Annotated in this window: 51 protein-coding genes (2 of these 51 cut by a window edge); 29 read left to right on the top strand and 22 right to left on the bottom strand. The window is 71.9% G+C overall.

Going from position 1 to position 56519, the window contains the following annotated elements:
• Both ACFQ9V_RS05340 and ACFQ9V_RS05335 read right to left on the bottom strand, forming a co-directional pair.
• On the bottom strand, window positions 1-674 hold the 5' portion of the coding sequence (locus ACFQ9V_RS05340; RefSeq protein WP_382458185.1) for a hypothetical protein. Its footprint begins 235 nt before the window's first position; only the first 674 of its 909 coding nucleotides appear in the window; the start codon lies at window positions 672-674; the stop codon falls past the left edge of the window.
• 124 nt (window positions 675-798) lie between these two features.
• Window positions 799-1797, bottom strand: a complete 999-nt coding sequence (locus tag ACFQ9V_RS05335) for a LacI family DNA-binding transcriptional regulator (RefSeq protein WP_382458126.1) — start codon at window positions 1795-1797, stop codon at window positions 799-801.
• A 235-nt stretch (window positions 1798-2032) separates the two neighbouring features.
• On the opposite strand from ACFQ9V_RS05335, the gene ACFQ9V_RS05330 reads away from it, so the two are divergent.
• The 8 genes from ACFQ9V_RS05330 (at window position 2033) to ACFQ9V_RS05295 (ending at window position 11062) form a co-directional block, all read left to right on the top strand.
• On the top strand, window positions 2033-3325 hold the full coding sequence (locus ACFQ9V_RS05330) for an extracellular solute-binding protein (protein ID WP_382458125.1): 1293 nt from the start codon (window positions 2033-2035) through the stop codon (window positions 3323-3325).
• An 11-nt stretch (window positions 3326-3336) separates the two neighbouring features.
• The gene (locus ACFQ9V_RS05325; RefSeq protein ID WP_382458124.1) at window positions 3337-4407 is read left to right on the top strand and encodes a carbohydrate ABC transporter permease; all 1071 of its coding nucleotides are present in this window, start codon (window positions 3337-3339) and stop codon (window positions 4405-4407) included.
• The gene (locus ACFQ9V_RS05320) at window positions 4407-5276 is read left to right on the top strand and encodes a carbohydrate ABC transporter permease (protein WP_382458123.1); all 870 of its coding nucleotides are present in this window, start codon (window positions 4407-4409) and stop codon (window positions 5274-5276) included. The genes ACFQ9V_RS05325 and ACFQ9V_RS05320 overlap by 1 nt, the downstream gene beginning before the upstream one ends.
• A 60-nt stretch (window positions 5277-5336) precedes the next feature.
• Window positions 5337-7652: a glycoside hydrolase family 3 N-terminal domain-containing protein gene (locus ACFQ9V_RS05315; protein WP_382458122.1), complete on the top strand. Its 2316-nt coding sequence runs from the start codon at window positions 5337-5339 to the stop codon at window positions 7650-7652.
• A gap of 105 nt (window positions 7653-7757) precedes the next feature.
• On the top strand, window positions 7758-8195 hold the full coding sequence (locus tag ACFQ9V_RS05310) for a VOC family protein (RefSeq protein ID WP_382458121.1): 438 nt from the start codon (window positions 7758-7760) through the stop codon (window positions 8193-8195).
• A gap of 154 nt (window positions 8196-8349) precedes the next feature.
• A complete protein-coding gene (locus ACFQ9V_RS05305; RefSeq protein WP_382458120.1) occupies window positions 8350-9096 on the top strand; it encodes a 3-hydroxybutyrate dehydrogenase in 747 nt (248 codons plus the stop codon).
• Entirely contained in the window at window positions 9093-10004 is a 912-nt protein-coding gene (locus ACFQ9V_RS05300) for an alpha/beta hydrolase (RefSeq protein WP_382458119.1), read from the top strand. Before ACFQ9V_RS05305 ends, ACFQ9V_RS05300 begins: the two co-directional genes overlap by 4 nt.
• Window positions 10001-11062 (top strand): alpha/beta fold hydrolase, encoded by a 1062-nt coding sequence (locus tag ACFQ9V_RS05295; RefSeq protein ID WP_382458118.1) that lies wholly within the window; start codon window positions 10001-10003, stop codon window positions 11060-11062. Before ACFQ9V_RS05300 ends, ACFQ9V_RS05295 begins: the two co-directional genes overlap by 4 nt.
• Window positions 11063-11071: 9 nt before the next feature.
• Here ACFQ9V_RS05295 and ACFQ9V_RS05290 read toward each other — a convergent pair whose 3' ends face one another.
• From ACFQ9V_RS05290 to ACFQ9V_RS05280, 3 genes are read right to left on the bottom strand one after another with little or no spacing between them, the layout of a single operon-like run.
• Window positions 11072-11584 (bottom strand): GNAT family N-acetyltransferase, encoded by a 513-nt coding sequence (locus ACFQ9V_RS05290; protein ID WP_382458117.1) that lies wholly within the window; start codon window positions 11582-11584, stop codon window positions 11072-11074.
• Between the two features lie 6 nt (window positions 11585-11590).
• Window positions 11591-11860, bottom strand: a complete 270-nt coding sequence (locus ACFQ9V_RS05285; RefSeq protein WP_382458116.1) for a DUF1778 domain-containing protein — start codon at window positions 11858-11860, stop codon at window positions 11591-11593.
• A 38-nt stretch (window positions 11861-11898) separates the two neighbouring features.
• Window positions 11899-12507, bottom strand: coding sequence for a TetR/AcrR family transcriptional regulator (locus tag ACFQ9V_RS05280; protein ID WP_382458115.1), 609 nt, complete (start codon window positions 12505-12507; stop codon window positions 11899-11901).
• 57 nt (window positions 12508-12564) lie between these two features.
• On the opposite strand from ACFQ9V_RS05280, the gene ACFQ9V_RS05275 reads away from it, so the two are divergent.
• Both ACFQ9V_RS05275 and ACFQ9V_RS05270 read left to right on the top strand, forming a co-directional pair.
• Complete coding sequence (locus tag ACFQ9V_RS05275; RefSeq protein WP_382458114.1) at window positions 12565-13599, top strand: agmatine/peptidylarginine deiminase; 1035 nt, start codon at window positions 12565-12567, stop codon at window positions 13597-13599.
• Window positions 13596-15299, top strand: a complete 1704-nt coding sequence (locus ACFQ9V_RS05270) for an amidase (RefSeq protein ID WP_382458113.1) — start codon at window positions 13596-13598, stop codon at window positions 15297-15299. The genes ACFQ9V_RS05275 and ACFQ9V_RS05270 overlap by 4 nt, the downstream gene beginning before the upstream one ends.
• A 235-nt stretch (window positions 15300-15534) precedes the next feature.
• Here the strand turns inward: ACFQ9V_RS05270 and ACFQ9V_RS05265 are convergent, their stop codons facing one another.
• Window positions 15535-16152 carry an NAD(P)-dependent oxidoreductase gene (locus ACFQ9V_RS05265; protein ID WP_382458112.1) on the bottom strand — a complete coding sequence of 206 codons (618 nt, stop codon included), beginning with the start codon at window positions 16150-16152 and terminating at the stop codon, window positions 15535-15537.
• Window positions 16153-16211: 59 nt separating this feature from the next.
• On the opposite strand from ACFQ9V_RS05265, the gene ACFQ9V_RS05260 reads away from it, so the two are divergent.
• From ACFQ9V_RS05260 to ACFQ9V_RS05250, 3 genes are read left to right on the top strand one after another with little or no spacing between them, the layout of a single operon-like run.
• Complete coding sequence (locus tag ACFQ9V_RS05260) at window positions 16212-16700, top strand: MarR family winged helix-turn-helix transcriptional regulator (protein ID WP_382458111.1); 489 nt, start codon at window positions 16212-16214, stop codon at window positions 16698-16700.
• 41 nt (window positions 16701-16741) lie between these two features.
• A complete protein-coding gene (gene argG / locus ACFQ9V_RS05255; RefSeq protein WP_382458110.1) occupies window positions 16742-18178 on the top strand; it encodes an argininosuccinate synthase in 1437 nt (478 codons plus the stop codon).
• A gap of 7 nt (window positions 18179-18185) precedes the next feature.
• Complete coding sequence (locus ACFQ9V_RS05250; RefSeq protein ID WP_382458109.1) at window positions 18186-18701, top strand: MarR family winged helix-turn-helix transcriptional regulator; 516 nt, start codon at window positions 18186-18188, stop codon at window positions 18699-18701.
• A 15-nt stretch (window positions 18702-18716) separates the two neighbouring features.
• On the opposite strand, the gene ACFQ9V_RS05245 is transcribed toward ACFQ9V_RS05250, so the two are convergent.
• Complete coding sequence (locus ACFQ9V_RS05245) at window positions 18717-21377, bottom strand: LuxR C-terminal-related transcriptional regulator (protein WP_382458108.1); 2661 nt, start codon at window positions 21375-21377, stop codon at window positions 18717-18719.
• Window positions 21378-21966: 589 nt separating this feature from the next.
• Here ACFQ9V_RS05245 and ACFQ9V_RS05240 point away from each other — a divergent pair.
• Complete coding sequence (locus ACFQ9V_RS05240) at window positions 21967-23277, top strand: UDP-glucose dehydrogenase family protein (protein WP_382458107.1); 1311 nt, start codon at window positions 21967-21969, stop codon at window positions 23275-23277.
• A gap of 10 nt (window positions 23278-23287) precedes the next feature.
• Here ACFQ9V_RS05240 and ACFQ9V_RS05235 read toward each other — a convergent pair whose 3' ends face one another.
• Window positions 23288-24580, bottom strand: a complete 1293-nt coding sequence (locus tag ACFQ9V_RS05235; protein WP_382458106.1) for a serine/threonine-protein kinase — start codon at window positions 24578-24580, stop codon at window positions 23288-23290.
• Between the two features lie 97 nt (window positions 24581-24677).
• On the opposite strand from ACFQ9V_RS05235, the gene ACFQ9V_RS05230 reads away from it, so the two are divergent.
• The 3 genes from ACFQ9V_RS05230 to ACFQ9V_RS05220 all read left to right on the top strand — a co-directional run bounded on the left by ACFQ9V_RS05230 (window position 24678) and on the right by ACFQ9V_RS05220 (window position 25667).
• On the top strand, window positions 24678-25169 hold the full coding sequence (locus ACFQ9V_RS05230; RefSeq protein WP_382458105.1) for a MarR family transcriptional regulator: 492 nt from the start codon (window positions 24678-24680) through the stop codon (window positions 25167-25169).
• Between the two features lie 70 nt (window positions 25170-25239).
• Entirely contained in the window at window positions 25240-25404 is a 165-nt protein-coding gene (locus ACFQ9V_RS05225) for a hypothetical protein (RefSeq protein WP_382458104.1), read from the top strand.
• Between the two features lie 11 nt (window positions 25405-25415).
• Window positions 25416-25667, top strand: coding sequence for a DUF6458 family protein (locus ACFQ9V_RS05220; RefSeq protein ID WP_382458103.1), 252 nt, complete (start codon window positions 25416-25418; stop codon window positions 25665-25667).
• Between the two features lie 73 nt (window positions 25668-25740).
• Here the strand turns inward: ACFQ9V_RS05220 and ACFQ9V_RS05215 are convergent, their stop codons facing one another.
• Entirely contained in the window at window positions 25741-27129 is a 1389-nt protein-coding gene (locus ACFQ9V_RS05215) for a pyridoxal phosphate-dependent decarboxylase family protein (protein ID WP_382458102.1), read from the bottom strand.
• A gap of 172 nt (window positions 27130-27301) precedes the next feature.
• Here ACFQ9V_RS05215 and ACFQ9V_RS05210 point away from each other — a divergent pair, with 172 nt between their 5' ends.
• Complete coding sequence (locus tag ACFQ9V_RS05210) at window positions 27302-28186, top strand: aminoglycoside phosphotransferase family protein (RefSeq protein ID WP_382458101.1); 885 nt, start codon at window positions 27302-27304, stop codon at window positions 28184-28186.
• 75 nt (window positions 28187-28261) lie between these two features.
• Here ACFQ9V_RS05210 and ACFQ9V_RS05205 read toward each other — a convergent pair whose 3' ends face one another.
• Window positions 28262-30340 (bottom strand): DEAD/DEAH box helicase, encoded by a 2079-nt coding sequence (locus tag ACFQ9V_RS05205; RefSeq protein ID WP_382458100.1) that lies wholly within the window; start codon window positions 30338-30340, stop codon window positions 28262-28264.
• A gap of 276 nt (window positions 30341-30616) precedes the next feature.
• Between ACFQ9V_RS05205 and ACFQ9V_RS05200 the strand changes: the two genes are divergently transcribed.
• Genes ACFQ9V_RS05200 through ACFQ9V_RS05190 form a run of 3 tightly spaced genes read left to right on the top strand, consistent with a single transcriptional unit; the run spans window position 30617 to window position 33107 of the window.
• Window positions 30617-32143 carry a phytoene desaturase family protein gene (locus ACFQ9V_RS05200; RefSeq protein ID WP_382458099.1) on the top strand — a complete coding sequence of 509 codons (1527 nt, stop codon included), beginning with the start codon at window positions 30617-30619 and terminating at the stop codon, window positions 32141-32143.
• A complete protein-coding gene (locus ACFQ9V_RS05195) occupies window positions 32143-32601 on the top strand; it encodes an SRPBCC domain-containing protein (RefSeq protein WP_382458098.1) in 459 nt (152 codons plus the stop codon). Before ACFQ9V_RS05200 ends, ACFQ9V_RS05195 begins: the two co-directional genes overlap by 1 nt.
• A 47-nt stretch (window positions 32602-32648) precedes the next feature.
• Window positions 32649-33107: a GNAT family N-acetyltransferase gene (locus ACFQ9V_RS05190; RefSeq protein WP_382458097.1), complete on the top strand. Its 459-nt coding sequence runs from the start codon at window positions 32649-32651 to the stop codon at window positions 33105-33107.
• A gap of 6 nt (window positions 33108-33113) precedes the next feature.
• Here ACFQ9V_RS05190 and ACFQ9V_RS05185 read toward each other — a convergent pair whose 3' ends face one another.
• Entirely contained in the window at window positions 33114-33497 is a 384-nt protein-coding gene (locus ACFQ9V_RS05185; protein WP_382458096.1) for a phage holin family protein, read from the bottom strand.
• A 96-nt stretch (window positions 33498-33593) separates the two neighbouring features.
• Between ACFQ9V_RS05185 and ACFQ9V_RS05180 the strand changes: the two genes are divergently transcribed.
• Window positions 33594-34694, top strand: a complete 1101-nt coding sequence (locus ACFQ9V_RS05180; RefSeq protein ID WP_382458095.1) for a S1C family serine protease — start codon at window positions 33594-33596, stop codon at window positions 34692-34694.
• Between the two features lie 92 nt (window positions 34695-34786).
• On the opposite strand, the gene ACFQ9V_RS05175 is transcribed toward ACFQ9V_RS05180, so the two are convergent.
• The gene (locus tag ACFQ9V_RS05175) at window positions 34787-35545 is read right to left on the bottom strand and encodes an IclR family transcriptional regulator (RefSeq protein WP_382458094.1); all 759 of its coding nucleotides are present in this window, start codon (window positions 35543-35545) and stop codon (window positions 34787-34789) included.
• A 103-nt stretch (window positions 35546-35648) separates the two neighbouring features.
• Between ACFQ9V_RS05175 and hutH the strand changes: the two genes are divergently transcribed.
• The 4 genes from hutH to ACFQ9V_RS05155 all read left to right on the top strand — a co-directional run bounded on the left by hutH (window position 35649) and on the right by ACFQ9V_RS05155 (window position 41206).
• Entirely contained in the window at window positions 35649-37244 is a 1596-nt protein-coding gene (gene hutH / locus ACFQ9V_RS05170) for a histidine ammonia-lyase (protein WP_382458093.1), read from the top strand.
• Between the two features lie 95 nt (window positions 37245-37339).
• Window positions 37340-39019, top strand: coding sequence for a urocanate hydratase (locus ACFQ9V_RS05165; RefSeq protein ID WP_382458092.1), 1680 nt, complete (start codon window positions 37340-37342; stop codon window positions 39017-39019).
• Complete coding sequence (gene hutI / locus ACFQ9V_RS05160) at window positions 39019-40179, top strand: imidazolonepropionase (protein ID WP_382458091.1); 1161 nt, start codon at window positions 39019-39021, stop codon at window positions 40177-40179. The genes ACFQ9V_RS05165 and hutI overlap by 1 nt, the downstream gene beginning before the upstream one ends.
• 157 nt (window positions 40180-40336) lie before the next feature.
• Window positions 40337-41206, top strand: coding sequence for a hypothetical protein (locus tag ACFQ9V_RS05155; RefSeq protein ID WP_382458090.1), 870 nt, complete (start codon window positions 40337-40339; stop codon window positions 41204-41206).
• Window positions 41207-41216: 10 nt separating this feature from the next.
• Here ACFQ9V_RS05155 and ACFQ9V_RS05150 read toward each other — a convergent pair whose 3' ends face one another.
• From ACFQ9V_RS05150 to ACFQ9V_RS05140, 3 genes are all read right to left on the bottom strand, one after another.
• The gene (locus ACFQ9V_RS05150; protein WP_382458089.1) at window positions 41217-42113 is read right to left on the bottom strand and encodes an arginase family protein; all 897 of its coding nucleotides are present in this window, start codon (window positions 42111-42113) and stop codon (window positions 41217-41219) included.
• 184 nt (window positions 42114-42297) lie between these two features.
• On the bottom strand, window positions 42298-45624 hold the full coding sequence (locus tag ACFQ9V_RS05145; protein ID WP_382458088.1) for an efflux RND transporter permease subunit: 3327 nt from the start codon (window positions 45622-45624) through the stop codon (window positions 42298-42300).
• 144 nt (window positions 45625-45768) lie between these two features.
• Window positions 45769-46416, bottom strand: coding sequence for a TetR family transcriptional regulator (locus ACFQ9V_RS05140; RefSeq protein ID WP_382458087.1), 648 nt, complete (start codon window positions 46414-46416; stop codon window positions 45769-45771).
• 90 nt (window positions 46417-46506) lie between these two features.
• Here ACFQ9V_RS05140 and ACFQ9V_RS05135 point away from each other — a divergent pair, with 90 nt between their 5' ends.
• Window positions 46507-47442 (top strand): SDR family oxidoreductase, encoded by a 936-nt coding sequence (locus tag ACFQ9V_RS05135; RefSeq protein WP_382458086.1) that lies wholly within the window; start codon window positions 46507-46509, stop codon window positions 47440-47442.
• Between the two features lie 12 nt (window positions 47443-47454).
• Here ACFQ9V_RS05135 and ACFQ9V_RS05130 read toward each other — a convergent pair whose 3' ends face one another.
• On the bottom strand, window positions 47455-48951 hold the full coding sequence (locus tag ACFQ9V_RS05130) for a PLP-dependent aminotransferase family protein (RefSeq protein ID WP_382458085.1): 1497 nt from the start codon (window positions 48949-48951) through the stop codon (window positions 47455-47457).
• A 63-nt stretch (window positions 48952-49014) separates the two neighbouring features.
• Between ACFQ9V_RS05130 and ACFQ9V_RS05125 the strand changes: the two genes are divergently transcribed.
• Window positions 49015-49920, top strand: coding sequence for a YitT family protein (locus tag ACFQ9V_RS05125; protein ID WP_382458084.1), 906 nt, complete (start codon window positions 49015-49017; stop codon window positions 49918-49920).
• A 76-nt stretch (window positions 49921-49996) separates the two neighbouring features.
• Here ACFQ9V_RS05125 and ACFQ9V_RS05120 read toward each other — a convergent pair whose 3' ends face one another.
• Entirely contained in the window at window positions 49997-50758 is a 762-nt protein-coding gene (locus ACFQ9V_RS05120; RefSeq protein ID WP_382458184.1) for a MerR family transcriptional regulator, read from the bottom strand.
• 100 nt (window positions 50759-50858) lie between these two features.
• On the opposite strand from ACFQ9V_RS05120, the gene ACFQ9V_RS05115 reads away from it, so the two are divergent.
• Window positions 50859-51575, top strand: coding sequence for an MBL fold metallo-hydrolase (locus ACFQ9V_RS05115; RefSeq protein WP_382458083.1), 717 nt, complete (start codon window positions 50859-50861; stop codon window positions 51573-51575).
• A 6-nt stretch (window positions 51576-51581) separates the two neighbouring features.
• On the opposite strand, the gene ACFQ9V_RS05110 is transcribed toward ACFQ9V_RS05115, so the two are convergent.
• The 5 genes from ACFQ9V_RS05110 to ACFQ9V_RS05090 all read right to left on the bottom strand — a co-directional run.
• On the bottom strand, window positions 51582-53741 hold the full coding sequence (locus tag ACFQ9V_RS05110; protein WP_382458183.1) for an APC family permease: 2160 nt from the start codon (window positions 53739-53741) through the stop codon (window positions 51582-51584).
• 250 nt (window positions 53742-53991) lie between these two features.
• Complete coding sequence (locus ACFQ9V_RS05105; protein ID WP_382458082.1) at window positions 53992-54621, bottom strand: PadR family transcriptional regulator; 630 nt, start codon at window positions 54619-54621, stop codon at window positions 53992-53994.
• The gene (locus tag ACFQ9V_RS05100) at window positions 54618-55445 is read right to left on the bottom strand and encodes a DUF4097 domain-containing protein (RefSeq protein ID WP_382458081.1); all 828 of its coding nucleotides are present in this window, start codon (window positions 55443-55445) and stop codon (window positions 54618-54620) included. Before ACFQ9V_RS05100 ends, ACFQ9V_RS05105 begins: the two co-directional genes overlap by 4 nt.
• Window positions 55446-55582: 137 nt before the next feature.
• Window positions 55583-56191, bottom strand: a complete 609-nt coding sequence (locus tag ACFQ9V_RS05095) for an antibiotic biosynthesis monooxygenase (RefSeq protein ID WP_382458080.1) — start codon at window positions 56189-56191, stop codon at window positions 55583-55585.
• Between the two features lie 126 nt (window positions 56192-56317).
• On the bottom strand, window positions 56318-56519 hold the final stretch of the coding sequence (locus ACFQ9V_RS05090; protein WP_382458079.1) for a LacI family DNA-binding transcriptional regulator. 836 nt of this gene lie beyond the right edge of the window; only the last 202 of its 1038 coding nucleotides appear in the window; its start codon lies beyond the right edge, outside the window; the stop codon is at window positions 56318-56320.

Raw genomic sequence — 56519 nt, 5'->3', positions numbered from 1 at the left:
GCGACGAACATCCCCGAGTCGTCCCGGAGTTCGTGGTTGAGCAAGGGGATCGGGAGCCCGGCATCCGCCAGGATCAACCGGAGCCGCGACTCACCCGGAGACTCCGAGCCCGTCCGGATCGACTCGAGCGCTTCCTTGGCACGAGCGATACCCCGGCGCCCGGGGGACGCCGCGATCGCGCGGGCCAGGGCGAGGCGATCGGTGAGCGGTTCGTCCCCTCCGATGAGGAAGTCACCCACCACGACCAGCGCATCCCGGTGGAGCAGCTGCGCGAGGTCGAGCCAGGTCTGCTCCGGTGTTGTCACCGGGAGGTCGCCGATCGTCCACGTCTCCCACCGTGTGAGCTTGTGCCCGGCGAAGCCACCGATCGTCGGAGCCCGGCCGGGCGCACGCACACTCACATGGATTCGCTCGTCCACGTGCGGCAGCGGTGCCCCGTAGAGCGTGGCCGCGGTGGTGTGGCTGAAGGCGAAGTCGAGCCCGCGATGCAGAGCGTATGCGCGACAGCGAGCGACCAGGCCGTCGCCCTGCGGCGTCAGTCGCGTCCCGCGCAACGGCGTGATCAGATCGGGCGCGCGCAAGCGTTTGCGGCTCACCCCTCGCGCGGTCGCCTGCGCGACGGTGAACGTGGAGTCGTGGAGCGCCGCAGGAAGTGCGGCCCGCTGTCGTGGCATGCCCGCCACCCTGCCATCCCGAGCCGCTGCTCCGGCACTTATCCACAGCCCACCCCGTCGAGGGGCACGTAAACGCCCCTAAAACCGCGTTGTAGGGGCGTTTACGTGCCCTTCGGCGACAGGACTACGCCGGCGGCGCCGTGCTCGCGCGTCGGATGAGGCGGGTCGGGAGGCGGATGTGCGTCGGGTCCGGCTCCTCGCCGGCCATCAGCGCCACCACCAGCTCCGCCGCGGCAGCGCCGAGGCGTCCCATCGGTTGCCGGATCGTCGTCAGCGGGGTGGAGTACCGCGACGCCTCCGGGATGTCGTCGAAGCCGACCACCGACAGGTCGCGCGGCACCTCCAGGCCGAGCTCATGCGCCACCTCGATGACCACGATCGCGGAGAGGTCGTTGGCGGCGAAGATCGCGCTGGGCCGCTCGGGCGCGGCGAGCAGGCGGCGGGCCGCCTCCCGTGCGCTCTCCTGCTCGTAGTTGCCGACGCCGACGATCGACGGGTCGAACGGGATGCCGGCCTCCGCCAGCGCGCGCCGGTAGCCTGCGTCGCGCGCGGCCGACGAGCGCAGGTCCGCGCGGCCGGCGACGAACCCGATCCTGCGGTGGCCCAGCCCGATGAGGAAGTCCACGGCGCTGCGCGCTCCACCGAAGCTGTCCGACTCCACCGTTGGGAGGTCGGCGCGGCCGGTGTGCGGGTCGACGGCGACGATCGGGACGTCCGCGTTCACGTTGACCACGGTCGGCGTCACCATGATGACGCCGTCGATGAGCGTTCCGCTCAGCCGGCTGAGCGAGCGCCGCTCCCAGCCCTCCGAGGCGCCGTGCCGGGAGCCGCTGTAGGCGAGGAGGTCGTAGTGGGAGTCCGAGAGGGCCGCTCCGACGCCTTTCAGCACTTCCGCGCTGAACGGCTCGAAGTCGGCCACGAGCACGCCGATCACGCCGGTCTGCCGCGAGCGCATGCTCGACGCGACGAGGCTCGACTCGTAGCCGAGCTCCTCCACGACCTGGAGCACCCGCTCGGCGGTGTGGGACGCGACGCCGTAGCGGCCGTTGACCGCTTTAGACACCGTCGCCGCTGACACTCCGGCGGCTTCTGCCACATCATTGATGGTTGGACGTCGTCCCATGATCGAGCAGCATAGCAATCTCGAAAAGGATTTCGAAAAGGATTTCGAAAACGTTTGACACTCTCTGAATCGCCTTGCGACACTGACGTGGTCCGGTCAGCCTCCCGGACCCGACGAGTTCGAGATCCGGCCCCAGGCGAGAGGCTTCGCCCGGCCGACACCCCAGCGAACTCACGTCACCGGGCATCGACGGAACCGTGGATGCCGCTCAACGAAGAGAACAGGTTGGAATCACATGAAAGCCAAGAAGCTCCTCATCGGAGCAGCTGTCCTGGCAGCCAGCACGATCGCGCTGAGCGCGTGCAGCGGGACTTCGGACAGCTCGAACAGCAGCAGCAAAGTCACCATGACGCTGTGGCAGAACTCCACCACGGGCCCCGGCCAGCAGTACTGGACGGACGCGATCGCGGCGTTCGAGAAGGCCAACCCCAACGTCACCATCAAGATGCAGTCGATCCAGAACGAGGACCTCGACGGCAAGCTGCAGACGGCGCTCAACTCCGGTGACGCCCCCGACATCTTCCTGCAGCGCGGCGGCGGCAAGATGGCCGCGATGGTGCAGGCCGGCCAGGTCATGGACCTCACCGACAAGGTCTCCTCCGACACCAAGAAGGTCATCTCCTCCGGCTCGTTCAAGGCGGAGACCTACCAGAACAAGGTCTACGCGATGCCGCTCTCGGTCCTCCCTGGCGGCCTCTTCTACAGCCAGGACCTCTTCAAGGCGGCAGGGATCGACGGGGCTCCCAAGACCATCGACGACCTCAGCGCCGACGTCCAGAAGCTGAAGGCCACGGGCGTCGCCCCGATCGCCCTCGGCGCCAAGGACGCCTGGCCCGCTGCGCACTGGTTCTACTGGTTCGCGCTCCGCGAGTGCTCCGGCACGACGATGGAGAAGACGGCCGACTCGAAGAGCTTCTCGGACGGCTGCTGGCTGAAGGCCGCTCAGGACCTCCAGGACTTCGCCGGCCAGAAGCCGTTCAACGACGGCTTCCTGACTACCTCCGCCCAGCAGGGCGCCGGCTCCTCCGCCGGTCTGGTCGCCAACCACAAGGCCGCGATGGAGCTCATGGGCGCGTGGGACCCGGGAGTGATCGCCTCCCTCACCCCCGACCAGAAGCCCCTGGCCGACCTCGGCTTCTACCCGTTCCCCGAGCTCTCCAGCGCGGGCAAGGGTGAGCCCGGCTCGATCATGGGTGGCGTCGACGGCTACTCCTGCTCGGTGAAGGCGCCGAAGCAGTGCGCCGACTTCCTCAACTTCATCGCGACGACACCGCAGCAGATCGCCTACTACAAGGCGTTCAACTCGCCGCCGGTCAACACCGACGCGCAGAAGGAGGTCACCGAGCCCTATCTGAAGGACGTCCTCGCTGCCTACAACAAGGCCCCGTACGTCTCGCAGTGGCTGGACACGGTCCTCGGCCAGAACATCGGCAACGCGCTGAACGTGGCCGTGGTCGACATGCTCGCAGGCAAGACCGACGCCAAGGGCCTGATCCAGGCCGCGAACGACGCCGCGAAGAAGGGCTGAGAGGCCTCACCGTGAGCAACACCCGCGAGTCAACCTCGACCGATCGCGTGTCGACGGCGGATCTCGCGCAGCACGACGGGAGCGGCGCCGCCGCGTCGCTCCCGTCGCAGCCGCGCCGCCGCCGCGGCGCGAGCTGGGGCCTCCGTGCCGAGATCGCCCTCCTGGCCGGCCCCGCCGTCATCGTCTTCCTGGCCTTCGTGATCTTCCCGGTCGTGATGGCCGCCTACTACGGCTTCTTCCGCTGGGCGGGCTACGGCCCTCCCACCGACTTCGTCGGACTCCAGAACTACGCCGTCATCCTGACCGACCCCGCGTTCCTGGAGGCCCTCGGGCACAACGCCTTCATCGTGGTCGCGTCGATCGTCGTCCAGGGCCCGATCGCCATCCTGCTCGCCCTCCTCCTCAACCGGAAGATGAAGGGCCAGTCGATCATCCGCGTGCTGATCTTCGTGCCCTACGTCATCTCGGAGGTCGTGGTCGGCACCGGCTGGAGCCTGATGCTCGCCACCAACGGCGCGCTCAACGGCTTCCTGCACAACGTCGGCCTCGGCTCCTGGGCCCACGACTGGCTGTCGGACCCGAACATCGCCATCTGGACCCTGATCGGCATCCTGACCTGGAAGTACGTCGGCTTCGCCGTCATCCTCTTCCTCGCCGGCCTGCAGGGCATCCCGGAGGAGCTCTACGAGGCCGCAGCGCTCGACGGCGCGTCGTACTGGCAGATCCAGCGCAGGATCACCCTGCCGCTGCTCGCTCCGACGCTGCGGATCTGGGCGTTCCTCTCCATCATCGGCGCCCTCCAGCTGTTCGACCTCGTGTACATCATCTGGGGCCAGTACGTGGCCTCCACGGCGGGCACGTCCACGATGGCGACCTACATGGTCGCGAACGGCCGCAACGCCGGCAACTACGGCTACGGCAACGCCGTCGCGGTCGTGATCTTCCTCATCTCCCTGATCGTCGCCCTGATCTACCAGCGCTTCGTCCTCCGCCGCGACACCGCGGGCGCCGTGACCACGGCGAAGAAGCCGGGGCGCACGAAGGGCCGCCGTGACGCGGCCGCGAAAGAAAGGACGGCGTGATGACCGCCCTCACCATCTCCTCCCGCGCCGCGCGCCGCGCCGAGCGCAAGGGCCTCCCCTGGGGCTCGCCGGCCGTCTACTTCGTCGCGCTGATCGTGATCGCCCTGATGATCGTGCCGATCGCGTACATCATCATCGGCGGCTTCCGGACGAACTCGCAGATCACGGTGGACCCGGCCGGCTTCCCGAACCCCTGGAACCCGGCGAACTACCTGAACGTGCTGACCGGCGGCGTCTTCTGGGGCCAGGTGCTCAACTCGACGGTCACCGCCCTGGTCACGACGATCGGAGCGGTCGGGCTCGGCCTCGCGGCAAGCTACGTGCTCGCCCGGTACACCTTCCGTGGCAGCGGGTTCCTGTACGCGCTGTTCGCCGCCGGGCTGATGTTCCCGATCACCGTCGCGATCACGCCCCTCTACATCGTGGTGCGCAACCTCGGCCTGATGAACTCGCTCGCGGGCGTCATCATCCCGCAGATCGCGTTCGCGCTGCCGACGACCATCATCATCCTAGTGCCGTTCCTGCGTGCGATCCCCGACGAGATCCAGGAGGCCGCGTTCATCGACGGCTGCAGCCGGATCGGCTTCTTCTTCCGGATGGTGCTGCGGCTCTCGCTCCCCGGCGTGATCACGGTCGGCATCCTCGCCTTCATCGCCAGCTGGAACAGCTACCTGCTGCCGCTGTTCATCCTCAACGACCAGGCGACGTTCACCCTGCCGCTCGGCGTGCAGGCGTTCTCGTCGCAGTACGCCACCGACACCTCCAAGGTGCTGGCATTCACCTCGCTGTCGATGATCCCCGCGCTGATCTTCTTCAGCCTGTTCGAGCGCCGCATCGTCGGCGGTCTCACCGGTGCGGTCAAGGGCTGAGCCCGGCACCGGCCCGCGTTCCCGACACGTTCCCGTACGACTCGTATGCAGGAAAGAAGCATGACAACGACTGACACCCTCCCCACCGTCTCCGAACGCGTGCGCGAGCTGCACGCCAGGATGACCCTCGACGAGAAGCTCGCGCAGATCGTCGGCTACTGGGTCGACAAGGGCGACGACAACGTCGCCCCGCTCGACGGGGAGATGACCACCGGCCAGAGCTACGACGACGCCACCGCACAGGGCATCGGCCACCTCACCCGCGTCTACGGCACGCGGCCCGTCGACCCCGTGGAGCGCGCCTCCTGGCTGTGGTCGGAGCAGCGCAGGCTGCGCGAGCAGACCCGCCTCGGCATCCCCGCGCTCGTGCACGAGGAGTGCCTGACCGGGCTGGCGGCGTGGAAGGCCGCGACCTTCCCGACCCCGCTCGCCTGGGGCGCCGCCTTCGACCCGGAGCTGGTGGAGGAGATGGGAGCCGCGATCGGCGCCTCGATGCGCGAGCTCGGCATCCACCAGGGACTGGCTCCGGTGCTCGACGTCATCCGCGACCCGCGCTGGGGCCGGGTGGACGAGTGCATCGCCGAGGACCCGTATGTGGTCGGGACGATCGGCACCGCGTACGTGCGCGGCCTCCAGTCGTCGGGCGTGCACGCCACGCTCAAGCACTTCGTCGGCTACTCGGCGTCGCAGGCCGGCCGCAACCACGCCCCGGTGCACGCCGGGACGCGCGAGATCCGGGATGTGCTGCTGCCTCCGTTCGAGATGGCCGTCCGCGACGGCGGCGTTCGCTCGGTGATGAACTCCTACGCGGAGATCGACGGCGTGCCCGTCGCGGCGAACCCGGAGTACCTCACCGGCGTGCTGCGCGACGAGTGGGGCTTCGACGGGACCGTCGTCGCCGACTACTTCGCCGTGGCGTTCCTGCACACCATGCACCGCGTCGCGGCCGACCGCGGCGAGGCGGCAGAGCTGGCCCTCAGCGCGGGCATCGACGTCGAGCTGCCGACCGGCGACGCCTTCCTCGCACCGCTGGCCGAGCGCATCCGCGCCGGGCTCACCGACGAGGCGCTGGTCGACCGGGCCGTGCTGCGCCTGCTCGCGCAGAAGGAGGAGCTCGGCCTGCTGGACGAGACCTTCGAGGAACCGCCGGCCTCCGTGGACCTCGACTCCCCCGAGCACCGCGCGCTCGCGCTGCGGCTGGCCGAGGAGTCGCTGGTGCTGCTGACCAACGACGGCGCCCTCCCGCTCGAGGGCGACCGCGCCGCCGCCCGGATCGCGGTCGTCGGCCCGAACTCCGACGCCGCCGAGGCGCTGATGGGCTGCTACTCGTTCGCCAACCACGTGCTCGCCCACCACCCGGAGGTGCCGCTCGGCTTCGAGCTCCCCTCGGTGCTGGAGGCGCTGGGCGAGGAGTTCCCGGCCGCCGAGCTGGTGCACGCCCGCGGCTGCGACGTGGAGGGCGACGACCGCTCCGGCATCGTCAGCGCGGTGAGCGCCGCGGCCGACGCCGACGTGGCCGTGGTCGTCGTCGGCGACCGCGCAGGCCTGTTCGGCCGCGGCACGGTCGGCGAGGGCAACGACGTCGAGAGCCTGGAGCTGCCCGGCGTGCAGCGCGAGCTGGTGGAGGCCGTCGTCCGCACCGGGACGCCGACCGTCGTCATCGTGCTCTCCGGCCGCCCGTACGCGATCGACTGGGCTATCGGCGGACCGGACGCACCGGCCGCCGTACTGCAGGCCTTCTTCCCCGGCGAGGAGGGCGGCCGCGCCATCGCCGCCGTGCTCTCCGGCCGCGTCGCCCCCAGCGGCCACCTCCCGGTGTCGCTGCCGCGGTCGGCCGGCGCGCAGCCGTTCTCGTATCTGCACCCGCTGCTCGGCGGACCCTCGGACGTGACGAGCGCCGACAGCACGCCGATCCTCCCGTTCGGTCACGGCCTCAGCTACACGACCTTCGAGCGCACGGGCCTGGAGGCCGACGCGACCGTGGCCGCCGGCGGCGAGTTCGAGGTGCGCGTGACGGTCCGCAACAGCGGCGAGCGCGCGGGCAGCGACCTGGTGCAGCTCTACGCGCGCGACGTGTTCGCGAGCGTCACGCGCCCGGTCGCCCAGCTCCTCGGGTATGCACGGGTGTCCCTGGAGCCGGGCGAGGAGGCCGAGGTGACCTTCCAGGTGCCGACCGCGCGCCTGGCGTTCACCGGCCTCGACGGCATCCGCATCGTGGAGCCAGGCGACGTGGAGCTGTGGGTGGGCCCCTCATGCGCCGAGCGCGAGACCGAGACGGGCATCGTCCTCACTGGTCCGAAGCACGCCGTCACCCCGGCCGACGCCCGCCTCGTCCGCGCCACCGTCACCACCCCGGTCGCCGCCCCCACCGCCTGACCCACCCATCGAGGGGCACGTCGTTGTCACTTCCGACGCCGGAAAGTGACAACAACGTGCCCCTCGGCGCTTGGGAGAACTATGCTCGGCGCCGGGAGGCCCACCATGTCCAATCTCGTCGTCCATTTCGAAATCCACGCCGTCGAGCCGCAACGCCTGATGGACTACTACACCGGGCTGCTCGGCTGGACCTTCACCCGGTTCGGCGAGATGCCGTACTGGGCGATCGACACCGGCGAGGGGGCGATAGCGGTGGGCGCGGCCGGCAACGGGATCAACGGCGGCCTCACCCAGCGCATGGGCCCGGCGCCCGCCCTGGACGCGCCGATCTCCGGCGCGAACATCGTGGTCGGGATCGACGGCAACGTGGACGAGCTCTACCGGCGCGGGCTGGACCTCGGCGGCACGGAGGCGCTGCCTCCCGACGACATGCTCTCGATCGGCCGCGTCGCCTACCTGCGCGACCCGGAGGGCAACGTCTTCGGGATGATCTCTCCTGTGCTCTCCGACGGCACCGACGTCACCTCCTTCATCGCGAGCTGACGCCGCCGACCTCCCGCCGAAGGGCACGTTGTTGTCACTTCTCGCGCCGAAAAGTGACAACAACGTGCCCCTCGGCGAGCGCTCCTTCCGCCGGGCTGTGGGGCGCGGGTAGGGTGCCGGATGAGGGCGGGGCGCGCCCGGGGAAGGAAGCACGATGGCGGACCTCTCGGGGCGCAGGGCACTCATCACCGGAGGCGCGAGCGGCATCGGCCTGGCGTGCGCTGAGGCGTTCGCCGCGGCGGGCGCGCGCGTCACCGTCGCGGACCTGAACGGGGACGCCGCCCGCGCGACGGCCGACCGGCTGGGCGGCGAGGCGTGGGAGGTCGACCTCTCGGACACCGCGGCGCTCGCCGACCTCCGGCTCGACACCGACATCCTCGTCAACAATGCGGGCCTCCAGCACGTCCGCCCGATCCCCGAGTTCGAGCCGGAGAGCTTCGCCCTGATCCTGCGGCTCATGCTGGAGGCGCCGTTCCTCCTCATCCGCGCCGCGCTGCCCGGGATGTACGAGCGGGGCTTCGGCCGCGTCATCAACATCTCCAGCGTGCACGGCCTCCGCGCGTCCGAGTTCAAGTCGGCCTACGTCGCCGCCAAGCACGGTCTGGAGGGCCTCTCCAAGGTGACAGCGCTGGAGGGCGCCGCGCACGGTGTGACCTCCAACTGCATCGAGCCGAGCTACGTCCGGACGCCGCTGGTCGAGAAGCAGATCGCCGACCAGGCGCGGCTGCACGGCATCCCCGAGGCCGAGGTGGTGGAGAAGATCATGCTCACCGAGCCAGCGATCAAGAGCCTGGTGGAGCCGGAGGAGGTCGCCGGGCTCGCGCTCTGGCTGGCCGGCGACGGGTCGCGGATGGTCACCGGCGCGAGCTACACGATCGACGGCGGCTGGAGCGCGAAATGACGGCGTTCACGCCGGCGGCGCCGTTCCGCGTGCCGGTGGACGGCGGCGAGCTCGCGGGCGGCCAGTGGCACGCCGACGCCGGCGGGATGCCGCTGGTCGGCGTCCACGGGATCACCGCCAACCACGTCTCGTGGGGCATGGTCGCCGCGGCGCTGCCCGGCGTGCGGCTGATCGCGCCCGACCTGCGCGGCCGCGGCGGCAGCGGCGCCCTCCCCGGGCCGTACGGGATGGCCGGCCACGCCGACGACGTCGCCCGGATGCTCGACGGCCTCGGCGTCGAGCGCGCGGTGGTCGCCGGTCACTCGATGGGCGCGTTCGTCGCGGTGTGGTTCGCGGAACGGCACCCCGACCGGGTGGAGCGGCTGGTGCTGATCGACGGCGGCCTCCCGGTGACCCGCAGCGCCGACCTCGGCCCCGCTCGCGACCGGTTGCGGATGACGTTCGCGAGCGAGGACGACTATCTCGCGTTCTGGCGCCGGCATCCCGCGCTCGGCCCGTGGTGGAACGACGCCGTCGAAGCGTACGCGCTCTACGACCTGGTCGGCACGCCGCCCGAGCTGCGGTCGAGCGTGTCCGAGGAGGCCATGTCGGTCAACGCGACCGAGATGGACGGCAGCGGCGGCTATGAGGAGGCCCTCGCCGGGCTGACCTTGCCGATCGCCTTCGTACGCACGCCGCGCGGCCTCCTGAACACCGACCCGCTCTACCTGCCGGACGAGCCCGCTGCGTGGCGCGGCCGGCTGCCGTGGTTCGAGGCGTTCGAGGCCGACGACGTGAACCACTACACGATCGTGATGACGGAGGCCGGCGTGCGGCAGCTCACCCCGCACCTGCCCGGCGCATACCCCGCTCACCCGCACTACCACTCCGATCCCTCACCCCACCCTCACCCGAAGGAGACCACGTGACAACCCTGCTCCCCGGCATCGTCGCCCGCAGCATCCCGACCTCCCGCTACACCGCCAACGTCCTGGCGCGCACGACCGACCCCACCGTCGCCGCCGACGCCACCCGGACGATCGTGTTCGTGCACGGCAATGTGTCGTCGTCGCTGTTCTGGCAGCCGCTGATGCTCTCGCTCCCTGAGGGCACGCGCGCGCTCGCGATCGACCTCCGCGGGTTCGGGGACAGCGAGACGCTCCCCGTCGACGCGACCCGCGGGGTCGGCGACTTCTCGGAGGACGTCGCCGCCGTCCTCGACGAGCTCGACAGCGGCCCGGTGCACCTCGTCGGCTGGAGCATGGGCGGCGGCGTCGTGATGCAGTTGCTGCTCGACCGCCCCGACCTGGTGCGCAGCCTCACCCTGGTGTCCACGGTCTCCCCCTGCGGCTTCGGCGGCACCGCACTCGACGGCAGCCTCCTCAACTCCGACGCCTCCGGCACCGGAGGCGGCGGGACGAACCCGGACTTCGTGGAGCGGCTGGCCGCCGGCGACACCGGCGAGGAGTCGCCGACATCGCCGCGCGCCGTCTACCGCTCGGCCTACGTCGCCCCGGGCTTCACCACCGAGTACGAGGACCTCTGGGTGCGGTCCATGCTCACGACGGCCACCGGCGTCGACAACTACCCGGGCGACGCGACCGCCACCGACGAGTGGCCGGGCTTCGCCCCCGGCCCGCGCGGCGTCCTCAACACGATGGCGCCGACCTACTTCGACACCACCGACATCGTCGACCTCCCGGTAAAGCCACCGATCCTCTGGATCCACGGCGCCCTCGACGCGATCGTCAACGACGCCTCCTTCTTCGACCTCAACCAGCTCGGCGCCGCGGGCGTCATCCCCGGCTGGCCCGGTGAGGAGGTCGCCCCGCCGCAGCCGATGCTGAAGCAGATCCGCGCGGTCCTGGCGAGCTACCAGGCGGAGGGCGGAGTGACCCGGGAGGTGGTGTTCGAGGACTGCGGCCACTCGCCGCACATCGAGAAGCCGGAGGAGTTCCTGGCGGAGCTGACGGCGTGGGTCAGCTGAGGGCCTGGGTCAGCTGAGGTCGGCGGCGGTCTTCAAGGCGTCCCCGATCCGCAGATAGAGGATGCGCCGCAATCCCGGAAACCGCCGGAAGCCGAACCGCTCGTAGAAGGGGACGACCCCGTCGTCGATGGCGTCCACCACGAGGGCGCGGATGCCGAGCGTCTCCGATGCCTGGATCGCGCGCAGCACGGCGTCCTGGAGCAGCGACGCTCCGAGTCCGACGCCCGCATGTCTGCGATCGACCGCGAGCCGGCCGAGCAGGGCGACCGGGATCGGGTCGGGCATGTTCCGCGCCAGCGAGCCCGGCGCGTCCGCTCGCGCGATCGAGCTCGCCGAGAGGCAGTAATAACCGGCGACGTGGCTCGTGTCGTCGGTGACGGAGACGTAGCTGCGGGCGCCGCCGGCGGCCTCGTTGTGGCGCGCCCACCCCTTCAGCCAACGGTCGAGGACCTCGACGCCGCAGTCGAACTCAGAGGCGATGTCCCCCGCTTTGATGGGACGAGGCCGGTGGTACTGTGCCATGCCGCGTCAGTCGATGAACACCGAACGGCGACGGAACAGCTCGGCGAGCCCCTCGACGTTCTGGGCCGGTGCGTCGAGTGCCGCTGCGAACGCCGCGAAAGCCTCCTCCTCGACGCGCAGCTCGCGCTCGTGGCGGATCACCTCTTCCGCACGCGTGGTGAGCGTGGTGGCGGTGAAGTCGGAGACGGTGCGTCCCTCGAGGACCGCGGCACGTTCGATCAGCTCGCGCTGCACGCTGGTCACGCGCACTTCGATTCGTCGGTCTTTCGTGGGCATGAGTCCAATTGTACGGCAAATCACCGTACATGCAATTCCTACCCGACCAGCACCCCGCGCTCCACCCCCAGCATCCCCTCCACCGCGTGCGCGAGCAGCGACCCCCGGTCGGCCGCGCCTCCCCAGCGGACCAGCGCCTGCGCGTTGAGCCCGTCGAGCATGCCGAGCAGTTGCCAGGCGACCGCGCGCGGGTCCTCCACCCGGAAGGACCCCGCCGCGACGCCGTCCACGATAACGCCCTCGATGACGTCGCTCCAGGCGTCCATCTGGTCGCGCACCGCCGCGCCCAGCACGATGTTGCGGCGGCCGAGCGCCCAGGCCTCCACCCACACCACCGTGACGTCGTCGCGCGTGCCGTCGAGGAGGGTCCGCAGTAGGGTCGCGAGCCCCGCGGCGGGCGAGCGGGCGGCGGCGAGCAGCGAGCGCAGCTCCGCGATCTCCGCCCCGACGATGCTCGTGAACGTCTCGGCCACGAGGCCGTCCATCGACTCGTGGTAGTGCGCGACCAGCGCGGGCGTCACGCCGGCGCGGGCGGCGACGGCGCGCAATGTCACCGCGGCGAGGCCCTCGTCCAGGGCGAGGCCGCGGGCGGAGGCGGCCAGTTCTGCGCGGCGCTCGGCGGGCGGTTTGCGGGTGGCTCTTGACATCGTGGGTCCAGTATAGGTATCTATTGATCATCCGATCAATAGAGCCCGGAGGTTCACATGACCTGGCGCATGCCCGCCGAGACCGCACCGCACGAGCGCACCTGGATGGCTTTCCCGCGCGCCGGCATCACCCTCGGCGACGACGCCGCCTCCGCCGAGGAGGCCTACGCCGCCTGGACCGCGGTCGCCCACGCGGTCGCCGAGTTCGAGCCGGTCACGATGGTGGTCGACCCGTCCGAGCGCGAGCGCGCCGCCCGCATGCTCGGCTCGCACGTCGAGCAGGTGGAGGCCCCGCTCGACGAGTTCTGGATGCGCGACTTCGGCCCCACGTTCGTCGTCGACGACGAGCGCCCCGGCGTGCTCGGTGCCGTCGACTGGACTTTCAACGGCTGGGGCGACCCCGCCTGGTCCGAGTGGCGCAAGTCCGCGGAGATCGCCCGCTTCGTCGCCGAGCGCACCGAGGCAGAGCTGGTCAGCTCCGTGCTCGTGAACGAGGGCGGCGGCATCCACGTCGACGGCAACGGCACGGTGCTGCTCACCGAGACCGTGCAGCTCGACCCGCGCCGCAACAAGTACGCCGACAAGGCCAGGGTGGAGGCCGAGCTCGCCCGCACGATCGGCACGACGCACGCCGTGTGGCTCCCCCGCGGGCTCACCCGCGACTACGACGACTTCGGCACCAACGGCCACGTCGACATCGTCGCGACCATCCCGTCGCCCGGCCGCCTGCTGCTGCACAGTCAGCAGAACCCCGAGCACCCCGACTTCGAGGTGTCGCGCGAGCTGCGCGCCTTCCTCACCGGCACGACCGACGCCGCTGGACGCGCCTGGGACATCGTGGACCTGCCGGCCCCCGCCACCATCCGCGACGAGGAGGGCTTCGTGGACTGGAGCTACGTGAACCACCTCGTCGTCAACGGCGGCGTGATCGCGTGCGGCTTCGGCGAGCAGGCGGCGGACGCGGAGGCGACCGCGATCCTGGAGGCCGCCTACCCCGATCGCCGCGTCAGCATGGTGGACTCGCGCCCGATCTTCGCCCGCGGCGGCGGCATCCACTGCATCACGCAGCAACAGCCGGCGGTTCAGCGATGACCGCGTTCGACGTCGTCGAAGCCGGCATCGCCGACCTCCGCCGCGCCCTGGAGTCCGGCGAGACCACCAGCGCCGAACTGGTCGACGCCTACCTCGCCCGCGTCGACGCTTACGACACCGCCGGCCCGCGCCTCAACGCCGTGATCGTCCGCAACCCCGACGCCCGCGGGGAGGCCCGCGCCGCCGACGAGCGCCGCGCCCGCGGCGAGACGCTCGGCCCGCTGGACGGCATCCCGTACACCGCCAAAGACAGTTACCTGGCCCGCGGCCTCACCGCCGCGGCCGGCTCCCCGGCGTTCGAGCATCTGGTCGCCCAGCGCGACGCCTTCACCATCGAGCGGCTGCGCGCCGGCGGGGCGATCCTGCTCGGCCTCACCAACATGCCGCCGATGGCGAACGGCGGGATGCAGCGCGGCGTCTACGGCCGCGCCGAGAGCCCGTACAACGGCGACTTCCTCACCGCCGCGTTCGGCTCCGGCTCGTCCAACGGCTCCGGCACCGCGACCGCCGCCAGCTTCGCCGCGTTCGGGCTCGGGGAGGAGACCTGGTCGTCCGGCCGGGCCCCGGCCTCCAACAACGCGCTGTGCGCCTACACCCCGTCGCGCGGCGTCATCTCGGTGCGCGGCAACTGGCCGCTGGTGCCGACGATGGATGTCGTCGTGCCGCACACGCGCACGATGGCCGACCTCCTGGAGGTCCTGGACGTCATCGTCGCCGACGACACCGAGACCCGCGGCGACTTCTGGCGCGCGCAGCCGTGGGTGCCCATCCCGCCGGCGTCCGAGCTGCGGCCCGCGTCGTATCCGGCGCTGGCCCAGGAGGCGAGCCTGGCCGGCCGCCGCATCGCCGTCCCGCGCATGTACATCAACGCGGACGAGGAGGCCGGCACCGGCGAGCACGTCGGCATCGGCGGCCCGACCGGGCAGCGCATCCGCACCCGCGACTCGGTGATCGCGCTGTGGGAGGCCGCCCGCCGCGACCTGGAGGCCGCGGGCGCCGAGGTGGTCGAGACCGACTTCCCTGTGGTGTCCGACTACGAGGGCGACCGGCCGGGCGCGAAGACCATCGCCACCCGCGGCTTCGTCTCGCCCGCCTACCTGCGCCGCGAGATCATCGACCTCTCGGCGTGGGGCTGGGACGACTTCCTCGCCGCCAACGGCGACCCGGCGCTGAACACGCTGGCCGACGTCGACGGCGACCGGATCTTCCCGCAGCCGGAGGGCGCGCTGCCGGACCGCTACACCGGCTTCGACGACGACATCGCCGAGTATCCGGGCTGGGTGCGCGAGCATCCCGGCACGACGCTGGAGGGCATCCCGGAGCTGGCGGACGGCCTCCGCGGCCTGGAGGAGACCCGCCGCGTCGACCTCGAGGAGTGGATGGCCGGCCTCGGAGTCGACGCCGTCGTCTTCCCCGCGGTCGCCGACGTCGCCCCGGCCGACATGGACGTGAACCCGGCCGCCGCCGACCTCGGCTGGCGCAACGGCGTCTGGGTCGCCAACGGCAACCTCGTGCCGCGGCACCTCGGCATCCCCACGGTCACGGTCCCGATGGGGACGATGCAGGACACCGGGATGCCGGTCGGCCTGACCTTCGCGGGCCGCGCCTACGACGACGCGGCGCTGCTGGCGCTCGCGACGGCGTTCGAGGCCACCGGCCACCGCCGCACCGAGCCCCCGCGCACGCCGCGCCTCCCCTAACCCCGCCCGACCGCCCGACATTCGTGCCGAATGTCGCCTTCGGCGCTCCCAAACGCCACATTCGGCACGAATCGCGCGGAACAGCGAACGCGACATTCGGCGCGAACGTCGCCTTCGGCGCCGCGAAACGCGACATTCGGCACGAATCGTGTGCGGCGCGGGGAGCGCAAGATTCGGCACGAATGTCGCGTTCGGCGCGGGGAAACGGGACATTCGGCACGAATGCCGATGTGGGTCAGGCGGCGACGCCGATGGCGGTGCGTTCGGTGTCGGGTCGGGTGAGGGAGGCGAGCATCGCGGCGGCGAGGTCGGCCCGCGACAGCAGGAAGCTGCGTGGCACGCTGGCGCCGACGCGGGTCTGGTAGCGGCCCGTCGCCTTGCCGTTGGTCAGGCGCGGCGGCCGGAACGCCGTCCAGACGCTGTCGGACGCGGCGAGCGCCGCCTCCATCTCGCGCAGATCCTCGTAGACCGGCCGCAGCGCGCGCTCCACGATCGGGAGCGCGATGCGCCTGCTGATGAAACTGTCGTCCGGTGGCGGCGGGGCGACCGGCGCTGCGCTGATGACGACGATGCGCCCGGGGTGGGCGGCAAGGATGGCGCGCGTGGCGGGAGCAGCGACCGGCGCGTCCTTGCCCGACCGCGGGCCGATGGCGGAGAGCACCGCGTCGGCGCCGTCGATCGCCTCCCGCAGAGCGGCGGTGTCGGCGAAGTCGGGGATGACGCGCACAGTGACGCCGGGGGCGAACGACGCCCGCCGCCGCACGACGACCGTGACCTCGTCGCCGCGTTCGAGCGCCTGCCGGACGAGCTCCGCGCCGGTGCGCCCGCTGGCGCCGAAGATGGTGAGCTTCATATCGGCATAGTAAGTGATAATCACAATAATGTGCAATCACTGATTGGTACGATATCGGAATGCCGGCACCAGAAGACCGACGCGAGTACACCGCGCTCGAGACCCGCGCGAGCTTCCTCCTCTCGCAGCTCGGCCTCCAGAGCGCCCAGCGCTTCACCGCGGCGCTCGCACCGCTCGGCATCACGCCCAACCGCTTCGGGGTGCTGGCGCAGCTCGCCCGGCAGGAGGGCCGCACCCAGCAGGAGCTGGCCACCGCGCTCGGCCTGCACCGCAACTCGATGGTCGGCCTGATCGACGACCTCGAGTCCCGCGGCCTGGTCGAGCGCCGCCGTCATCCGGACGACCGCCGCGCCTACGCCATCCACCTCACCCCCGCCGCCCGCGACGTCCTCGCCGAGGGCGACAACATCGCCGACGAGCTGGAGGACACGATGCTCGGGCCGCTCAGCGGGGAGGAGCGCGCCGGGCTGGTCGCGACGCTCACCCGCCTGGTGGCCGCGGCCGGGTACCGTGCCGGGGTGCATCCGGGGCTGAGCGAAGGGCATTGAGCAGGGAATCGGCACCCGCGGCCCGCACTAAGCTTTAACCCGTGTCCAAAGTCTTGAGCAGTCTTCCGGTCGGTGAGCGAGTCGGCATCGCGTTCTCGGGGGGTCTCGACACCTCCTGCGCGGTCGCCTGGATGCGCGAGAAGGGTGCGATCCCCTGCACCTACACGGCGGACATCGGTCAGTACGACGAGCCGAACATCGACGAGGTGCCCGGCCGCGCGAAGGAGTACGGCGCGGAGGTCGCCCGGCTGGTCGACGCCAAGCGCGCGCTGGTCGAGGAGGGCCTGATCGCGCTGCAGTGCGGCGCCTTCCACATCCGCTCGGGCGGCAAGACCTACTTCAACACCACGCCGCTCGGCCGCGCGGTCACCGGCGTCATGCTCGTGCGCGCGATGATGGACGACGACGTCGAGATCTGGGGCGACGGCTCCACCTACAAGGGCAACGACATCGAGCGGTTCTACCGCTACGGCCTCATCGCCAACCCGCGGCTGCGCATCTACAAGCCGTGGCTGGACGCCGCGTTCGTGGAGGAGCTCGGCGGCCGCAAGGAGATGAGCGAGTGGCTCGTCGCCCGCGGCTTCCCGTACCGCGACGCCACGGAGAAGGCGTACTCGACCGACGCCAACATCTGGGGCGCCACCCACGAGGCCAAGCGCCTGGAGGAGCTGAACGCCGGGCTCGACATCGTCGACCCGATCATGGGCGTCGCCGCCTGGCGCGAGGACGTGGAGGTCGCTCCGGAGACCGTGACCGTCCGCTTCGAGTCGGGCCGCCCTGTCGCGCTCAACGGTGTGGAGTTCACCGACCCGGTGGCGCTCGTGCTGGAGGCCAACGCGATCGGCGGCCGCCACGGTCTCGGCGCGTCCGACCAGATCGAGAACCGCATCATCGAGGCCAAGAGCCGCGGCATCTACGAGGCCCCCGGCATGGCGCTCCTCTACATCGCCTACGAGCGCCTGCTCAACGCGATCCACAACGAAGACACGGTCGCCAACTACCACAACGAGGGCCGCCGACTCGGCCGGCTCATGTACGAGGGCCGCTGGCTCGACCCGCAGTCGCTCATGCTGCGCGAGTCCCTGCAGCGCTGGGTCGGCTCGGCGATCACCGGCGAGGTGACCCTGCGCCTGCGCCGCGGCGACGACTACACGATCCTCGACACGACGGGCCCGTCGCTCAGCTACCACCCCGACAAGCTCTCGATGGAGCGCGTCGGCAACGCCGCCTTCGGCCCGTCCGACCGCATCGGCCAGCTCACCATGCGCAACCTCGACATCGCCGACTCGCGCTCGCGCCTCGAGCAGTACGCGGCCTCCGGCCTCATCGGCGGCCCGACCGGCGAGCTCGTCGGCGAGCTGGAGGAGGGCAGCGCCCGCTCGATCCTGGAGCTCGACGTCAGCGGGTCCGACGACGCGATGTCACGCGAGATCGACGCGTCCTCCGAGGGCGCCGCGTTCGACTCCGGGACCGACTGAGGCAACGATGCCCGAGGAGGTTGCGCCAGGCGGACCCGGTCGGGTCGACCAGGCGCGCAACCACGAGCCGCGCAACCACGAGCCACGCAATCACGAGCAGGGCGAGCACGAGCCGGACAAGTGGCCGCTCGGCCGCCTGCTCGGCGCCGCCTCCCGCGCCGTCGAGCGCGCCTGGTACGAGGCGCTGGAGGCCCGCGGCCTGACCCACGCCGGCCTGATCGCGCTGCACTTCCTGGAGCTCGGCTTCGACTCGCAGACCGACCTCGCCCGCTTCGCGCAGGTGGAGGCGCAGACCATGTCCCGCACGGTCGACCGGCTGGAGCGCGAGGGCCTGGTCATCCGGCTCCCCGACCCCGCCGACCGGCGCAGGCACATCGTGTCCATCACCGAGCGCGGTCACGCCGCCTTCGAGGCGGTGCGCGGCCTGGAGGACGAGGTCTTCCCCGCGGTCGACGACCCGGACGCGCTGAGGGCCGCGCTGATCCAGATCGTCAGCGCGGCCCCCGCGCGTCAGCAGCGCTGACGCGTCGGCCGCCCGTCAGGCGATCCGGTCGTCGCCCTCGTAGCGGTTCCGCCCGATCGGCAGCCGTGGGCGCAGCAGCCCCAGGTCGTACGCGACCCGAACGGCCTCCTCGCGCGAGTTGGCGCCGAGCTTGCGGTAGATGCTGCGGGTCTGCGTCTTCACGGTGTTGATCGAGACGACCAGCGAACGGGCGATGTACTCGAGGCTGGCTGTCGACTGGAGGCGGTCGAGCACGATCCGCTCGCGCTGGGTGAGCTGCGCGGCCATCGCCGCCTCCGAGAAGAGCGGTGTGATCCGCGACAGCGCCGCGTCGAGGTCCGCGGACCCCGCGGCGGCCGAGGGCGGCGGCGCCACCTGGCCCTCGATCGTCAGCACGAACGGTGTGAGGAGGCCGTTCGCCTCCGCGAGCTGCCGCGCGTTCAGCCGGATCGTCGCCGCCCGCGCGCTCTTCAGCCGGTACAGGGCCTCCGCCTGGACGAGCAGCATCTCCACCCGGGTCCGCGGTCCTGGGCTCTCCGCCAGCACCGTCTCCGCCAGGAGCTGCGCGCTCCGGTACTCGCGGAACATCAGCAACAGCCGCGCCGAGACCGGGCGCAGCGCGTTCGTGCCGTCCGGGAAGGCCTTGATGAGCTTCTGCGCGGCGACCAGGTTGCCCTGCGACATCAGCAGGTCGGCGCTCAGGGCGACAAAGCGAGCGCTCTCGGTGTTGCTCGGCGTGTGCGTGCCCTTGCTCAGCAGCTCGCCGTCGATGACGTGCTGGGCCTCCTCCAGCTCCCCGGCCGCGAGCGCGTGCAAGGCGGCTGCGTAGGCGGCGTAGCTGTGCAGCTCGCCGACGTCGAGGGCCGCGCTCGGCAGCCACGACGAGACCTCGCCGGCAGCCGCCTCGCCGTCGGCGCCGGCGTCGGTGAACGCGTGCAGCTCGGTCTCGATGAGCTGTCGCGCGACCGCCAGCGGCGCGAACGCGCGCGGCGCGAGCGGCCGGTCGCCGTGGCGGTGCGAGCCGAGCCGCTCGGCGACAGCCTTCGCCCTGTCCAGCTCGCCGTGCAGGGCGTGCGCCAGCGCGGCGGCCCCCGACGCGAAGACGTACAGATCGGGGTCACCCGAGACGCTGATCGCGGCGCGCTCGAAAGAGGTCACGGCCTCCAGCTCCCGGCCGAGACGGAGCTGCGTGAGGCCCATCTCCAGCCACGCAATCGGCGGGACGGAGACGCCGGGGTCCGGCGTCGACAGCGGGCCGAGGAAGTCCTCGGCGTTCGCGAGCCGCCCCACCTTGCGGAGGGCGATCATGCTGGCGAGGTCCGTCCAGTACTGCCGCACCGGTTCCAGCCGTCTGCCGCGCAACACCTGCGGCTCCGCGGCTGCCTGGTAGTAGTCGAGCGCACCCGTCGCGTCCCGCCCGGCGATCTCGCGGAGCAGTCCGGTGACCGTCAGGAGGATGGCCGAGGACCGGATCGTGCCGAGCTCCACCCCGCCGAGCACCTCGAGGTAGTCCGTGGCGTCCTCCGTGAACGAGGAGGTCCAGTTGCGGGCGATGATGGTCTCGGCCGCGGCGAGGTCGTTCGCCCGCAGCGCCTGACGGAGCGCGGCGAGGGAGTCGCCGTTCGCCTCCAGCACGTCGAGGAGCTCGCCGGCGAGCCGCTCGCCCTCGCCCGGCGACGCTGCGTCGAGCTGCGAGCGCAGCGCCACGCGCACCGGGTCGAGCAGCTCGTAGACCAGGCGACCCTGACCGCGCGCGTACGTCCAGACGCCCAGGCCGGCGGCCTCCGCGTCGCCGAGGACGTCGCCCTCCGCCTCGTCGGCGCCGATGCGCTCGACGATGTGCGGCGACAGGTAGGGGGCGACGGCCGCGCGCTGGAGGCCGTGTCGGCCGTCGTCGCCGACCGGTGCAGCAGCCAGCAGCTCGGCGACCACCGTCGCGCTGATGTCCTCGAGCGCGCGCACGGCGACGGGCTCGGCGAGCGCGGAGCGCGGGTCGTCGAAGATCCGGACCATCGCGCGGGCGGCCAGCGGCCAGCCGCGGCTCTGCCGGAGCACGTGGTCGAGGATGCGCCGCTCGACGTCGAGGCCGAGCACCCGCACCACGTCGTCGAGCTCCGCCCGGTCGAAGGCCAGGTCGTCGTTCTGCACGACCACCAGGTCGAGGACGGCCGCCAGACCCGGAGCCTCGAAGGAGGTCAGGCACCGCGTGAGCACCATGAGGTGCAGGTTCGGAGTCCGGCGCAACGTCTGGACGAGCTCGGACGACAGCAGACCGTCCCAGCGCCGGGTGTACCCGTCGAGGACGAGCACGACGGTGCCGGGATACCTGGCGATGGTGTCCTGAGCTGCGGCGACCGGGTCGGTGTCCCACCGGTCGTCGGCCCCGTCGTGGTCGAACTCGGTGCGGACGGCATCCCAGAAGCCCCTGACCTCGCCGGTCAGGAGCTCGAGGTCGATCCAGCCGGCCGCGGCCCGCGTCGCGCCGCCCGGGCTCTCGAGCCACTTGCGGACGAGGGAGGTCTTGCCGTACCCGGCCGGAGCGCGGACCACCGTAGCCTGCTCCCGCAGCGCGCGGTCGAGGCGGGCGGCCAGCGCCGGCCGATCGACCGTGTAGCGCGAGAGCCGCGGTAGCCGTGGCGGCTCGCCCTCGAGGCGGCCGTCCACGAGCGACGCGTCGGATGTGGTCGTGATCGTCATACCTGACTCCTTTGGCTCGGTGTGATTGAGAGTGAGCCGGTTGCCTGTCGGATCGTGACGCGCCGCGTGTTCGAATTCACCTTCGTCGTGCTCATCCGTTCCCCCCGAGATCGTCATGAAACCCCCTTGTCCCCGGTGTGCGCCCCCGGCGGAGCGCCATAGGCGATGCTGACAGCACCTTCACGTCGGATACCGCTGAGCGGAAGGCCAGATCGCAGAGGGTCGCACGCACGTCATCAGTCCCTTCATCTCGTGATTCACCTGACATCAGCAGGTAACATGATAGAGGTCACACGTCGCGTTTGTCATCCTCACCCGATCGGCGCCAGCGATGACGGGTATCCGGTGGACGCGGGAAGAGGGTGAGATATGCCGTGCGAACAGGTGAAATCCACGCTCCGGACTTGCCAGGAGGCGGCGTAATGCACAGAATTTCAGACAGCGCGACGTCCAATCGGGAACGACGCGCAGGCCCGCTGCCCATCCCCTCCGGCGGCGAACGAGTGCGGGTGCCGTCCCCTGACATCGAGCGGCGCCCGCACCGGCCGCACGCACGCAGCCGCGCCGGCCCAGCAAGGAGTACGACCTGGTGAGACTTTCCGTTGTCGGTTGCGGCTACCTCGGGGCGGTCCACGCGGCCGCGATGGCCGATCTCGGTCACGACGTCGTCGGCGTCGACGTCGACGCGCGGAAGGTCGCGCAGCTCGCCCGGGGCGAGGCGCCGTTCTTCGAGCCGGGGCTGCAGGAGCTCCTGCTGTCCGGGCTGCGCAGCGGGCGCCTCCGGTTCAGCACCGACCCCGGGGCGCTGAGCTCGGCGGACCTCCACTTCATCGCCGTCGGCACGCCGCAGCTCTCCGGCAGGGCCGGCGCCGACCTCTCCTACGTCGACGCCGCGTTCGCGCAGGTGCTCGCGCACGGCAAGGACGGCGACGTCGTCGTCGGAAAGTCGACCGTCCCGGTCGGCACCGTCGAGCGGCTCTCGGCGACCGTCGGCGACGACGATCCGCGCGTGACGCTCGCCTGGAACCCGGAGTTCCTCCGGGAGGGGCACGCCGTCGCGGACTCCCTCACGCCGGACCGGCTGGTGTTCGGGGTGGCGGACGGAGCGCGGGACGACGCGGCGGCCGCCGGGCTCGCGCAGGTGTACGAGAAGCCGCTGCGCGACGGCACCCCGCTCATCGTGACCGACTGGGCGACCGCGGAGCTGGTGAAGGTCGCGGCGAACGCGTTCCTCGCCACGAAGATCTCGTTCATCAACGCGATGGCCGAGATCGCGGAGGCCACCGGCGCCGACGTGACGCAGCTCGCCGACGCGATCGGTCATGACGCCCGGATCGGGCGGCGCTTCCTCAACGCGGGCGTCGGCTTCGGCGGCGGCTGCCTGCCGAAGGACATCCGCGCGTTCCAGGCCAGGGCCGTCGAGCTCGGGCTGGCCGATTCGGTGGTGTTCCTGGACGAGGTGGACAAGATCAATCTCCGCCGCCGCGCCCGCGTCGTCGAACTGGCCGGAGAGCTGCTCGGCTCAACGCCCGGCAGGCGCGTCGCCGTGCTGGGACTGGCGTTCAAACCGGACTCGGACGACGTCCGCGACTCCCCCGCGCTCGAGGTGGCGTGCGCCCTGCGCGCGGCGGGAGCCGAGGTCGTGGCCGCGGACCCGCACGCGGCGGCCAACGCCCGCGCCCGCGATCCGGAGCTGGTGACGGTCGACTCCGCGGAGGAGGCCCTGGCGGGCGCCGAGCTGGTGATCCTGCTGACCGAATGGCGCGAGTTCAGGGAGCTCGACCCTGCGCGGACGGCCCAGCTCGTGTCCGGACGCCGCATCATCGACGCGCGGAACGTGCTCGATCCGGAGGCGTGGATCGGCGCGGGGTGGGAGTACCGGGGGCTGGGGCGGCGCTAGGGCGCTGCGCTCAGCCGCCGCCCTTTCCGTGGCCGTTGCCATTGCCATTGCCATTGCCATTGCCGTGCCCGTTGCCGTTCCCGCTCTTGCCCGGGGCCGGGGCAGGAGCAGGCGGCGCGGGAGCCGGGGCAGCGGGCTGCGGGGTCGTCGTCACGGCGGGCGCGACGGTCTGCGCCGGGCCCGTGACGGTCGGGGTCGGCCGGGGGGAGTTTCCCGTCCCGGCCGGCGTCGGCTCGGTGAAGGCCGGGGCGAGCACGCTGCCGAGGGTCAACGCCAGCGCCACGATCGCGACGCTTCCGCCCGCGATCGCGCCGACGAGGACCCGGCGTCGCCGCGTCTCGCTCTCGGCGTCCCTGGCCGAGCGCCGGGGGGAGGACTCCGTGGCGCCCGCCAGTGCCCCTCCGCCCAGTTCGGCCACCGGCATCGCGGCGGTCGGCTCGAGCTCGCCCGGCACGTCCGCGACGGGCAGCGTCCACCCGGCGAGCTGCGGGGCGAGTTCCCGGGTCATGACGGCCACCTCGAGCGCCGTCGGGCGGATGCGCGGGTCCCGCGCGGTCATCGCGCCGAGCAGGCCGCGCCAGTCCTCCGGCAGCGACGCGGGGATGCGCGGGTCGCGGGCGAGGCGCGCCGTCACGGCCTCCAGCGGGGTCCCCGGGTACTCGGTCATGCCGGTGAGGGCCTCCAGCGCCACCAGGCCGAGCGCGTAGATGTCGGCTGCCGGCCCCGGCTCCGCGATGTCCGCCTGCTCCGGGCTGAGGTAGCCGGCGGTGCCGATGATCGTGCCCACCGTGGTCAGCCGTTCCGTGCCGAGGAGGTGGGCGATCCCGAAGTCCGCGAGCTTCGCGTGCGGCATCCCTCCCGGCACACCGGAGTCGCCGAGCAGGATGTTCGCGGGCTTGAGGTCGCGGTGGATCATCCCCGCGCCGTGGACGACGACCAGGGCCTCCGCGATTCCTCCGGCGATGGCCGCGGCCTCCTGGGGCGCCACCGGCCCGCGGTCGAGCCGCGAGCGGAGGTCCTCGCCGTCGACCAGCTCCAGGACGAGGAAGCTCGGGGACGGGTCGCCCTCCGGCGAGAGGTGCGCGTCGAGCAGCGTGACGAGGTTCGGATGCGAGACCCGGGCGAGCGCCGTGGCCTCCGCACGCCGGCGGGCGTCGTCACTGGCCTCCCCGGCGGCGAACACCTTGACCGCGACGAAGCGCTCGAGCTGGCGGTCGAACGCGCGGTACACGGTGCCCATCCCGCCGCGCCCGAGCCGATCGCGGAGCTCGTAGCGATCGAGGAGGAGCGTGTCGGGAAGCACTGCCCGAGCATACGCGCTCTCGGGGATGCCGTGAATCCGCCGAAAATCCGGCGGCCTCCCGTTGCGATATCGCAGAGGTGAGGGGTGACTGGCAAGAGTGACCGAACGATCCGAGGAGCCTCCGCCCGACACCGGCGTACTCGACGCGCTTCAGGTCTATCGCGCGGCGGAGACCGCGATGCGGCGGCGCACCGGAGCGGCGATGGGGATCGGCGAGAACGACTTCCTCGCACTGCGCCTGATCCTCGACAACGCCGCGGCGGGGCGGCGCACGTCCGCCAAGGACGTCAGCGTCTACGTGGGTGTGTCCAGCGCCTCCACCACGGCGTTGATCGACCGGCTGGTCCGGGGCGGCTACATCGAGCGACGCACGAACGAGGCAGACCGCCGGTCGGTGGACCTCGTGCCGACGCGCGCGGCGTTCGGCGAGACCGGGCCGCTGAAGATCGTGCAGGACCAGATCGCCGCGGAGGCCGCCGAGCTGAGCGAGGAGGAAGCCCGCACGGTGACCCGGTTCCTCACGAAGATGCGCCGGACCGTGGACGGAATCGCCGCGGAGCGACACGCGAATAGGCCGGAAAGGCCCTGACGTCAAGGGGATTGTTCGACAACCGAAACAGTTGTTGCGTGGAGGCCGTCAAGGAAAGGACAACCCCTCCATGAACATCCTGCTCATCATCATCGCGATCATCGCGATCATCCTGCTTCTCACCGGCGGCTTCGTGTCGTCCTTGAACTTCCTGCTCTGGGTCGGCATCGTCCTGCTGGTCCTGGCGGTGATCGTCTGGCTCGTGCGGCTGCTGACCGGCAGCCGACGCGTATAAGGGAGGCCTCAATGAGTCTGGGCACCGGAATCGTACTGTTCGTGATCGGAGCGATCCTCGCGTTCGCCCTCAACATCCAGGTCGCCTGGATCAACCTCCACCTGGTCGGGTACATCCTGATGATCGCGGGCGTGGTCGGCATCATCATCGGGATCATCCTGCTGACCCGCCGGCGCCGCACCGTCGCCACCACGCGCACAGCGGTGGACCCGGTGACCGGCGACCGCGTCACCCGACGCGGCATCGACGACGACATCGTCTGAGTCGAAACCCCCGGAACGACGAAGGCCCCCGCCATTGGGCGGGGGCCTTCGTCGTGTCAGGTGGAGCAGGCCGTCAGCCCTCCATCGAATCCAGGATCTCCACGAGGTCCTCGAACGTCGTCAGCGGGTTGAGGATCGCGAACCGCGTGTTCGTCCGGCCGGCGTGCGAGCTCGGCGTGACGAAGGCGCGCTGCTCGTCCAGGAGGCGGGCGGACCAGAGCGCGTACTCCTCCTTGCTCCAGCCCTCCCGTTCGAAGACCACGACCGAGAGCTGCGGCTGGCGCACCAGGTGGAAGCCCTCCCTGCGGTCGATCTCGTCCGCGATGCGGCGGGCGAGCTGCAGGGAGGCCGTGACGGCGTCCCGGTAGGCGGCGGCGCCGTGCGAGGCCAGCGAGAACCAGAACGGCAGCCCGCGGGCGCGGCGGGTCAGGTGCGCGGCGTAGTCCGACGGGCTCCACTCGGTCGCCTCGGTCAGTGTGTCGAGGTACTCGGCGTGCTGCGTGTGCGCGCGGCGGCCCTGCTCCGGGTCGCGGTAGAGCAGCGCGCAGGCGTCGAACGGCGCGAACAGCCACTTGTGCGGGTCCACGATGAGCGAGTCGGCGCGCTCGACGCCCGCGAACCGCGGCCGGGCGAGCGGCGAGAGCATCCCGGCCAGGCCGTAGGCGCCGTCCACGTGCAGCCAGAAGTCGAATTCGTCCTTCAGCGCGGCGATGGAGGCGATGTCGTCGACGATCCCGAAGTTGGTGGAGCCTGCGGTCGCGACGACCGCGAAGACGGCTCCGCCGTGCTCGGCGAGCGCCGGACGGACCGCGTCGCCTGTGAGGACGCCGGACTCGCCGGGGGAGACCGTCACGACCTCCACGTCCATGACGCGCGCGGCCGAGGCGACGGAGGAGTGCGCCTCCGCGCTGCAGACGATGATCCAGCTTCCCGCCGGGTTGCCGCGCTCACTGCGAGCGTGGTCGCGCGCGGCCACGAGCGCCGAGAGGTTGCCGAGGGTGCCGCCCTGCACGAAGACGCCGCCCGCGGTCGCCGGGAGGCCGAACTCGTCGGCCAGCCAGGCCAGCACCTGGTTCTCGGCGTAGACGGCGCCGGAGCCCTCCAGCCACGACCCGCCGTAGACCGCGCTCGCGGACACGACGAGGTCGAACGCCGTCGCCGCCTTCGTGGGCGCGGTCGGGATGAAGGACAGGTAACGCGGGTGGTCGGTGGTGATGCACGCGGGCGCGAGGACGTGCTCGAACACGGCGAGCGCGCGCTCGGCGCCCATCCCCTTCTCGGAGACGGTGCGCCCGGCCAGCCGGCGCAGCTCGGACTCGGGCAGCGGCTTGTCGAGGGGAGTGTCGGTCGCGAGGATGCGCCGGCGCGAGTAGTCGAGCACGAGGTCGACGAGCTCGGTGGTGTCGTCGGTGACGCTGTGCATGCGCGCGGGGTCGGTCGTGCGGGCGGGGTCGGTAGTCATGGGGCCTCCGCACCAATGCTGGCACACGACTTCAGCAGGATTTCGCGGCGGTACGCGGGATTGCTGCGCATTTGGATATCGGTACGCAGCGACAGTGCGCGGCCGGCGCTAGGGTGTGCGTGTGGCCGGGAGGGCGGTGCGTGGGGTCAGGGCGGGCGGTTAGGCTGCTCCGGTGCCGCTGACCCCGCCTGCCGACATCCCCACCGACGCCGAGCTCGTCGCCGCGCTCGTCGCCGCGCAGCATCCCGACCTGGCCGGGTCGTTGCGGCTGGTGTCCGACGGGTGGGACAACCAGCTCTACCGGCTGGGCGACGCGTACGCCGTCCGCATCCCGCGGCGGGAGGTCGCCGCGCACCTGATCGAGCACGAGCAGCAGATGCTGCCCGGCATCGCCGCCCGCGTGCACGCGACGGTCTCCGCGCCCGTGCGGGTCGGTGTGCCGTCCGAGCTGTTCCCGTGGCCGTGGAGCATCGTCGAGTGGATCGACGGCGTCGACGGGGCGTCGGTCACCGCGGACGATCGGGCCGGCGTCGCCGAGGCTCTGGCGGAGTTCGTCGGCGAGCTGGCCGTGCCGGCGCCGGAGGCCCCGCACAACCCGGTGCGCGGGGTCCCGCTGGCGTCCCGCCGGGAGGTCGTGGCGACCCGGCTGCGGTCGCTGTCGGGTCGCATGGAGGTCGCGGCGCTAGAGCAGGCGTGGCGGGAGGCGCTCGCGGCGCCCGTGTGGGACGGGCCTCCGCTGCTGCTGCACGGCGACCTCCACCCGGGCAACCTGCTGCTGACTCCGGAGGGCGGCCTCGCGGCGGTCATCGACTTCGGCGACGTCACCTCGGGCGACCCGGCGACCGACCTCGCGACCGCGTGGCTCACCTTCGACGGGGAGGCGCGCGAGCGGTTCCGCGCCGCGCTGCCGGTCCCTCCCGACCGCGCAACCTGGCTCCGCGCCCGCGGCTGGGTCGTCACGATGGCGAGCGCCCTGGCGACGTCCTCCGACGACAACCCCCGCATGGCCGCCCTGGCCCGCCACGCCCTCAACGAACTCACACTCGAGTCCGCCTAACGCAAACCGCCGAGTACGCAGATGATCTGCGTACTCGGCGGTTTTCGCCTGAATTCGGGCGTACTCGGCGGGTGGTTACGCCTGCGAGAGGGTGAGGACCACGTCGTCGCCGGGGGCGGCGGGCACGAAGTCGGCCTCGATCTCGGCGCGCTCCAGGAGCTCGTTCATGCGGCGCTGGCGGTGACGCGGGATGAGCGTCACGACCGTGCCCTGCTTGCCGGCGCGGCCGGTGCGGCCGGAGCGGTGCAGGTAGGTCTTGTACTCGTCCGGGGCGTCGGCCTGGATGACCAGGTCGATGTCGTCCACGTGGATGCCGCGGGCGGCGACGTCGGTCGCGACCAGCACGTTTACCCGGCCGCTGGTGAGCTGGTGCAGGTTGCGCGTGCGGCGCGACTGGTTGAGGTCGCCGTGCAGGCTGACGGCGGGGATCCCGGCGTCGTCGAGCTGTTCGGCCAGCATCTCCGCGAACGCGCGGGTGCGGGAGAAGATCAGCGTCTTGCCGTCACGGTCGGCGAGCTGCTCGATGATGGCGGCCTTGTCGCGGTGCTCGATGACGAGCACGCGGTGGTCGATGGTCGAGGACGCCTGGTCCTCGCCCGCCACCTCGTGCACGGACGGCTCCACCAGGAACTCGTCTACGAGCTGGGCCACGCCGGTGTCGAGGGTCGCCGAGAACAGCAGCTTCTGGCCGCCCTCGGAGGTGCGGCGCAGGATGCGCTGCACCGGCTCCAGGAAGCCGAGGTCGCACATGTGGTCGGCCTCGTCCAGGACGCTGATGACGACCTCGCTGAGGTCGAGGCGGCCCTGCTCCACGAGGTCCTCGATGCGGCCGGGGGTGCCGATCACGATGTCGACGCCGCGCTGGAGGGCGCCGACCTGACGGCCCTGCGGCACGCCGCCGTAGATCTGCGTGGTGAAGAGGCCGACGCTGCGCGCGATGGGCTGCACGGTGCGGTCGATCTGGAGGGCGAGCTCGCGGGTCGGCGCGAGGATGAGCGCGCGCGGCGCGCGGCCGAGCTGGCGCTTGCCGCCGGCCTTGCCGGAGTCGGCCCAGAGCTGCATGAGGCGCTCGACCAGGGGCGCGCCGAAGGCGATCGTCTTGCCGGAGCCGGTGCGGCCACGGCCGAGCACGTCCTTGCCCGCGAGCACGTCGGGGAGGGTGGCGGCCTGGATGGGGAACGGCTTCTCCGCGCCGAGCTCGGCGAGGGCGCGGACGACGTTGCCGCCGAGGCCCAGGTCGGCGAAGGTCACGCCCTCGACGTCCTCGGCCTGGATGGCGTCGGCCTCCAGGCGTGCGAGCACGACGTCGTCCTGCGGGGCCGACGACTGCTTCTCGTCGCGCGAGGGGTAGAAGGAGGAGTCGCGGCGGGGGGCGCGGTCGCTGACGTCGCGGCGCGGGGCGCGGTCGAAGGTGCGGCGCGGACGGTCGTCCTGGTCACGGCGCGGAGCGCGGTCGTCCCGGTCGAAGGTGCGGCGCGGACGGTCGTCCTGGTCACGGCGCGGGGCACGGTCCTGACGGTCGAAGTCACGACGCGGGCGGTCGCCGGAGTCACGGCGCGGGGCGCGGTCGTCACGGTCGAAGGTGCGGCGCGGACGGTCGTCGGAGTCACGGCGCGGAGCGCGGTCGTCACGGTCGAAGGTGCGGCGCGGACGGTCATCGGAGTCACGGCGCGGAGCGCGGTCGTCCCGGTCGAAGCTGCGACGCGGACGGTCGTCCCGGTCGAAGGTGCGGCGCGGACGGTCGTCGTTGTCACGACGCGGAGCGCGGTCGTCACGGTCGAAGGTGCGGCGCGGACGGTCATCGGAGTCGCGACGCGGGGCACGGTCGTCGCGGTCGAAGCTGCGGCGCGGACGGTCGTCCTCGCGCCGGCCCGCGTTGGCGCGGCTGTCCCACTCGCGCTCGGTGCGGCGGGCGTCCTTGCCGCGGGGCTCCCAGTTCGGGCGCTCGCCACTGCCGGTGCGCTCGCCGCGGGCGTCGCCGCGGCTGCCGTAGGTGTCGCGGCCGCGGGCGGCACGGTCCTCGGCGGTCCAGCGGTTCTTCGCGGCCGGAGCCTCCTCGCGGTAGCCGCGGTGCTTGGGGCTGCGGGAGCCCGCACCCTTCGGCGCGCCGGGCTGCGACGGTCGTCGGTCGTTGTTCTTGTTGTACGGGGGCATGCGTGTTCTTCCTGGGTTTTTCTCTGAAATGCGCGGCGGCGCGCTGAAGCGCACCGGAGAATCCCCGGCAGACATCGCCTGGGGCCGTTCACATCGTGATGAATCCGCGGAACCGTCTGGTTGCGGAACCGGCCCGCTTGACTTACAAACCCATCCGCGCGACAAAAAGGCGCGGTGTCAAGAGCCGACCTGCCAACGATACAGGATCGCGCCTGGGAAGACGCTGCCGATCTGCAACCCCCTCCCGGGTCGCGGCGGCCGGGGTATACATGGGGCATGTCCTCCGTCGACGCGATCGTCATCGGGTCCGGCCCCAACGGGCTCGCGGCCGCCGTCACCCTCGCCCGCGCGGGGCTGAGCGTCCACGTCTACGAGCGCAACGCGACCCCGGGCGGCGGGACGCGGACAGAGGAGGTCACCCTTCCCGGCTTCCGGCACGACATCTGCTCCGCGGTCCACCCGCTGGCGCTCGCGTCCGGCTTCTTCCGCCGCTTCGGGCTGGCCGACCGCGTTCCGTTCATCACCCCGTCGGCCTCCTACGGACATCCGCTGCCCGGCGGGGAGGTCGCCGTCGCCTACCGCGACCTGGAGCGCACCGCCGACGCTCTCGGCCCCGACGGCCCCGCCTGGCGCGCCCTCCTCGGCCCGCTCGCGCGCAACGCGGACGCGGTCGCGCAGTTCACCGGGTCGTCGCTGCTGCAACTGCCGCGCAACCCCCTCGTCGCCGCGCGGTTCGGGCTGGCGGCCCTTTCGCAGGGCGGACCGTGGTGGGACCTGCCGTTCCGCACGCCGAAGCCGGGCGCACTCATCACCGGCGTGATCGCGCACGCGACGCTGCCGCTGCCGAGCCTCGCCGCCGCGGGCGCCGGCCTCGCCCTCGCGACGTACGCGCACGCGCGCGGCTGGCCCATCCCGGTCGGCGGCTCGCAGGCGATCGCGGACGCGATGGTCGACGACCTCCGCGCGCACGGCGGCGAGGTGATCACCGGCGCCGACATCCAGTCGCTCGGGGAGCTCCCCGGCGCGCGCGCCGTCCTGTTCGACACCCACGTCGCCATCGCCGCACGGCTCGGCGAGGACCTCCTGCCCGCCGACTACCTCCGCCGCGTCGCCGGTTTCCGCGACGGCAACGGCGTCTTCAAGATCGACTTCGCGCTGTCCGGCCCGGTGCCGTGGACGAACCCCGAGCTAATGGAGACCGCGACCGTGCACCTCGGCGGCGAGCGCGGCGCCATCGCCCGCTCCGAACGCGTGGTGGCCTCCGGGCGGGAGAGCGACGACCCCTACGTGCTCGTCTCCCAGCCCACGCTGTTCGACCCGTCGCGCGCTCCGGCCGGCAAGCACGTGCTCTGGGCGTACACGCACGTCCCGCGCGGCTCCACGTCGGATCGCAGTGAGGCGGTCATCGCGCAGATCGAGCGGTTCGCGCCCGGCTTCCGCGACCTGATCCTCGCGAAGACCACCCGCACCGCGCACGAGCTGGAGGGCTACAACCCCAGCTACATCGGCGGCGACATCTCCTCCGGGATGCCCGACCTGTCGCAGCTCGTGATGCGGCCGGTGCTGTCGGCCGATCCGTGGCGGATGCCGGGCCGCGGGCTGTACCTGGCCTCGTCCTCCGCCGTGCCGGGGCCGGGCGTGCACGGGCTGGCCGGCTTCTACGCGGCGCGCAGCGCCCTCCGGCACGAGTTCGGGGTGACCAGGATGCCGTCGCTGGCCCCGGAGGGCCCGGCCGCAGCGCCGAGCGCACCCGCGAGCGGCTTCAACCAGACCACCGGCTTCATCGAAGAGGAGATCGCCTGATGTCCGTCAACGTCCGCCGTTTCGCCTGCACACCCGAAGAGGTCTTCACCGCCCTCGCCGACCCGTGGGTGTTCCCGACCTGGGTCGTCGGCGCGTCCCGCCTGCGCGGAGCGGACGGCAGCTTCCCCTCGCCGGGCTCCCGGCTGCACCACTCCATCGGCGTCTGGCCGTTCGTGCTCAACGACGAGACGACGGTGGAGGAGTGGGACCCGCCCAAGCGGTTCGTGCTGGAGGCGAAGACGCGCCCGGTCGGGACGGAGCGCGTGCTCATCGAGGTGGTGCCGCGCGGGAAGGGCTGCCTGGTGCGGATGGAGGAGCATGCGATCACCGGGATCGCCTCGCGCATCCCGACAGTCATCGCCGACCCGATCCTGTGGGTGCGCAACCGCGAGGCGCTGCGGCGGCTCGAATGGGTCGCGCGCGGCATCTCGCGGCAGAAGGCGCGGTCCGGGAGCTGAGCACGTGACGAAACGTGCGTGAAACAGCGTCTGGCTAGCATCGGCGCATGACCACCAGCGTGTCCGCCGAGCCCGCCCGCTCCCCCGGCGTCGCCGAGCTGCTGCGGCTGAGCGACGAGTTCACCTTCGCGCTCTACCCGGCCGAGAGCTGCTACCTGCTCGACATCTCGGAGCTGGAGCGTCCTGGCGTGACCGTGTTCGTCGGCCGCAACGAGGACGGCACGGCGCTCGGCATGGCCGCGCTCGTCCAGAAGTCCGACGGCAGCGCCGAACTCAAGCGCATGTTCGTCCACGCGGACGCGCGGGGCCGCGGACTGGCCGGCAGCCTGCTGGGTGCTGTGGAGGCCGAGGCCGTCCGCGGCGGCGTCGCGACCCTGCAGCTCGAGACCGGCCCGCTGCAGCACGCCGCGATCGCGCTGTACGAGCGCCGCGGCTACGCGCGCATCCCGAACTTCGGCGACTACGTGGGCGACCCGCACTCGGTCTGCTACGCGAAGGCCCTCTGACCGACGCTAGCTGCGTTCCGCGACCTTCTTCTTGAGGAAGATCAGCGGCAGCAGCCAGCCGCCGAGCGCCGTCACTACCCAGACGACGAGCGCTGCGAGGATCCAGGTCAGGAAGTCGTCCACCCGGATGCCGCCCGGCAGCAGCGAGGCCACCAGCAGCGCGACGAGCGTCGACACGAGCCCGATCCCGCCGAGCAGCGCCGACGCGTACTTCCGGGCGAGATTGAAGATGAAAGGCGCCAGGATGCTCTGCGCCGCTGCGAAGACGAGCACGGCGACCAGGAGGCCCTCCCAGTCGAGGTGGAACCCGGGAAGCACCCAGGAGGCGACCAGCAGGCCGAGCGCGGCGGTGACCACGAAGATCGCCGCGCGAATCAGGAATCTCACCATGCCCGAAGGGTAGCGGCCTCCCGAGCGGGCGAGAACACCCCTTCTCGCGGGCGCATCGGGCCGCTAGCCTGGCGCCACCGTCCAGGAGGGGGCACCGTGACCGAGCTGAAGACCACCCCCGAGCAGAGGACCACCATCCAGCCGAAGCCCACCTTGCGCGGCTGGACGATCGCGCTCCTCGTCCTCGGCGCCGCGCTGGTCCTGATCGCGGGCGGGACGATCGCCGGAGCCTTCGCGTTCGCCGCGATCTCGGCCGGCCGCAGCGGCACCTGCGACGCCGCCCAGGTCGCGGACGAGGTGCTCCCGAGCGTGGTCACCATCAGCGTCACGGGCGAGCGCGGGTCGAGCAACGGCAGCGGCGAGATCATCACGGAGGACGGCTACATCCTCACGAACAACCACGTGATCTCGGACGCGGCGTCCGGCGCGAAGCTCGCCGTGCGGTTCAGCGACGGCCACCAGCTCCCCGCCGAGCTCACCGGCCGTGATCCGAAGACCGACCTGGCCGTCATCAAGGTGAAGGACGACGAGCCGCTGCCGGTCATCGCGACGGGCGACTCCGGCGCGCTCGCGGTGGGGCAGCCCGTGGTCGCGCTCGGCGCCCCGCTCGGCCTCTCCTCGACCGTGACGGCCGGCATCGTGAGCGCGCTGGGGCGGACCGTGCCGGTGCCGAGCGACGACGACAGGAACGCCATCCTGGCCGGCGCCATCCAGACGGACGCCTCGATCAACCCGGGCAACTCGGGTGGCGCGCTCGTCGACTGCGCGGGCCGTCTCGTCGGCGTCCCCACGGCGATCGCGACGGTGCCCGGCTCCAACGGCCGGGCGAGCACCGGCAGCGTGGGCATCGGGTTCGCCGTGCCGGAGTCGCTGGCCCTGCCGATCGCGCACGAGCTGATCGCGCACGGCGAGGTCACGCATCCGGACGCGGGACTCACCGTGGTGCCGATCCCGCCGGCCGCGGCGGCGGCGTTCGGGGTGGACGGCGGGCTGTTCGTGCAGTCGGTCGTGTCGGGCGGGCCCGCGCAGCAGGCCGGCCTCCGGGTCGGGGACGTGGTCACCGCCGTGAACGGCAACCCGGCCACCGACATCGACGTGCTGACCGCGATCCAGGTCACCAGCAAGCCGGGCGACGAGGTGAAGGTCGACTACGTCCGCGACGGCGCCGCGCACACCACGACCGTCACCCTCCGCTAGCGCCCCCGAACCTCCGTCGAAGGGCACATAAACGCCCCTAAAACCGCGTTTTAAGGGCGTTTGCGTGCCCCTCGGCGGCTTGCGGAGCGAGGTCAGCTGCCGCGGATGCGGCGGGAGAGCTCGGCGGCGGCGTCGCGGACCCGGGCGGCGAGCGCGTCCCACTCGGCGGGCGGGATGTTCGCGCGCGGGAAGGTGACGGCGATCCCGGCGGCCGGCCAGCCGGCGTGGTCGCGCACCGACACGGCGACGGAGGCGAAGCCGGGCGTCACGTCGCCGTCCTCGGTGGCGTAGCCGCGCTCGCGCGCCTCGGCGACCAGCCGGCGCAGCTCGGCGTACGAGTGCGGGCCGGCGCCGGTGCGGTCCTCGAACGCGTCGGCGTCCGGGTACAGCGCGCGGAGCTGCCCGGCGGGGAGCGAGGCCAGCAGCGCGCGGCCGCTCGCCGTCAGGTGGGCCGGGAGGCGGACGCCGACGTCGGTGACGAGGCGCGGCCTCCGTGGCGCCCGCTCCTCCACGATGTAGACGACGTCCCTGCCGTGCAGCACCGCGACGTGGCCGGACTCGCCGATCGCGTCCACCAGCGCGGCGACGATGGGCCGGCCGAGCCGGCTGAGCGGTTGCTGGCGGGAGAACCCGCTCGACAGCTCGTAGGCGGCGACGCCGAGCCCGTAGCGCCGCGCCTCGGGGAAGTGCAGGACGAAGCCGTGCTCGGTCAGCACGGTCAGCAGGTGGTACACGGTCGAGCGCGGGAGGCCGAGGGCGGAGGCGATCCCTGCGGCGGGGACGGGGCCGCGCTGCGTGGCGAGGTAGGCGAGGACGCGCAGGGTGTTCTCAGCGGCGGGGACCTTGCTCATGGACGCTCCTGTGCACTGGGCTGCGATGCCGTGTCTGGTATCCCGGACACCGATGAGCCTAACCCCCGGGCGCGCCGGACCGCCTCCGGCGCATGATCGGAGCATGTCCGCCTTCACCACCGGTTCCACCTCCGCAACCACCTCCCGCGACGACGCCGCCGCCGCGTCCGTCACCGTCGGCGCCCGCCCGCTCACCATCGCCGAGGTCGTCGCCGTGGCCCGCCACGACGCCCCCGTGCGACTCGACGCCGCCGCGCTCGAAGCCGTCGAAGCCTCCCGCGCCATCATCGAAGCGCTCGCCGACGACGTCGAGCCGCACTACGGCATCTCCACCGGGTTCGGCGCGCTGGCGACCACGTTCATCCCCGAGGAGCGCCGCGCCCAGTTGCAGGCCTCCCTCGTCCGCTCGCACGCGGCCGGGTCCGGCCCGGAGGTCGAGCGGGAGGTCGTCCGCGCCCTCATGCTGCTGCGCCTGGCCACGCTGATGACCGGCCGCACCGGCGCCCAGCGCCGCACGGTCGAGACCTACGCCGCACTGCTCAACGCGGGAATCACGCCGCTTGTGCGCGAGTACGGCTCGCTCGGCTGCTCCGGCGACCTCGCGCCGCTGGCGCACTGCGCGCTCGCCGCGATGGGCGAGGGCCAGGTGCGCGTCGACGGGCGGCTCGTGGAGGCCTCCGACGCCCTCGCCGCCGCCGGCATCGAGCCCGTCGTCCTCGCCGAGAAGGAGGGCCTCGCGCTCATCAACGGCACCGACGGGATGCTCGGGATGCTCTCGCTCGCGCTGCACGACCTCGGCAGCCTGCTCACCACGGCCGACATCACCGCGGCGATGAGCGTGGAGGCGCTGCTCGGCACCGACGCGGTGTTCGCGGCCGACCTCCAGCAGCTGCGCCCCCAGGCCGGCCAGGCGGTCTCCGCCGCGAACCTGCGCGCGCTGCTCGCGGACTCCCCGCTCGTGGCCAGCCACAAGGGCCCCGAGTGCACACGCGTGCAGGACGCCTACTCGCTGCGCTGCTCGCCGCAGGTGAACGGCGGCGCCCGCGACACCGTCGCGCACGCGACGATGATCGCCGAGCGCGAGCTGGCCTCCGCCATCGACAACCCGGTGCTCACCCCGGACGGGCGCGTGGAGTCGAACGGCAACTTCCACGGCGCTCCCGTCGCGTACGTGCTCGACTTCCTCGCGATCGTCGTCGCGGACGTCGCGAGCATGTCGGAGCGGCGGACCGACCGCTTCCTCGACCCTGCACGCAACCAGGGGCTGCCGCCGTTCCTCGCGCACGAGGTCGGCGTGGACTCCGGCCTGATGATCGCGCAGTACACGGCGGCCGGGATCGTGTCGGAGCTCAAGCGCCTGGCCGTGCCCGCCTCGGCGGACAGCATCCCGTCGTCCGCGATGCAGGAGGACCACGTGTCGATGGGCTGGGCCGCCGCCCGCAAGCTGCGCCGCGCGATCGACGGGCTGAGCCGCGTGCTCGCCATCGAGCTGATGACCGCCTCCCGCGGCGCCGACCTGCGCAGCCCGCTGCGCCAGGGCCCGGCGACAGGCGCCGTGACGGAGGCGCTGCGCGCGACCGTCCCCGGCCCGGGGCCGGACCGCCACCTCTCCCCCGAGATCGAGGCCGCCGTCGCCTTCGTCGCCTCCGGCGCCGCCGTCACCGCTGTCGCCTCCGCGCTCACCACCCCCCTCAACTAACCCCCTCCATCTCTCCCGGAGTTATGTACGCGACACGCCGAGGCGAGGCGTACCCAACTCCGGAACAGATGGCTACCGAACGTAAGGAGCACGACATGCAGGGATCGCGACCGGTACGGGCGCCGCGCGGCACGGAGCTCAGCGCGAAGAGCTGGCAGACCGAGGCGCCGTTGCGCATGCTGATGAACAACCTCGACCCGGAGGTGGCCGAGCGCCCGGACGACCTGGTCGTCTACGGCGGCACCGGCCGCGCGGCACGGAGCTGGGAGGCGTACGACGCGATCGTCGCCACCCTCCGCGACCTGGAGGCCGACGAGACGCTGCTCGTGCAGTCCGGCAAGCCGGTCGGCGTCTTCCGCACGCACGAGTGGGCGCCGCGCGTGCTCATCGCCAACTCCAACCTGGTCGGCGACTGGGCGACGTGGCCCGAGTTCCGCCGACTGGAGGCGCTGGGCCTGACCATGTACGGCCAGATGACGGCAGGCTCCTGGATCTACATCGGCTCGCAGGGCATCCTGCAGGGCACCTACGAGACCTTCGCGGCCGTCGGCGACAAGCGGTTCGACGGCTCGCTCGCGGGGACACTCACCCTGACGGGCGGCTGCGGCGGCATGGGCGGCGCACAGCCTCTCGCCGTCACCATGAACGGCGGCGCCGTCCTCATCGTGGACGTCGACCGCACCCGCCTGCAGCGCCGCGTCGACCACGGCTACCTCGACGAGATGACCGACGACATCGACGACGCGATCGCCCGCGTGGTCGCCGCCAAGGACGAGCGCCGCGCCCTCTCGGTCGGCCTGGTCGGCAACGCCGCCACGGTCTTCCCCGAGCTGCTGCGCCGTGGCGTCCCGATCGACATCGTCACCGACCAGACCAGCGCGCACGACCCGCTCAGCTACCTCCCCGAGGGCGTCACGGTCGAGGAGTGGCACGAGCGCGCCGCCGCAGACCCCGAGGCGTTCACCATCGCCGCACGGCTGTCGATGGCGAAGCAGGTGGAGGCCATGGTCGGCTTCCTCGACGCCGGCGCCGAGGTCTTCGACTACGGCAACTCCATCCGCACCGAGGCCGAGCTCGGCGGCTACGACCGCGCGTTCGCGTTCCCCGGCTTCGTGCCCGCCTACATCCGGCCGCAGTTCGAGGAGGGCCGCGGCCCGTTCCGGTGGGCCGCGCTCTCGGGCGACCCGGCGGACATCGCCGCGACCGACCGCGCGATCCTAGAGCTGTTCCCCGACGACGACAAGCTGCGCCGCTGGATCACGCAGGCCGGCGAGAAGGTGCACTTCGAGGGCCTCCCCGCCCGGATCTGCTGGCTCGGCTACAAGGAGCGCCACCTCGCCGGACTGAAGTTCAACGAGATGGTCGCCTCCGGTGAGCTCTCGGCGCCGATTGTGATCGGCCGCGACCACCTCGACTCCGGCTCGGTGGCCTCCCCCTACCGGGAGACCGAGTCGATGAAGGACGGGTCGGACGCGATCGCCGACTGGCCGCTGCTCAACGCCTTGCTGAACACCGCCTCGGGCGCGACCTGGGTGTCGCTGCACCACGGCGGCGGCGTCGGGATCGGCCGCAGCATCCACGCCGGCCAGGTCGTCGTCGCGGACGGCACCCCGCTCGCGGCGGAGAAGATCGAGCGCGTGCTCACCAACGACCCGGGCACGGGCGTGATGCGGCACGTGGACGCCGGGTACGAGCACGCGGCGGAGGTCGCGCGCGAGCGCGGGTTGCGCATCCCGATGCAGGAGGCCGCAACCGTCTCGGAGCCGGGCGCCTGATGTCTCGCGCGACGCTGCTGACCGGGATCGGCGAACTCGTCACCCTGGACCCCGCCCACCCCGGACCGCTCGGCATCCTCCCCGACGCGGCCCTGCTGGAGGTGGACGGGCGGGTCGAGTGGACCGGGCCCGCGTCGGCGGCGCCGCGCGACGACGCCGACGAGGTCGTGGACGCGGGCGGCGCTGCCGTCATCCCCGGTTTCGTCGACAGCCACACGCACCTCGTCTTCGGCGGCGACCGCTCGGCGGAGTTCGAGGCGCGGATGGCCGGCCGCCCGTATTCCGCCGGCGGCATACGCAGCACGGTTGCCGCGACGAGAGCGGCCTCCGACGACGAGTTGCGCGTGCGGCTGGCCGGTTTCGTGCGCGAGCTGCGCTCGCAGGGCACCACGACCTTCGAGATCAAGAGCGGCTACGGCCTGACCGTGGAAGACGAGGCGCGCATCCTCCGGATCGCTCGCGAGGTCACCGACGAGACCACATTCCTCGGCGCGCATGTGGTGCCCGCCGAGTACGCGTCCGACCCGGAGGCGTACGTGGACCTGGTCACCGGCCCGATGCTGGACGCCTGCGCCCCCTACTCCCGCTGGGTCGACGTGTTCTGCGAGACGGGCGCGTTCACCGTGCCGCAGTCACGGCGGATCCTGGAGGCCGGCGCCGCGCGCGGCCTCGGCGTGCGCGTGCACGCGAGCCAGCTCGGCCCGGGCGACGGCGTCGCGCTGGCCGTCGAGCTGGACGCCGCGAGCGTCGACCACGGCACCTACCTGACCGACGGCGACGTCTCACTCCTCGCGGGATCGCGGACGGTCGCGACCCTCCTGCCCGGCGTGGAGTTCTCGACCAGGCACCCGTACCCGGACGCCCGCCGCCTCATCGACGCCGGCGTGCGCGTGGCGCTGGCGAGCGACTGCAACCCCGGCTCGTCGTTCACGTCGTCGATGCCGTTCTGCATCGCTGTCGCGGTGCGCGACATGGGGATGACGGTCGCGGAGGCGCTGCGGGCCGCGACGCTCGGTGGCGCGGAGGCGCTGCGCCGGGACGACGTCGGGCACCTGCGCCCGGGCGCGCGGGCGGACTACGTCGTCCTCGACGCGCCCTCGTACGTGCACCTCGCGTACCGCCCCGGCGTCCCACTGGTGTCGCGCACGCACGTCGCCTGACGCGCACCATTCGTGCCGAATGTGCGGAACGGCGATTCGTGCGGAATGTGTGGTTCCGCGGCGCGAAAGGCGACATTCGTGCCGAATCGTGACCCGGCTGTCGGGCGAACGGGGTGATAGGTTACCTTGGAGTGTGACATTCCAGGAGGCGCCCGCTGTGACCGACACCGAGACCGAGACCCGCCGACCACGCGCGCGCAAGGCCGCGCTGTATCTGACGATCGCGGTCCTGGCGGCCTCCGCGGTGTTCGGCGCGGTGCTGATCGTCGTCGGGGACCAGGCGAACATCGCCGGCCGCGCCTGGATGACGCTGCTGCTCGTCGGCGCGTTCGCGGGCGCCGTTGCGCTGGACGCGACGGTATCCAGCGGCCCCAACCGCTGGTACCTGCCGGCGTCGACCATCACGAACGCCGTCCTGGTCGCGGTCGGGCTGCTGAAGCTGTGGAACGGCATCCTCCAGCACGACGACACGGCGGACCCCCTGGTCTGGGCGGTGCAGTTCTGGCGCTTCGTGGGTGTGGTGGCGCTCGCCCGCCTGGCGCTGCTGCTGACGCAGGTGTACGGACTGCGCTTCGTGACGCGGGCCACCTCCCGCGTGGCGTCGATCGGCGGAGTAGTCACGCTCGCCCTCGCCTGGGCGACGGTGCTGGTGCTCGCCCTTCCGGCGATCCTCCCGGCGGCGATCTGGCCGGAGTGGTGGTGGCGGCTGGCATCGGCGACCACCCTCGTCGCGGCCGTCGCGGCGGTCATCCCGCTGATCGTGCGGGCGTTCGACGCGAAGCCGGCGCCCCGCGGCGACCAGTCGGGTCCCGAGTTGCGACCGTATCCGCCGTACGCGTTCCCAGAGCCGGGGGCCCACGCGCACCCCCAATCACCTCAGGCGCACGTTCACCACCAGTATCCGCAGCAGCCGGGCGCAACTCCACCGCCCCCGCCGGGCACAGCCCCGCAGCCTCAGCCGGCCGCCGCTCCTCCCGCGACGAACCCGGCTCCACCGACGGCCTCCGGCTTCTCGCCGCCGCAGTAGCCGCAGGGCCTCACCGCGACGCGAGCCCCGCCGCCGCCTCCAGCACCAGCAGCGCGGCTAGGCGCACCGTGCGCTGGTCGGGGGTGTCCGCGGTGGCGTCGACCTCCGCGATGTCGATCGAACGGACACGGGAGTCCGCGCCCGCGAGCCGCGCGAACCTCCGCAGCTCCCACGCCGCGATGCCGCCCGGAACGGAGGCAGGGCAGCCGGGGGCGACGGAGCGGTCGCACACGTCCACGTCCAGGTCCACGTGGACAGGGCCTCCGGCAGCGCCCGCGACCTCCAGGGCCTCGGCCATCACGTCGTCGATCGGACGGAGGTGGAGGTCGTCGCGCGGGATGACGGTGATGCCGTACTCCTGCGCCCGCAATGCGTACTCGGCCGAGTTGGCGAAGTCGGCGATGCCGATCTGGACGATCCGGCGGCCGTCGAGTCCGGCCTCCACGAGGCGGCGCACCGGCGAGCCGTTGGAGACGCCGTCGCGGAGGTCGTAGTGGGCGTCGAGTGTCACCAGCCCGGCCATCGGCACGGCGTCGCCCCACGCGCCGAGCGCCGCGGGGACGGTGAGGGAGTTGTCGCCGCCGACCGCGACGGTCAGGCGCGAGCGCGAGACGGCCTCCCGCACGGCGTCGATCGCCCGGCGCTCGCCCTCGGGGCCGTCCGGCTCCGCCACGTCGCCGGCGTCGGCGAACCGGAGCGCCTCGACCGCCAGCTCGGGAACGTGCAGCGAGTACCGCCGCAGCGCCTCCCGCACGGCGCCCGGCGTCGCGTGCGCGCCCGTCGGGGACAGCGACGTGCGCCAGGTCGGGAGGCCGATCATCGCCACATCGACCTGCCCGTCCGGGAGCTCGGCGAGCGACGGCCAGGAACCGGCGCGGGGCCAGAGGGGATCGACGGAGAGACTCATACCGCGACGCTAGCAACGCCTGTCCGCGCCGGCGCGCGCCACCCCACCTCCGCTGTCTGGGATCCCGGACGCGCGCCTTCAGCGCAGTAGCCGAGGGGCGCGTAAACGCCCCTAAAAGCGCGTTCTAAGGGCGTTTACGTGCCCCTCGGCGTGATGGTGGTGCTGGGTGCGACGCGGCCGGCGGTCAGAGCTGGCGGCCGCCCGCGGGGGTCGTGAACACCGGGGGCTCCGGCGACTCGCCGTCCGGCGTTCCTCCGGCCGAACCGCCGGCAGCGGCCTCGCCGCCCTTCGCCGCCCGGCGGGCGATGCGGCGCTCGCGCGCCCCCTCCACCAGGTTGTACAGCGTCGGCAGCACCACAAGGGTCAGCACCGTGGACGAGATCAGGCCGCCGATCACCACGATGGCGAGCGGCTGCGAGATGAAACCGCCATGCCCGGTCACGCCGATCGCCATCGGCGTCAGGGCGGCGATGGTCGCGAGCGCCGTCATCAGGATCGGGCGCAGACGACGGGACGCACCGTGCACGACCGCGTCGCTGACCGTCAGACCGCGGGCGCGGTACTGGTTGACCAGGTCGATGAGCACGATCGCGTTGGTCACCACGATGCCGATCAGCATCAGCACGCCGATGAGCGACGCGACGCCGAGCGGGATGCCGGAGGCGAGCTGCAGCAGGATGGCGCCGGTCGCCGCGAACGGCACCGAGACCAGCAGGAGCAGCGGCTGCCGCAGCGAGCGGAACGTCGCCACCATGACGATGTAGACGATCAGGATCGCCGCCAGCAGCGCGAGCCCGAGCTGACCGAACGCGCTCGACTGGCTGGACGAGACGCCGCCGATCTTCGCCGTGGCACCGGCCGGGAGGTCGGCGTCCTTGAGCGCCTTGGTGACGTCTGCGTTGGCGGTCGTCAGATTGTCGGTGGCCGGCGTCGCCGTGACCGCGGACGTCCGCAGCCCGCGCTCGGTCGTCACGGTCGACGGGCCCTTGGCCTCCGTGACGGTCGCCACCGAGCTGAGGGGAACGACGCCCTTCGCGGTCGGGATCGGCAGGTCGGACAGCCCGGCGACCGTGGTCGGCGGGTTGTCGCTTTGCAGGTAGATGTTGAGCGTCGAGTTCTCGATCGCGACCGAACCGATCTGGGTCGGCTGCATCGCCTGGGAGACGAGCGTGCCTACCGCGACCTCGCTGAGGCCGGCCTCGGCGGCCTTCGTGCGGTCGACGCTCACCGAGACGTACGGCAGCGATGCGCTCAGGTTGTCGGTGACCTGCTTCAGCGACTGGTGCTTCTTCAGTTCGGCGACGACGGAGTCCGTGGCCTTCTGAAGGTCGGCGTTCGAGCTGGCGGTGATGTCCACCTCGATGTCGGTGGAGCCACCGAACCCGCTGGACGCGGACACGGTGATGTCGCCGGCGCCGGTGATCGACGCCATCTCGTTCTGAATGGTCATCTGGAGCTTGTCCTGGTCGGCGTTCGCGTCGGTCGTGACCGAGAACGTCGTCGCGCCGCCGCCACCGGTGAACGCGTCGCGCAGCGACGATCCGCTGGAGCCGATCGAGACCTGCACGGTCTTCACGCCGTCGGTATGCAGGAGCTTGTCCTCCACCTTGCGCGCGGCGTCGTCCTTCGCCTGGAGGCTCGCGCCCGGGTCGAGGGTCTGCGAGACGGTGAGCGAGTTCTGGCCGCTCGAGCCGAGGAAGTTGGTCTTGAGCAGCGGGACCGAGAAGAAGGTCAGGATCAGCACGATCACCGCGGCGACGACGGTCAGCACGGAGTGCTTCAGCGTCCAGCGGATGATCGGGAGGTAGCCCTTCTGCAGGCGCGACGGGTGCTCGAGCTCGTCGTGGCCCGAGGCGGTGGCCTCCGCCACCGAGAGATGGGCGGCCTCGTCGTCGAACTCGCCGCCCTCGTGCTTGCGGGCCTTCGGCGCACGCAGGAACCAGTACGCGAGCACCGGCACGATCGTCAGCGCGACCAGCAGCGACGAGAGCAGCGCGATGGTGACGGTCAGCGCGAACGGCCGGAACAGCTCGCCCGTGACGTCGCCGACGAACGCCAGCGGCAGGAACACCGCCACGGTCGTGATCGTGGACGCCGTGATCGCCCCGCCGACCTCCCGCACCGCGCGGATGATCGTGACGGCCCGGTCCACGCCGGGCACGAGTTGCCGTTTGATGTTCTCGATGACGACGATCGAGTCGTCGACGACGCGGCCGATCGCGATGGTGAGCGCGCCGAGCGTGATGATGTTGAGCGTGTAGCCGCTCGCCCACATCACGATGAAGGTGATGAGCACGCTGGTCGGGATGGAGACCACGGTCACGAGGGTGGAGCGCACCGACAGCAGGAACACCAGGATGACGATGACCGCCATCCCGAGGCCGAGCAGGCCCTCCTCGGCGAGCGAGTTGATCGACTGCGTGATGAACGGCGCCTGGTCGAAGACGACGGTGATCTTGGCGTGGTTCCCGAGTTTGGTCTCCAGGCTGGGGATGAGTGCGGACACCGCGTGCGAGACCGCGACGGTGTTGGCGGAGGGCAGCTTGGTCACCGCGATAGTGAGCGCGGGCTTGCCGTTGACGCGCGAGAGCGAGGTGATCGGGTCATCGTTCTGCGCGACGGTCGCGACGTCGCCGATCGTCTTCGGCGTGGCGTTCGCGGCGGCCGCAGCGGCGGCCTGACTGGAGGCCGCGCCTCCCGCGGTCGCCCCTCCCGAAGCAGCACCGGCGGCACCGCCGGTCGCGCCCGACGAAGCCGTCGCGCCCGTGGACGACTTGATGAGCGGCAGCGCCTGGATGTCCGCCACCGACGTGAGCTGGGCCCCCGACTGGATGGTGAGCGTCTGGCCGTTCTCGGTGATCGACCCGCCGGGCAGCAGAACGCCGTTCTGCTGCAGCGCGTCCTTGATCGCCGACGCACTGAGGCCGGCGGCGGCGAGCTTGGCGGTGTCCGGCGTGATGGTGATGCGCTGGCCGACCTCGCCGACGAGCTGGGCGTCGTTGACGCCGCTGACGGCCTTGATGTCTGGGAGTGCGAGCTTGGTGATGTCGTCGCCGAGGGTGCGCTGGTCGGTGTCGCTGCTGACCGCGAGCTGGATGACGGGGAGGTCGTCGATGGAGCCGGAGAGCACCTGCGGGTTCACGCCGGACGGCAGCGTCGACTTGATCCGGTTGATGGCCTGGTCGATCTTCTGCTCTGCCGTCGCCAGGTCGGTGCCGTACGTGAACTTCGCCGTGATGATCGACTGGCTGGTGCTGCTGACCGCGGACGTGGAGTCGAGGTCGGGCACGCCCTGGATGGCGGCCTCCACCGGCGTGCTCACGTCATGGTTGACGACCTCGGGCGACGCGCCGGGGTAGCTGGACAGCACGACGAGCTGCGGGAAGGAGATCGACGGCACGAGCTCCTGCTTGAGGCTGGTCAGCGCGACGCCGCCGAAGATGGCGGCCACGATGGTGACGAGCGCGATGAGGGCGCGGTTCTTCATGCTGAGAACGGCGAGATAGTGCACGGAGGGTCCCCTCGGCGGAAGTGATCGGACTGACGGCGACGACAGAGGCGCTGCAGAAGTCTCTCATTGCAGGCTGTGCAATTTCCTCATGCCGTAGTACGACTTGGGCCAGGCACCCGGGTCCGACGCCTCGGCGCCGGGGCCTCAGCGCAGGCCGCGGATCACCGTCACGAGCAGGGTCTCCAGGCTCTCGCGGAAGTCGATCCGGAAGCGGGCGAGCTCCGGGTCGAGCTCGTAGGCCTCCGCCATGCCGGGCGAGAGCCGGCAGGTCGACCAGATGCCGCCGATCCCGAGGGTCACCGCGCCGACGAAGACCAGTGTGCCGCGGGGGTCGTCGCCGATCCACGGCGCGGCCAGCGAGCCCAGCCGGGCCGCGTCCGCGAGCAGTGCGCGCTTGTAGGCGAGCGCGACGGGACCCGAGATGTTGTGTTCGAGGATGCCGGGGGCGGCCGCGCACAGTTCGGCGAAGACGGGACGGTCGGCGGCGGTGTCCGCCACGGCCTCGCCGAGGGACTCGGGCGTGCGGTCGACGGTGGCGGCCAGCCGCTTCTCCAGCGCGTCGAGCCAGGCCGCGAACTCGCGCCCGTAGAGCTCCAGCAGCACGGCCTCCCGGGACTCGAAGTACCGGAGTACGTTCGACTTCGCCAGGCCGACGCGGCGCGCGAGCTCGTTGAGGCTGAGGTCGGCGACGCGGGTGTCGGCCAGCATGCCCGCGGCCGACGTGAGGATGTCCTCCCTGCGCCGCGCGCGCTGCTCCTCGCTGCGCGCCCGGCTGAACGTCGCCTGGGACATCACCCTCCCTCTTGCTAACAGACCATCGGTCTATTAGCGTATCCCGTAACAGACCAGCGGTTCATTATTTCACGACCAGCGGAGGAAACCGTGTACAACGTCCCCGACCAGACCGGACGGCACATCGTCGTCACCGGAGCCAACAGCGGCACCGGCAAGGAGGCCACCGCCCGGCTCGCCGCCGCGGGCGCCCGCGTGACGATGGCCGTGCGCAACCTGGAGAAGGGCGAGGCCGCCCGCGCCGAGCTCCTCGCCCGTGTTCCCGGGGCCGACCTCCGGCTGCGGAGGATCGACCTCGCCGACCTCGCCAGCGTGCGCGCCTTCGCGGAGGGGATGCTGGCCGACGGCGAGCAGCTCGACACCCTCGTCAACAACGCCGGCGTGATGATCCCGCCGAAGCGGATCGAGACCGTCGACGGGTTCGAGCTGCAGTTCCAGAGCAACTTCCTCGGCCCGTTCCTGCTGACGAACCTGCTGCTGCCGCGCCTCCTGGAGTCGCCGAAGCCGCGGGTGGCGACGATGTCGAGCGGCACGGCCGACTTCGGGTCCATCCACTTCCGCGACCTCCAGTTCGAGCGGCGCTACAGCGCTCCGCGCGCCTACGCGCAGTCCAAGCTGGCCGACCTCCTGATGGCCCTGCGCCTCGCCCGGCTCTCCGACACGCGGGGCTGGGGGCTGCTCAGCACGGCGGCGCACCCCGGCTACACGCGCACCAACCTGCAGACCGCCGGCCGCAACCTCGCCCGCGGGGACGGGAAGCAGCTCCAGCCGTCCAGCAGCACCCTCCTGCCGTCGCAGGGCGTGGAGCAGGGGGCCGAGCCGCTGCTGTTCGCCGCCGCCGACCCTGGCGCGGTGCAGGGCGCGTACTACGGTCCTTCGCGGATGGCGCTGGTGGGGCCGACCCACCGGGCGCAAATCCCGCGCAGCGCCCGTGGCCGGGACCTTCCCGCCTCGCTCTGGGCGGTGGCGGCGGAGCTGACCGGTGTGGATGTGCAGACCACGCTGGGGAGCGGGGCCGCGAAGTAAGGGCAGCTCGCCTCAGACCACGTTCGGCAACGCCCCCGCATCGAAGTACGGCGCGGGCTCTGCAGACGCCATTGCCCACGCGCGCTCCAGCGCGGCGAAGGCCCGCCGCGTCTCGTCCTCGCTGTACGTGATCGGCACCCGCAGGAACCGCTCGAACGCCCCGTCCAGCCCGAACCGCGGGCCGGCCGCGATGAGGAGGCCGTGGTTGCGCGCGGCGAGCGCGAGCGACGAGCTGACCGGCGCGCCGATCCCGATCCAGGCCGCAAGGCCGCCGTGCAGGCGGGGGATGCGCCACTCGGGGAAGACCTCCCCGGCCAGGCGGCGCACGGTCTCCCGGCCCGCGGCGAGCTGCACGCGGCGTTCTTCGAGGATCTCGCGCGTCTGCGGGAGCATCCGCGCGACGACGAGCTGCTCGATCATGGGCGTGCCCAGGTCGGTGGACGGCTTCGCTACGATCAGCCGCTGGATCAGCGGGCGCTCGGCGCGGATCCAGCCGATCCGGAGGCCGCCCCAGAGGCTCTTGGAGGCCGAGCCGATGAGCAGCACCGGCGGGTCCCCTGCATTGCGGTGGGCATAGGTCGGCAGCGGCAGGTACTCGCCCGGCCGGTCGATGTCGAGGTCGGCCGTCGTCTCGTCGCCGACTACGATCGTCCCGTGCGCCGCCGCAGCGGAGAGGATGCGCTCGCGGGTCGCCGGCGACATGGACGCGCCGGTCGGGTTGTGGAAGTCCGGGATCAGGTACGCCAGCGCCGGGCTCGCGCGCCGGATCGCCTGCTCGGCCGCGTCGGCGTCCCAGCCGTCGTCCCCGGCGGGCTCGCGGCCGTCCGGGTCGAGGGCGTGCGGCGCGTCGTCCGGTGGCGTGACCGTGATCGGGAGGAGCCGGGCGCCGGCCAGCCGCAGAGCCTCGGTCGCGTGCGGGTAGGTGGGCATCTCGACCAGCGCGCGGTCGCCGCGCGACAGGAAGGTGCGGGCGATGAGTGCGATGGCCTGCTGCGCGCCGACCGTGACCAGGATCTGATCGGCGGTGGTCGGGAGGCCGCGCTCGGCATACCGGTCGGCGATCGCCTGGCGCAGGTGCGGCAGTCCGACCGGGTCGTAGCCGGAGTCCGGGAGGAAGTGCGGCAGTTCCTCCGCGGCGGCGCGCGCGGCGGCCGGGAGGGAGGCCGCGGCGGGCAGGGCCGCCTTGGTGAAGTCGAGCATCCCCTCGCCGCCGGTCGTCGGCAGGGCCAGCGCCGGGCCGGGGAGGCGCGCGACGCTGCCGGAGCCGCGCACGCTGTCGAGGAAGCCGCCCTCCCGGAGCTGCCGGTAGGCCGCGCTGACCGTCGTGCGGCTCAGGTCGAGCCGGCCCGCGAGGTCGCGCTCGGCCGGGAGTCGGGTGCCGATCGGGATGCGGCCGTCCAGCACGAGCAGGCGGACGCGGTCGGCCAGCGACTGGTAGCCGGGGGCCGCGCCGCGCCAGTCGCCGAGCAGCGACTCGAGCGAGCGGGCGGAGAGTTGGGCGTCGGGCATGCGGGCCACTTTATCCGGATTGGCCTCTTGATGTAAGGCCAATCGAGCGATTGGATTGTCATCATGTCCCGCTTCTTCCTCACCCGGCGCCTCGGCCAGCTCCTGGTCGGACTGTTCCTGTACGGCATCGCCATCGCGCTGATGGTGCGGGCCGGGATCGGCGTCTCGCCGTGGGACGTGCTGGCGCAGGGGGTCTCGTACAAGACGGGCATCCCGTTCGGGCTGGTGACCAACCTGGTCGGACTCGTCGTGCTGGCCTTCTGGATCCCGCTGCGGCAGCGGCCGGGGCTCGGGACCGTGCTGAACGTCCTCCTGGTCGGGCCGAGCGCGCAGCTCGGGCTCTGGATCATCCCGCAGCAGACCGTGCTGTGGGCCCAGGTGCTGGTCTTCGTCGCCGGGCTGCTGCTGCTCGCGGTCGCCACGGGCCTCTACATCGGGCCGAAGCTGGGGCCGGGGCCGCGCGACGGGCTGATGACCGGCCTCCACGCCCGCACCGGCCGGCCGATCTGGGCGGTGCGCACGGCGATCGAGGTCACGGTGCTCATCATCGGCTGGTTCCTCGGCGGCAACGTCGGCGTCGGAACGCTCGCGTTCGCGCTGCTCGTCGGGCCGCTGTGCAGCCTCACCCTCCCGTTCTTCGCCATCCGGATGCCGGAGCCCGCGCCAGCGGACGCCGAGCTGGAGGGCGAGCTCGAAGGCACGGCGGAGCAGGGCCCCGGCCTCCGCGCGGAGGGTGCGGACGAGCGGGATGCCGTCCGTTTCGACGTGCGGGACGGCATCCTGCTCGAATCCGACGCGGCGACGCGGACGCGCGCGGTCGACCGCACGGACTCCCCGCTGGTGCGCGGCCCGCAGCCCGACCGCGCCCCGACCGAGCCGCCCGCCCCGCGCCGCGGCGGCGCCCGCCTCATCGAGGCGCACTGGCTCGACGACCGCCTCACCGGCCGCACCCGCACCCGCCGCGCGTAACCCAGCAATCTCTCCCGGAGTTATGTACGCGACACGCCGGGTGCGAACGTACACAACTCCGGAATCGATCGCTGGGTTACGCGAGGTGGGTGGCGGCGTAGACGCGGAGGGCGTCGCGCACGAAGGTGGCGCCCTCGGCGCCGCCGTAGTTGGCGGCGAAGCGCGGGTCGGCGACGTACATGTCGCCGAGCCCGGTCAGGTACGCGGCCGGCGGGGCGCCTGTGCCGTAGCCGGGCGTGCCCGGGATGTCGGCCAGCCAGTCGGCGTGCCGACGGGCGAGCGCCTGCGCCTCCTCCGACGCGGGGTCGACCCCGCGCGCGGCGGCGGCCGTCCAGTCGGCGGCGAGCGCCTTCTGCCGCTGCTGCCAGCCCGCGCGCTCCTCGGCGGTCATCCCGCGCCACCAGCGGTCGGACGACGCGTACGCGTCCTTCCCCCAGCGCTCCTCGACCTCCTCCTTGTACTGGGTGTGGTCGAAGCCGTCGAACATCTCCTCAGCCACGATCTCCCCTCCTTCCTCCACAGCGTGGATCGTCGACTCGACCGACGCGATCTGCCGCGCCAGCCGTTCCCGCTCGGTCCGCAGCCACGTCAGGTGGTCGCGCAGGGCGGGCACCGCATCCCGTCTGTCGTCGAGCACGCGGGCGATGGCCGGGAGGCCGAGCCCGAGGTCCCGCAGCAGGAGGATGCGCTGCAGCCGCACGAGGGAGTCGCGGTCGTAGTGGCGGTAGCCGTTCGCGGCGACCCGGCTCGGCGGCAGCAGGCCCAGCTCGTCGTAGTGACGCAGCGTCCTGCTCGTCGTGCCGGCGATGCGCGCGATGTCCTGGATGCTCCAGTCCACGGTCGCCTCCACCATGTCCGTCTCCTCTCGTGGGGTGCAAGAACCACGGTAGAGGTTGACGTTACGTCAATGTCAAGCGCGGCGCGATACTGTCATGCGTGTGCGTGAGATCCGCTCCCTGACCGTCGTCGCCCCGGGCATCCTCTTCGTCGAGGGCCCGGCCTCCAACTGGACCGTCTTCCACGGGCGCGGGCATGTCGAGCTGGTGGACTGCGGCTATCCGGCCGACCGCCCGCTGGTCGAGGCGTCGATCCGCTCGACCGGGCTCGAGGTGTCGGCGCTCACGCGCATCATCGTCACGCACGGGCACTCCGACCACCTGGGGGCGGCGCGCGACTTCAGCGAGCACTCCGGGGTGGAGGTGCTGGCAGCCGCCAGCGAACTCCCGAACGTCCGCCGCGAGACCACCGAGCAGGTCACCGTCGCCGACCTGCTGCCGGTCGCCCTCCGCCGTGGCACCATCCCCTGGGCCGTCTCGGCCATCCGGGCGGGCGGCCTCGGCGACGTCGGCGTCCCGGCCGCGCAGGCCATCACGGCCGACGCGATCGCGCTGTCGACCGGCCACCGCCTGGAGGTCGTGCCCACGCCCGGTCACACGACGGGGCACGCGTGCTTCTTCGAGCCGGACGCCGAGGTGCTGATCACCGGCGACGCGCTCGTGACCGGGCACGCGCTGCTCGCCGACGAGGGTCCGCTGCAACAGCTTCCGACGTTCTTCCATCACGACGCCGACGGGGCGGAGGCGAGCGCGCGACGGCTCAGCCTGTGCGACGCGCGCTGGGTGCTGCCGGGCCACGGGCCGGCGCTGCGGCTGTAGAGCGCGCTACCGCTTCGCCCTTGCCGGCACTGGCCGCTGCTCGTCCGAGCCCGTCCGCTCATCGCCTGCCACCGGCGGCACCGTCAGCTCCCCCGGCGCCGCGAACTCGCTCGGCTCCGCGAGCGTGATCGGCGTGTTGTGGATGTGGATGCGCGCACGCGCGGCGGACGCCGGCGCCAGCGGACGACGCGCGACCGGGCGCACCGGCTCGCCGCGGCGGTCCTGGCCGGGCAACGGGCGCGAGCGGCGGCCGTAGATCAGCGACGACGAGTCGAGCAGCCACGGCACGAGCGCCACGGTCACGCCGTGGCACAGCATGAGCTGCTTGCTGAGCCTGCGCGCGCGGTGGTTGTGCAGCAGCGACTCCCACCAGTGCCCGACGATGTACTGCGGCAGGTAGACCGTCACGACCTCGGAGCCGTGCTCCTCGCGGCGGTGCTTGAGGTACTTGATCAGCGGCACGCCGAAATCGCGGTACGGCGACTCGATGACCGTCAGCGGCACGTGGATGTTCTGCTCGATCCACTGCCGCTGCAGCTTCTGCGTCGCCTCCTCCTCGATCGAGACATGCACGGCCTCGATGGAGTCGTGACGGGCGGCGATCGCATAGTCCAGCGCCTTGAGGGCCGGCTTCTGCATCTTGCCGATCAGCACCACCGCGTGGTCGCCGACGCTGCCGAAAGTCGTGACCGGGTCGACCTCGATCTCCTTCTCGACATCCCGGTAGTACCGGTTCACGCCGAGCATCAGGAACCAGAGGATCGGCATGAAGATGAACACGAGGTATGCGCCGTGCGTGAACTTCGTGATGGTGACCACGATGAGCACGACGAAGGTCAGCGTCGCGCCGAACGCGTTGATGCAGAGCGAGCGGACGATGGAGCTGCGCTCGCGCGAGCTCAGCACGGCGTTGCCGTCCTTGCCGCTGCCGCGCAGCAGCGAGACCCAGTGCTTCACCATCCCGGACTGGCCGAGCGTGAACGACACGAACACGCCGATGATGTAGAGCTGGATGAGCTGCGTCAGGTTCGCCTGGTAGACGAGCAGCAGGACCGTCGCGGCGAGCGCCAGCAGGATCATGCCGTTCGAGTAGACGAGGCGGTCGCCGCGGGTGTTGAGCGCCTTGGGAGCGTACGAGTCGCGGGCGAGCACCGAGCCGAGCAGCGGGAAGCCGTTGAACGCGGTGTTCGCCGCGAGCAGCAGCACGACCGCCGTGGCGGCCTGCACGATGAAGAAGAAGAAGGTGTTGTTGCCGAACGTCGCCGCGGCGATCTGCGCGATGAGCGAGCGCTGCGGGGAGGTCGCGCACTGCGCCCAGCCCTGGAGGTCGCACGGGTTCTCCGCGTAGTGGACGCCGCTGATCAGCGCAGTGGCGGTGAGGCCGGCGAACAGGACGATCGCGATGCCGCCCATCAGCGCGAGGGTGGTGCGGGCGTTGCGGATCTTGGGCGTGCGGAAGGCGGGAACTCCGTTGGCGACGGCCTCCACACCGGTCAGCGCGGAACAGCCGCTGGAGAACGCGCGCAACAGCAGCAGCACCACCGCGGCCTGCGTGATGCTGCTGGTGTGCACGGAGTAGCCGGCCGACTCGGCGACCGGCGCGTGACCGAACGCCGTGCGGATCAGGGCCGTGACGACCATCACGAAGATGCTGCCGATGAAGATGTAGGTGGGGAGCGCGAACGCCTTGCTCGACTCCCGCACGCCGCGGAGGTTGACCGCGGCGAGGATGATCACGCAGACCACCGCGAGCTCGACGCGCCACGGCGCGAGGCCCGGCAGCGCCGAGATCACGTTGTCGACGCCGGACGCGACGGACACGGCGACGGTCAGCACGTAGTCGACCAGGAGGGCGGAGGCCACGATCAGGCCGGCCTTCTCGCCGAGGTTCTTGTGCGCGACCTCGTAGTCGCCGCCTCCCGAGGGGTAGGCCTTGACGAGCTGCCGGTAGCTCAGCACCACCGTGATCATCAGGACGACGACGGCCGTCGCCACCCAGGGGGCGAACGTCAGGAACGACAGGCCGCCGAGCAGCAGGATCATCAGGAGTTCCTGCGGAGCGTAGGCGACGCTGGAGAGTGCGTCTGACGCGAAGATCGGGAGCGCAAGGTGCTTCGGGAGTAGCTGTCCTTCGAGCTTCTCGCTCGGAAGCGGGTCGCCGATCAGCCACCGCTTCGGGGATCTCCCCTCATTTGTCACGAGGGACGACACTACTCGCTGCCAAAACCCTGTCAAATCGGCGCGTCGCGTCACCGCCGGAAGGCGATTCCGCAGACGCTTGGTCCGCACCTCGCGAGGCATCCGTTGCCGCGGATTCTCGCGGGATTCGGCTCGTCATCGGCCTCACTGGGAGCGAGATGAGCATGGGCTGGGACTTTCTGGAGTTCCTTGAAGAAAACCCGCTCTCACCGGCGGTTCAGCCGCGGCCGATCGCCTCGACGATCGCGCGCCGCACGCGGGTCAGCTCCTCCTTGAGGAGGGGCACGACGTTCTCCGGGAGTACGCCGCGGGCGGCCTGCGAGCGCAGGTCCGTGCGGAGCTGCTGGCGGAACTCGTTGATCGCGACCTCCGCCTCCCGTGCCGCGGCGTTGGCGGCCGAGCGGGCGTCGCGGCCCGCCTCGCGCGCCTCCTGCCGCGGGTCGACCCGCGTCGCGTCGCGCTTGGCCTCCCGCGCCGCCGAGGCCAGCTCGGCGCGCAGGGTGCGCATGGCGTCGTTCACGCCCGCGCGCACTTCGTCGGCGAGCCGGCGGACGGAGTCGGTGACCTCGTCCTCGATCGCGTCCAGCTCGGGCTCGCGGGCGGCGAGCTCGGCGCGGCCGGCGTCGGTGATCGCGTAGACGGTCTTGCGCCCGTCGGTCGTCTTGGTGACCAGCCCCTCCTCCTCCAGCTTCGCCAGCCGCGGGTAGATGGTGCCGGCGCTCGGCACGTAGGTGCCGCCGAAGCGATCGCTCAGCGCCTGGATGAGCTCGTAGCCGTGCCGGGGCGACTCCGCCAGGAGGCTCAGCAGGTAGAGGCGGAGGTTGCCGTGGGCGAAGACGGGGGTCACGCCGACGCCTCCTCCTGGGCCGAGGAGCTGCGGAGCACCGAGACGGCGCCGGAGACGGAGTTGACCGTGATGTCGACCCAGTAGCCGTCGAGGCTGCCGGTGGTCCCGGTGTACCCCTTTCCTGCCGAGCCGATGACCATCACGTTGTCGAGCTGCACCCGGCCGGAGACGGTGTTGGCGCGGTACCGGGCGCCCAGGGCCTCCGGGATGCGGATGGTCGTGTCGCCGGAGACGGAGTTGATCTGGACCTCGTCGGGGGTGCCGGCGAGGTCGACCATGATGTCGGCGGAGACGCCGTCGGCGCTGAACCGCGGGATCGTCCCGGTGGCAGTGATGTCCCCCGACACCGTGTGCGCGGTGATGCGCCCGGTGTGGCCGCGGGCCGAGAGCTCGCCGCTGACGGAGTTGAGCTCGAGGGCGCCTTCGAGGCCGTCGATGACGACATCCCCGGAGACGGTGCTGAGCCGGGCGTCGGTCTTCAGGCCCGAGATGAGGGCTCCGGCGGAGACGACGCCGAACTTGAGGGCGACGTCCCGCGGCACCAGCACGCTGACGTCGGCGCGGGCGCTGGACCGCATCGACTTGAAGACGTCGATGAAGTTGTCCCACCGCAGCTGCGGGTGGTCGATCTCCAGGCGGTCGTCTTCGATGGTGACCTTGAGGTCGCGGCCGGACACCGAGTGGACCTCCACCCGGGCCCCCGGCTCGTCGTGGCCGATGATGTCGATCTGGCCGCCCAGCAGCCCGACCTTGAGGGAGCGGACCAGCTCCACGTCGATCGTGCGGCTCTCGCCGGGCTGGATGAGCCACTTTTCCTGTGCCATGCTCTCGTGCTCCTTGCTTCGGTGACTCGCGATATATCGCGATGTTGACGTATTCACGATATATCGCGAGTTGGACGAGCGCAAGCGCCCGGCACGAATCTCAGGGTCGGCTCAGGGACATCCCCGACGCCGCCCGGTCAGCGGCGCGGGCGCGCGAGCCAGGGGTGCAGGAGGCGCGTGACGAACGGGAGCAGGAAGTACGTCATCGTCGGCGTCAGCAGGAGGGTCGTGATGAGGACCGTGGCGAGCGGCCAGAGCTGGTGCCAGCCGGGCACCAGATAGAACGTGAAGTAGGTGAAGACCAGCGAGAGCGGGAAGAACCCGAGCCAGATCGTGACGGCCTGCTTCCAGCGCGGCGGGGCGGCGGGGGCGCCGGGCTCCGGCTCGTCGAACCAGCCCTCGATTCCGGTGCGGCGCTCCACGCGCGACACCTCGACCAGCTCGCGGCCCTCGTACAGCCACTCGGCGCGCTCGTCGGAGGCCTCCCACACCTCCAGCGACGCGGCGTCGGCGAAGCGGTACAGCATGTGCCACTCGTGCGAGTGGGCGTTCGCGCGCACCCAGCCGGAGCCGAGGAAGCCCTCGTAGCCGTTGGCGAGGTTGACGCCCGCCTGGACCCAGTGGGTCACCTCGGGGAGGCGATCGGGGTCGACGCGGCGGGTGATCGAGACGGTGACGGGGATGCGCGGGGGGAAGTCCGGGTTCTGCGCTTGTGGCGCGGAGACGTTCGGCTCTTGTGGAGTCATGCGTCCATTGTCGCCGCCGCGGGTTACGCGCGCGTTTCGGCGGCGAGGTTCCGTCGAAGGGCACGCAAACGCCCCTAAACGCGCATTTTAGGGGCGTTAACGTGCCCCTCGGCGGATGGAGGGGGGTCAGCGGGGGCCGAGGAGGGTGGCGCCGTCGCGCACGACGAGCTGGGGGATCACCAGGCGGTGCCGCGGGTCGTCGACACTGGAGCGGACCCGGCCGCCGTGAGCGCCGGTCAGCAGTTCGAGCACGCCGGCGGCCACCTCCTCCAGCGGCTGGCGCACGCTGGAGAAGCCGAGCGACGCGGCGACCGGGGTGTCGTCGTAC

Origin of the sequence: Leifsonia sp. NPDC056665 (genome assembly GCF_042791795.1) — a bacterium.
Lineage (GTDB): Bacteria > Actinomycetota > Actinomycetes > Actinomycetales > Microbacteriaceae > Leifsonia.
Note: the sequence above shows the minus strand (reverse complement) of the source record. Positions and strands in the feature narration are given on the sequence as shown.

Coding starts and splice junctions, on each gene's coding strand:
- ACFQ9V_RS05280 (WP_382458115.1), bottom strand. CDS start 12,507: ATGTCAAGAGCCACCCGCAAACCGCCCGCCGAGCGCCGCGCAGAACTG.
- ACFQ9V_RS05095 (WP_382458080.1), bottom strand. CDS start 56,191: ATGACTCCACAAGAGCCGAACGTCTCCGCGCCACAAGCGCAGAACCCG.
- ACFQ9V_RS05165 (WP_382458092.1), top strand. CDS start 37,340: ATGCAGGGATCGCGACCGGTACGGGCGCCGCGCGGCACGGAGCTCAGC.
- ACFQ9V_RS05300 (WP_382458119.1), top strand. CDS start 9,093: ATGACGGCGTTCACGCCGGCGGCGCCGTTCCGCGTGCCGGTGGACGGC.
- ACFQ9V_RS05290 (WP_382458117.1), bottom strand. CDS start 11,584: ATGGCACAGTACCACCGGCCTCGTCCCATCAAAGCGGGGGACATCGCC.
- ACFQ9V_RS05205 (WP_382458100.1), bottom strand. CDS start 30,340: ATGCCCCCGTACAACAAGAACAACGACCGACGACCGTCGCAGCCCGGC.
- ACFQ9V_RS05245 (WP_382458108.1), bottom strand. CDS start 21,377: ATGACGATCACGACCACATCCGACGCGTCGCTCGTGGACGGCCGCCTC.
- ACFQ9V_RS05285 (WP_382458116.1), bottom strand. CDS start 11,860: ATGCCCACGAAAGACCGACGAATCGAAGTGCGCGTGACCAGCGTGCAG.
- ACFQ9V_RS05270 (WP_382458113.1), top strand. CDS start 13,596: ATGACCGCGTTCGACGTCGTCGAAGCCGGCATCGCCGACCTCCGCCGC.
- ACFQ9V_RS05315 (WP_382458122.1), top strand. CDS start 5,337: ATGACAACGACTGACACCCTCCCCACCGTCTCCGAACGCGTGCGCGAG.
- ACFQ9V_RS05215 (WP_382458102.1), bottom strand. CDS start 27,129: ATGACTACCGACCCCGCCCGCACGACCGACCCCGCGCGCATGCACAGC.
- ACFQ9V_RS05305 (WP_382458120.1), top strand. CDS start 8,350: ATGGCGGACCTCTCGGGGCGCAGGGCACTCATCACCGGAGGCGCGAGC.
- ACFQ9V_RS05125 (WP_382458084.1), top strand. CDS start 49,015: ATGTCCCGCTTCTTCCTCACCCGGCGCCTCGGCCAGCTCCTGGTCGGA.
- ACFQ9V_RS05320 (WP_382458123.1), top strand. CDS start 4,407: ATGACCGCCCTCACCATCTCCTCCCGCGCCGCGCGCCGCGCCGAGCGC.
- ACFQ9V_RS05330 (WP_382458125.1), top strand. CDS start 2,033: ATGAAAGCCAAGAAGCTCCTCATCGGAGCAGCTGTCCTGGCAGCCAGC.
- ACFQ9V_RS05150 (WP_382458089.1), bottom strand. CDS start 42,113: ATGAGTCTCTCCGTCGATCCCCTCTGGCCCCGCGCCGGTTCCTGGCCG.
- ACFQ9V_RS05185 (WP_382458096.1), bottom strand. CDS start 33,497: ATGGTGAGATTCCTGATTCGCGCGGCGATCTTCGTGGTCACCGCCGCG.
- ACFQ9V_RS05200 (WP_382458099.1), top strand. CDS start 30,617: ATGTCCTCCGTCGACGCGATCGTCATCGGGTCCGGCCCCAACGGGCTC.
- ACFQ9V_RS05265 (WP_382458112.1), bottom strand. CDS start 16,152: ATGAAGCTCACCATCTTCGGCGCCAGCGGGCGCACCGGCGCGGAGCTC.
- ACFQ9V_RS05195 (WP_382458098.1), top strand. CDS start 32,143: ATGTCCGTCAACGTCCGCCGTTTCGCCTGCACACCCGAAGAGGTCTTC.
- ACFQ9V_RS05100 (WP_382458081.1), bottom strand. CDS start 55,445: ATGGCACAGGAAAAGTGGCTCATCCAGCCCGGCGAGAGCCGCACGATC.
- ACFQ9V_RS05190 (WP_382458097.1), top strand. CDS start 32,649: ATGACCACCAGCGTGTCCGCCGAGCCCGCCCGCTCCCCCGGCGTCGCC.
- ACFQ9V_RS05140 (WP_382458087.1), bottom strand. CDS start 46,416: ATGTCCCAGGCGACGTTCAGCCGGGCGCGCAGCGAGGAGCAGCGCGCG.
- ACFQ9V_RS05220 (WP_382458103.1), top strand. CDS start 25,416: ATGAGTCTGGGCACCGGAATCGTACTGTTCGTGATCGGAGCGATCCTC.
- ACFQ9V_RS05275 (WP_382458114.1), top strand. CDS start 12,565: ATGACCTGGCGCATGCCCGCCGAGACCGCACCGCACGAGCGCACCTGG.
- ACFQ9V_RS05175 (WP_382458094.1), bottom strand. CDS start 35,545: ATGAGCAAGGTCCCCGCCGCTGAGAACACCCTGCGCGTCCTCGCCTAC.
- ACFQ9V_RS05130 (WP_382458085.1), bottom strand. CDS start 48,951: ATGCCCGACGCCCAACTCTCCGCCCGCTCGCTCGAGTCGCTGCTCGGC.
- ACFQ9V_RS05225 (WP_382458104.1), top strand. CDS start 25,240: ATGAACATCCTGCTCATCATCATCGCGATCATCGCGATCATCCTGCTT.
- ACFQ9V_RS05335 (WP_382458126.1), bottom strand. CDS start 1,797: ATGGGACGACGTCCAACCATCAATGATGTGGCAGAAGCCGCCGGAGTG.
- hutI (WP_382458091.1), top strand. CDS start 39,019: ATGTCTCGCGCGACGCTGCTGACCGGGATCGGCGAACTCGTCACCCTG.
- ACFQ9V_RS05260 (WP_382458111.1), top strand. CDS start 16,212: ATGCCGGCACCAGAAGACCGACGCGAGTACACCGCGCTCGAGACCCGC.
- hutH (WP_382458093.1), top strand. CDS start 35,649: ATGTCCGCCTTCACCACCGGTTCCACCTCCGCAACCACCTCCCGCGAC.
- ACFQ9V_RS05250 (WP_382458109.1), top strand. CDS start 18,186: ATGCCCGAGGAGGTTGCGCCAGGCGGACCCGGTCGGGTCGACCAGGCG.
- ACFQ9V_RS05310 (WP_382458121.1), top strand. CDS start 7,758: ATGTCCAATCTCGTCGTCCATTTCGAAATCCACGCCGTCGAGCCGCAA.